Origin of the sequence: Dysgonomonas sp. Marseille-P4361 (assembly GCF_900343125.1) — a bacterium.
Lineage (GTDB): Bacteria > Bacteroidota > Bacteroidia > Bacteroidales > Dysgonomonadaceae > Dysgonomonas.
The window spans coordinates 1-45496 of record NZ_OPYL01000011.1; the positions used below are offsets into that span (position 1 = coordinate 1).

Below are 45496 nucleotides of genomic sequence, written 5' to 3' on the forward strand. Positions count from 1 at the left end.
TCGTCCCATTCGCTGATGATGAGCCAGGATACAAACTGATCGATGGTCATGGTCTCTTTCTGCCGGGTTTCAAGACTCGTTTTAAAAGCTAGGAACATGCCTCTGAGTCTTAAAGATGTCATTTTTTTAAGGGTTTCCTGATTCATTTCCATTGTTGTTTATTTAAAGGGTTATTGTTTTAATCATTAGTTATAATACTCTTTACCTCTGATGTTATCATGTTCAGGCATGGGTATCGTTACCTGATAACCATTGCGAACATACCCACTGCCCTCATCTACCTTCGTTACTACCACATTAGATCCCTTGTCTACTATATCTTTATCTTCAATTTCTACTCTATTTGCATCAAACAGGTTGGTAGTGTAGTATGTAAATCCATCCAGATTTGTCTGATGTACTTGTCGCTCAAACTGATTCGGGTTATCGTTCTTGTCAATCCACCATATATTATCCCACTTCCCTTTTATCTTTATCGCCATCTGGTCGCCATAGTTCCACGGCTGAACGTAGTTTTCATCGTCCTTGTAACTCATGTACAATTTATTGAGGCGGGGATCGCTAAGAGCTGTGCCCGAAAGCCCGTATCCTCTCGTCTGAAAGATGTGCTTCAGCATATTGATCACATTGATAGACGGCGGCATGTCCTGCATGCGGATATTCACCGACTCGTCCCAAAGATCGCGATCGGTAGATGCATCGCTGTTCCCAATCAGATTTTTGGGCAAAAGTCCATAAAGCACATAGGGAAAAATACATTTTGTTGTCTCTCCATTATTCGCCGCCTCATTCACCTCATTCACTGAAGTTGCAAAGTCTTTCAAAGGAAGCCAAAGCGGAGCGTTTTCGGTCATCTTCGTTTCGCCAAACACATCCTTCACAGTCAGCGGAGCGGGAACTCCCAGGTTGCCACGATAATAGTCGCGGGTGATTTCGCTCAGTCGGAACTTGCCGTCCAAGATCAGCACCCCGTCTACATAAAGGCGGGCATCGCCGTAAATCCTGAACTTGCCTTGAGTTTCCTCCACGTTGGCATAGTTAAAAATCTCGTTATTGCGTACAGTAGCAGGCAGGCTGATGTCGTACGACTTTCGTGCATCTTTTAGGTTCAGTTCCGAAGGCTTGATCAGTACACGCTTGAGGGTGATACCCAATTTTTCGGGACTGTCGATATCGCACAGTTGGTTGTTAATGTAGAGTTCTATGTTCATATTATTTATTTATCTATTAGCTTTTAGCCATTAGCTACTAGCTTTTAGTTGTTTATAGATGACTGTTAACTGTTCACTGTATAGATAAATCGGGGAGAAATTCTTTACAAGCCTCTTTTGATACCCTCTTTCTACCCAAAGGATAAAAAAATAAGTCCCCGAATTCGACTCGAATCCGGGGACTTATTCTCAACTATAAAAAGCAATCTTAATGCTGGTGATCGTGGTCATGGTCATGATCGTATGCATCATTTTCTATCACAATATGGCGAACAACAGTCTGCTCGTTTCCCGAAATATCGAAACACTTAATCACCATGTGATAATTACCAGGTGTTGCATTTTCGGAGATAACAATCTCTGTATGTTTCACTTTCACGCTATTTTCGGACAGATTCCATATCTTATCGATAGAGAACGGCTTAGATTCAGCTTCTGCTGCTTTGGCATGCTCATGATCGTCAGCATCACCGTGGGTATGTCCATCAAAGGCATTATGAATATTCACTTTGTAAGACTTCAACATGTCATTGTCCGACAATTCCATCTCTAGTTCCAATGCTGTTCCTGCTTCAATTGTTGCACCATCTGCAGGGCTTATCAAGTTAATTGTTGGAGGTGTTATATCTCCTTCGTCTTCGCCACACGATGTAAATGAGACAGTTAAAAAAAGACCCAGAACGGCTAAAATTATAAGATTTATTTTTGTATTCATTTTAATAAACTTTTAAAAGGTATTTTAATAGATAATTGAAAGTTTCGTCCCGGTTCGGGAATCTCCACCTTCCGATAATAACTTAAATGATTGTAATACTTTGTATCCATCAGGTTGCGAAGCGATAAATTTATCTCTAAGACCGTTTTACCGACAGGTACCTTTGCATTTGCCCCCAAGTGAATGAGGTTTGCGCCTTTGGTTTTACTCTCGTTATTGGCTACCCTGTTTTGCGAAGCGATGCTTTGCAGTTCGCCATACACTCGAAACTGTTCATTGCTCCAGGTGATGGTATTACGCATCGATGCGGGAGGAGAAAAGCTCAGCGCAATCTTGCGGTCGAGATTATAGGTATAGACATATTCGCCGGCAAAGGAATAGTTGAAGTGGCGAAGAAAGTCGATACCAAACGACAGTTCCGCACCCGAGAACAAGGCTTCTACTCCCGTAAATCGGTAGGTCTGACCGGCATGCGGCAAACTTGCCTGAGGCCACTCGCCCGTAGGGTTCAGGTAGATATAGTTGCTAAACCAGCTGGCAAAGGGAGAAACAGAAAAGTGTATCCCCTCCTTGTCGAAGCTATAAGAAGCGTCTATTTGCCAGCCTTTTTCCGACTTCAGTGTAGGGTCGCCTTGCTCGTATCTGAATGTGCCGTGATGAATGCCGTTTGCGGCAAGTTCGTTTACGCCCGGCAACCTGAAACTGTGCCCCAAGTTTGCCTTTATCAGATGTGCATTGCTGCTATTCCATACCAGCCCTACCGAGCCCGAAAAGTCGCCGAAGTTTCGCGACATAGACTTGCTTCGCCATTTGTATTCATCTACTACCTGAGGGTCTTCGCCGTTTTCGGTCAGATAAGCTTCGAGGTGTGAATCTAAAAATTCGTACACTCGCACTCGTCCGTAGTCGTAACGCAAACCACCGCTTGCTGTAAGGTTGTCGGCTATTTTCCAAGTAGCCAACCCGTACACTCCCGATGTAAAGCGGTTGTACTTTGGCAACAAGAAAGAGTAGCCGCCAATGCGATTTTCCTGATATTGTACATCTGCACCGAAACTATATTCCAGATTGTCGATACCGATAGTCCTTAGCTTGAGCGAAGAGGCATAAGTATCGAGCGTAAACATCAGCTCCTTGTTAGGATCTGTTTCGGGCGGCTTTTGTGTTCCATAATGGGTGTGAAACAAACTCCATTCTTCGCGGTCATTTTTCTGATAACTCAGATCTAACGAGGCCTGCAACTTATCCCAAGTGTATTGCTGACGAGAGATTGCCTTAAAGTGATTTACCTTGCTGTAAGGGAAGTCAATATTACGGCTATCGCCATCGTCCTTCACTCTGTCGATATCGGGTATGCCATGCGACCCCGGAAAGAAACCCGACTTCTGATAAGTATTACTCACCGCGTAGGTGGAAAGGTAACGCCTTAAGCGATACTCGGTGTACCAGTTTACACTGCGGTCGTAGCCTGCCGTATTCTTTAGCTTACCTCCATAGATAGGGATATTTATAGACAGGTACTCTATCTTGTCGGTAGGGATGCGGTAGTCGCCATACTGTTTTTCAGAATAACGTATTTTGGTATAAAGGTTCTTTTTCTTGATACCCAAAAGAACTGACGCACCAAGCATGTCGTTGACACTTTTGCCAAGGAGAGCTGCTTCGCCAAAAAACTGATCTTCGAAGGGTGCGGGTGTCTGACTGATTTCGACAACTCCGCCCATGGCATCGCTTCCGTACAACAAGGACGATGGTCCTTTGCGGATGGTTACTTGTTCTACGTTGAAGGCATCGATCTCCAATCCGTGATCGCTACCCCACTGCTGTCCTTCTTGCTTTACGCCATTTTCGGTAACAGACAAGCGGTTGAACCCCATCCCACGAATCATAGGCTTTGAAAAACCCGAACCGATATCCATTGATTTTACTCCCGGAATATATTCTAGTGCCTGCATTATATTGCCCGAAAAATGCCTGTCCAAAAAATCTTTCTCAGCCACGTCTACCGATTGAGACGAATTCAATTGGCTCTTCTTCTTGAAAGATTGTCCGTTTATAGTAATATCTCCCAGTTCGACTTGTTTTATCGAGTCGTTGGTTTGAGCATTAATCGACAATACGAAGACAAGCATAGACATAGCCAGAATAAATCGGTTATGCATATATAACTTGTTTTGATAAAAAAATGTACAATGATTTAGTCGAGAGATAGAAAACCTCTACTCTCGTTCGTCTTTTTCAGATAAGGGCTGTATGCGGTGGTGCGCGAGCTTGATGAAGACTGAGTGAAGGGGTATATTCTTTTTCTTCGTACCGAGTATAAACCTTGCTACATAATTCGACAGGTTTTATTATCAGCAGAGAAGATTTTGCTTCTGTAAAAAATGACAGCTGAAACTGGCAAATCTTACATGTATTGCAGTCATGCTTATGTGTTGCCTTGTCTTCGGCATGCGAACAAGAATGCTCTTCACATTCATTCTGATAAATGTGAACAGGCTTGGAAACAAATGGTGCTAAAAATACAAATACTAGCAGCCCTGTTACGATACGATGTTTCAACTCTTGTCTATGCACCCTGAAATATATTTGGCTTGCAAATGTAGTATTTATTTGATAGTGTTATTTTATTTTTTTGTATTATTTAGAATAATTTTAGATAAGAGGGTTTCTATCCCGGATATTTACACCATCACTTTTTCCCCTCAGGAATTAAACCTCGTCTGCAAACTTTAGTCTATATTTGTAGAAGGATGAAATTGATAACTGTTGACTATTGACTATTGATTGTTAACTGTTAACTGTTAACTGTTAACTGTTCACTGTTGACTGAAATGAAACAACTTTACTACATATTCTTATTGGCGCTATGCCTGAGCTTTGCCGCTTGCGAGAAGGACGAACCCGATATGCCCGAAATACCCGAAAAGCCACAGCCACCCACCGAGGTAGACAATGTAGTCTTCAACGTGGATAGCAAGCTGATTCGTGCGGGAAAGGACAAGTCGGGCGATGTGGTATTCAACTTCGACGATAAGTATATCCGTGCGGGAGCCGACCCCGATGGCGATATTGTGTTTAATATCGATAGTGTATTTGTCAGGGCGGGGAAGGACAAGAAGAGTGAAAGCATTTTGAAATTGAATTTCATCACGAATATGGCATACTAAATAATGCTTATATAAAAACAATGAAAGGAAACTCCATTTTGCAAATTGAATTTCATCACGAATATGGCATGCTAAATAATGCTTATATAAAAACAATGAAAGGAAGCTCCATTTTGCAAATTAAATTCCATCACGAATATGGCATGCTAAATAATGCTTATATAAAAATATTATAATTGTAATTACAACCCCACCCAATTATCTACACTCACCACTTCGCTTTGTACACGGTTGATATCGGTAACGGCTACGCGCGGCTCGATGCGGATAGAGCGAATGGCATCCACCAGGTATTCGTTGTCACTTTTTCCCATCAGGAATTAAACCTCGTGTGCAAACTTTAGTCTATATTTGTATAAGGATGAAATTGATAACTGTTGACTATTGATTGTTGACTGTTCACTGTTCACTGAAATGAAACAACTTTACTACATATTCTTATTGGCGCTATGCCTGAGCTTTTCCGCTTGCGAAAAGGACGAACCCGCTGTGCCCGAAATACCCGAAAAGCCCAAACCACCCACCGAAGTAGACAATGTGGTCTTCAACGTGGATGGCAAGCTGATTCGTGCGGGAAAGGACAAATCGGGCGATGTGGTCTTTAACCTCGACGGAGACTATATACGCGCAGGGAAGGATGCCGATGGCGATATCGTTTTCAATCGCGATGGCAAGCTATTGCGTGCCGGAAAGGACAAGTCGGGCGATGTGGTATTCAACTTCGACGATAAGTATATCCGTGCGGGAGCCGACCCCGATGGCGATATTGTGTTTAATATCGATAGTGTATTTGTAAGGGTGGGGAAGGATAAGATAAATAGGCTTTTATTTACAATTTATCATAATAGCAACATTAGCAGTTCTATAATTGTGGGTGATAATATTATAGGAACAACCTTATTTACAATTTATCATAATAGCAACATTAGTAGTTCTATAATTGTAGGAGATGATATTATAGGAACAACCTTATTTACAATTTATCATAATAGCAACATTAGTAGTTCTATAATTATAGGAGATGATATTATAGGAACAACCTTATTTACAATTAATAATAATAGCAACATTAGTAGTTCTATAATTGTAGGAGATGATATTATAGGAACAGCCTTATTTACAATTTATCATAATAGCAACATTAGTAGCTCTATAATTGTAGGAGATAACTACTATTAAAAAACTAAGCTAGTTCTTCCCCTAATTTCACAACCCCACCCAATTATCTACACTCACCACTTCGCTTTGCACACGGTTGATATCGGTAACGGCTACGCGCGGCTCGATGCGGATAGAGCGAATGGCATCCACCAAGTATTCGTTGTCTACTGTGCTGGGACTATCCACTACGGGTAGTTGTCCCCCTGCCTCGAAAGCACGGCTAAACGGCGGCTCGAAACCTTGCGAAGTGCGGGCAAAGAACGAAGATATATCGGCAGGCGAGAGCTCGCGACGCTGCGAATTGATATAGCGAATCAGTCCAATATTCTTGTCGGTCGATTGGCGGTTTACCACATATTCGCCACCTTCTACTTCTATGTTCGACCCCTCTATGCGCATTCCTCCCTGCGAATGGCGACGCCCACGGAGCAAGCCTCCGTCTTCGAACTTTGCCAGCTGCTTTGTCATTATTCCTATCTGAATGGCTCCCATAGCTCCAACCACCCCCGCCAGTACCGGACCAATAAACGGACCTAAAGCCAATGCCTTAGTTATACCTTGGGCTACATTGGCTGTTGCTTCGCCAATGCTTTTCATAAGAGTGACTTTACGGTTTAGTTTCTCTATTTTTTCTTGCTTAGCTTGCTCTTTTGCTTTTTTTGCCTGAAGGTCTCTCTCTTTTCTGTCTATCTCATTCTTCGTTTCTAATGATGACTGATATGCAGCTTTTTCAGCTTTAAGTTTTTCTTCTAATACCTTAGCTAATTCTTCATTTCCTGACTTTGCTGCATTATCTCTTTCTGCATCTATAGTTGCAATTTCTTTCGCCTGATTATCTATTTCTTGTACTATTTCCTGATTTTTATTCTTCAGGTGAGTCATTTCCTCATCTATAGCAGCAATTTCGGCTTTATAAATATTGCTGACTGCTGTTAGCCCTGTGCTAAGATAATTGCCTACATCGCTTGTGAACTTCTTTATCGAATTGGCCACCTCCTCTGTCTTTTTGAAATATTGCTGCCACTGCACATACCTCAATCCTTGCTCTTTCTTTTCGGCTGCAGTAAGCGTCTGCTGAACGGTAATCATATCCATGCCGTACTGCTTGGTATAATCTGCCTTTTTCTTTTCTATCTCCTTTCGTTTTTCGGCATTGTCGCCCGCTGCTTTTATTTCTTCGTCATACACTTTCGTTTGTGTCTGAAACTTTTCGTGCATTACCTTTTGCAAGTTCTGCAACTCGCTTATTTCTACTTGCACATTGGTGCGGGTGGCTTTTATGTCGAGGTATTTCTTGGTGGCATCTGCAGCTTTGTCGGTAGCAGCGGCTACTTTTTCGGTGGCAGCAGTGGTCTCTTTGGCGGCGGCAGTCTCCTTAGCGGCAGCGTCTTCCTTCGTGGCGGCTGTTTCTTTGGTTGTAGCAGCTGCTTTTTGTGCAGCAACTTCGGTTTTCGCCAGTTCGGCGATAATGGCTTCTTGAGTTTCTTTGTCTATTCCTTCAAAAAAACCTTGTACATTCTTAAGGCTTTTCTTCGCTTTCTTTTCTGCTTTCTTGAGCGATGTATCCTCAAACACATCTATCTCGGCAGTACGCTGCGCCATAAAGTCTTTCACGATGGAGTTTTTGGCTTTTTGCTGGTCAGCTTCGTTCTTTTTCAGCTCTTCGGCTTTTCGTTTTTCAAGCTCTACCAGTTGGGCATTAAGGCTCACGCTTATAGCCATTTCGTCCTCTTTGGTCTTTAGCTTGTGAGCCATCTTTTCACCTTCGGTAGCAAAGTTGAGACTGGCTGCATTTCGCAGGTTTTGTTCCTCGAGGGCATATCGGGCAACAATCATTTCCTCTTGGCGGGCATACGATTTTTCGGTCGCTTGCTCCATATTTTCCAGCGTTTGTTTTACTACCGTCGTGCGTTCTTCGCTTAGTTTTTCAAAGCCTTCGGTGTAGGCTTTTTCCTTATTAATTCTCGTTTGTTCCCACAGAGCCATTTCTTCAGCATATTCACGACTGGCTTTGTCTAAGCTCTTTATACGCAAAAGCTGAGCTTCCATATATTTTTCATCTCCCTCTTTAAGCCCTATATACTTTTTTTGCTTTTCCTTTAAGGCTTCAAGCTCCTTCTGGTCGGCTTCGTTTATTTTCTTAGCACCCTCCAGCTGCTTGGTGATGGTCTTGCCTATTATTTCGTATAGTTCTTTTGTATATGCCGTACCCACAGGGGTCAGCTTAGATATCTTGTCTACCACAAAAGCCATTTTGTCGTAAACGGGTATAATCTTCTCTATGCCTTTGTGCGGATGAGAAGAAGCTATAATCCCCTGAAGCACTTCCTGAGCTGTTATCACCTCTACGGTCTGTACTTTCAGGTCTTTGTACGAATCTTTTAAGGTATCTATGTTTTTTATATTCTGCTCTACACCATTAATCTTGAATTCAAACTCTTTCATATTTGCCATAGTCTAGTTTTTCTTTATAGATAAACCAGCAGAAAAATCATAAAAAGAGTTTTAATTTTTAGTTGTTAACACTGCCTGAACCCTGATATAAATCACCGTTATAACTATCAAACTTCATATCGAATAAGACCTCTCCTGAAAGAGTTTGTAATTTCCCTCGATATAAATCACCGTTATAACTGTCAAACTCCATATCGAATAAGACTTCTCCTGAAAGAGTTTGTAATTTCCCTCGATATAAATCACCGTTATAACTATCAAACTTCATATCGAATAAGACCTCTCCTGAAAGAGTTTGTAATTTCCCTCGATATAAATCACCGTTATAACTATCAAACTCCATATCGAATAAGACTTTTCCTGAAAGAGTTTGTAATTTCCCTCGATATAAATCACCGTTATAACTATCAAACTCCATATCGAATAAGACTTTTCCTGAAAGAGTTTGTAATTTCCCTCGATATAAATCACCGTTATAACTATCAAACTTCATATCAAACAGCTTTATCTCCGTACTGTCCTTCCCTACTCGGATAGAATCGCCATCGAAGTTGAAAAGGATGTCGCCCGTTGGTTTGTCGCCCCCACGGATAAAACGGTCGTCGATATTAAACAACACCTCGCCGGTGGCTTTCTCGCCATGACGGATAAGGTTGCCATCGCGGTTGAAGATGACTTCGCCCGTAGGCGTATCGCCCATGCGAATGAGGTCGCCATCGATATTAAACACCACTTCGCCCGTAGGACTCGCTCCTGCACGGATCAGCTTGCCATCCATGTTGAAAGCAATATTGTGCTTGGGCTTGTATGGCGGTGTAGGCACAACGGGGGTTTCGGGTTCTTGGGGTTCGTCCTTCTCGCAGCCAACGCAGGATAACAGCAAAAGGGACAGTGTAAAGAGTGTGAAAAGTGCTTTCTTCATAATCAATCGTAATTTGACCTTATAAAGATAAGACTAATTTCGGGGGGAAAGGTTTATTCAGGCATATTTGCCATAGTCTAGTTTTTCTTTATAGATAAACTGGCAGAAAAATCATAAAAAGAGGTAAGTCATAACACTAGACACACCTTTTTTATGATTCATAATCTGTACCTGAGAGTGATTTCAAATATTCCCCCCTTATTTCTTTCTCTATTTGTATTTACCATCCAAAGAAATTGGAATATAATATAACGTATTTGAATTCGAAAATCTATGCCTATTCTCATAACCATCACTAAATTTAAACAAATCATAACCTGTATATTGAGTCAGGTTCACATCCACAGGTTTGCTTACGCTCACTATATTCACGTCTATTACCTCCCTCTGGGGTGCCGATATTTCGCGGACATTGCCTGCCGAAGAGGCATAAGCCGACGATACTACATCATTACTTTTGAAGAAGTTAGCTACCAGTGCAACGGCGATTACTGTAAGTACGATTTTTGTATAAAGATCTGTTTTCATAAAAGTATGTTTTTATAAGTTTGTTATTTTCTTCTATATGCAAATATAGACTATTTTCGTGAGCGAAGGTTAAACAAGATATCAACAAAAAACCGCCCCATCTTCTTCAGACTGGGGCGGTTTCGTTATTTAGTAACTATTCACGGTTTCAAAGGGAAACGGATAGAAAGCATTACAGATTAGGGAATTTCCAAGGACTGCGATATTTCGGTTTCAGAAGTTTGTTAGCTTCGCCCTTGTCAAATTTCTTTTTCGCATCGTCGTAAACAAGCGTTTCGCCCCCTATGCGTGCCGAAATATTGCCTATCTGCGCATACTTGGCACACAAGCTGCCGTTTTCGATGGTGCAAGCCGTATTGCGGTTGCGGGTTTTCACACATTCGAGGAAGTTGGTTACATGATCGCGGTGATCCTGATAGTCGGCCACCATTTTTGTAGGTGCTAGCTTAGTTCCTTCGGGGATTACCTCCCAGTCGTCGCGATTGGCTACCAACATTCCGTTCGTCCCTCTGAAAAGCACGCCGTAGCATTTGCCGTAAGGTCCGGTTTCTACCCCGGCATTGTTTTCCCAAGTCATAATGTGTTTTGGGAAACGGTAGGTAACCGACATCGTGTCGAAGGTTTCGTGCGCCCCGTTAGGGTAAAGGAAATTTCCCCCCGTAGCCTGCACGCTGAGCGGCATGCCTTGCACGTCCATTCCCCACAAACCCATATCCAAGAGGTGTACACCCCAGTCGGTAAGCAATCCGCCGCCATAGTCCCAAAACATTCGCCACGAGCCGTGGAAGCGCTGCGAGTTGAAGGTTTTCTTTGGTGTTGGTCCCAGCCACGTTTCGAAGTCGACGCCTGCCGGCACATCCGAGTCGGGCACGGGTGGTTGCATGGCTGCATAGTTGAAGTTTGCCCATACATGCACGCGCCCTATATCGCCCAGCTGACCCGATCGCAGGTATTTGACCATCTCTTGCCAATGCTTGCTGCTGCGTTGCTGCTGCCCTACCTGCACGACGGTATTGTAGCGCTGAGCGGCTGCCACCATAGCGTCGCATTCGGCTATGCTGTTGGCTATCGGTTTTTCTACATAAACGTCTTTTCCGGCTGCGCAGGCATCTACAAATTGCAGGCAGTGCCAGTGGTCGGGCGTACCGATGATAACAATATCAATATTTTTGTCGTCGAGCAGTTTGCGGTAATCGCCGTACAAAGCGGGTTTCATTCCGTGATTTTTCTCCAGTTCGGCAGCACGCGATTGCAGTATGTTATTGTCAATGTCGCACAAGGCTACACAGTTGACTTCGGGGTGAGGCATAAAGTCCATCAGGTTGCTCCAACCCATTCCTTTGCAGCCGATGAGGGCTACGTTTACTTTGTCGTTTGCTCCCAATACGGACGGATTGGCGCGAATGATGTGAGGGGCAACAAGTCCCGTAGCTACCAGATAGGATGTTTTTTTGAGGAAAGATCGTCTCGATAAAGGCATGGCATTTCAGATTTTGAGGTTAAACAATCCTTAAATTTAGGAATATATTTTTTTAAGGCATAGCGATTCAGTGCCTTTATGTCTTAAAAGGATAAATTATTCTATCTTTTCTATTAAATTATCTTTTAACCACGAAGAATATGTCTTGCTCATAGATTTAAGGGTTTTCCAATTCTGAATATTCCCCTCTTTAGAGAATGTTATATTTATAATAGTCAGTTTTGTCTTTTTGGAGTTCAATTCTTCCAGTTCATATTTCATACTGGCTATGGTATCAAGTACAATCGAATCTTGATAATATTGGATAATATTATCCGTCTGATAAAAGCTTATACTTCCATGCTTTGTCGTATCCCTCTCATGGAAATCACAATTATATCCTAGTCTTTTGATTGAACTTATAACAGAATCTTTGGGCAATTTTATTTTATAAGAATCTCCAATAAAAATTGTTCCTTGCGGCATTTCCCTTAACGGAACAGAAGTAGCGCAAAAAGCAAAAAATGAAATACCGAGTAAGGCATATTTTGAATATGATCTTATTTTATCGAAATTTAAAATCGAATATCGTTCTTGATGATTGATCAGATAATGGCTCAATGGCAGGATGCACAAAGCTATATAGTCGGAATAATCGATAGTTCTGTAAACGGTAACAAAAGAGTATTGGTTAATGAAATCGATAACAGGTGTAAATAATGGCAGTTTCCAGAGGATAAAGCCAAGCCCCGTAAGAAGAGAAATTGATTTATTTAGTCTGGGGACGATTGTTGCCACAAACATGGGAAAGATTAACAAACCTGCAAAATCGGAGAGTTTTCCTGTTATAAAATTCCCATATTCATATTTCAGGTAAAAATCATTCAGCAGCAATACAATAAGCCCAACAATAAAATAAGGATTCAGAATCAATTCTCGTATTTTCATACCTTTTTCATTATGTAATTATTCCTGTTAAATATAGACAATTATTAGTAACTTACAACAAAAAACCGCCTCATCTTCATCAGATTGAGGCGGTTTAGTTTTCTGTGTTAGCAGCAACCTTTCTTGGTGTGGGGGAAGTAGAAGCCACTGTCGAAATCTTTGGTGGCAGTGCCTTCGTTTATCACCTCGTTGCAGCAACCGTTGGCTGGTCGCCACAGCGGGTACGAAGCCTTGCATCGGCAAAGGAAGTCGGCAAGCTGCGCGGTGAGTATCTCCGCATCGTCTTTTATCCAGCGGCGGAGTTGCGCCACATCGTTGATATCCACACCCTTGCTGTTCTCGCTCTCGCGGATGGTGATGCCCTTGTTGACGATGGTTGCCCAATGGAAAGGCAGTGCCTGATAGACGGCATAGAACGAAAGGGCGGGCGCTAGTTTGAGTACGAGGTCGCTGTTTTCGGGCGAGAGGGTGTTGGTGGCTATCTGCTCTTTGAGTTCGCTCATCAGAGGTTCGCCCAAGATGGGTTCGATGTGCAGTTCTTGAGCGATGCCGATATAGGGTACAAACTCGGTGATGTCGGTATTGGCGGTCACAGGAGAAAACTGCTTGAAAAGCGCTTCGGAGATTAATGGTAGTTGTATCATCTGTCTTATTGATTTTAATTGATATAATTTATGTTATTATCGAACTTATTGTATTTTTATATGTTCACTTAAACCAGAAACATTAAAAACTTTACATGTATGAATAAGATTAAATTTCTTCAACTAACGGCTTTAAGCATCTTGCTCGCGGTTGCTTTCTCGTCTTGCAAAACATCGATGGACAAACATGTCAGAGATCTGCAATTGGGGATGACCAAGATGGAGATCGTTAACAAGTTTGGCAAGAAATATGAGATCGTTAAACTCGAAAAAACCGAGAAAGGAGACGAAGAGGTCATTCGTTATCCGGTATATAGCAAAGGTGGCGGCAAGAACAAAGTTGTTGAAAAATATTACGTATTCAGCTTGCTCAACAACGAGTTGGTTAAATACTCGAACGAAGATGCCAGATCTTCTATATTCGACTCTCTTGACTATTACGACGAGGACGAGTATTAAAAATCACTCTTCGTACCTGAAAGTTTTTTTCTTATTCAATGAATAAATATTTCGTTTCGTAGTTAAACTTATACTACCTTCGTTAGTCTTATTGAATAAGAAACACTATAAAACTTACAGTTATGAACAGCATTAAATTCTTTCGCAAGGCGGCTCTCGTTGCTCTATTTTCTTTTATCATAGTATCTTGCGCCTCGTTGCAAAGCGGAGTCAATCAGGTGAAAGTAGGAATGAGCAGAGATCAGGTAACCAAGCTCATGGGCTACAACTCGCAGGTGGTGTCGATGGTGCAAACCAGCGAAGGACCTCTGGAAGTATTGCGTTACAAAGACGAGATTGCCGAGAATGGTACTTTCGTCACCAAAGGTTATTATCTTCTGCACTTCCTCAACGACAAGCTAGTAGAACTTAACTACGAAGATGCACGAATGAGACCCGATCGACCTTGGCGTCGGGACAACCGCCCTTAACTATTCATATCCCCTTATCCATACAAACCCCTAAGCCTCTTGCTTGGGGGTTATTTTTTCGGCTATACTGAGGTCGGTGATTTCCAGTTTTTTGTAACCATTGTTGACCGAAAAGATGCTCAGCGTATCCAATACCTTGCGGCGCAGCTGATGAATCACCGTTTGGCTATACAGTTCGTACGAATTGATGATTTCACTTGCATTGCCCGACAAGTTGCCCGAACCCGACAATCCTGCCAGTGTAGGCGATGTCAGTCGATGTGCCGAGATAATCTTCTGGAAGATGATTTCATCTACATTGTTGTACAAGTCGGCATTGTTGCTAGCAGTGTATGAGGTTACTACGGGTTTCACTTCCTGACTTTCGCCCCAAAGCACCACGATGCTGTTTGCGCCATTTGTTCCTGCATAACTATTTTCTATATCGCGCTGAAATTGTGCTTTCTGTCCATCGCTAGGGTTGCTAGGCATGGTGATGATGGTGGAAGGCACAAAGCCGTTGTTGATCGAATTGCGGTAAAATCTGCCCAGCAATCCGTCGGCTTCGATATAGTTCAGTGCCGAATAGTATTGCGGTACGGGGTAGTAGTCGAGACTAGGCTCATAGTCTTTGTAATAGAAGAGATAAGGCACGCCCTTCTGCATTTCTTCGCTGCCATAGGCTTTCACCTCAACGGGCGCATATTTTCCGTATGTTTTCCGCCAGTCGTTGGCCAGGAAGAAAGTCTGGTAGATGCCGTATTCGTTGACCTGCCCTACGCGTATCTTGCTAAAGTCGGTATGGTAAAGGCTAACGGTCTTACCATTTTCGTTGAGGATGACCTGAAAGCAATAGCCGCCAAAGGTGACATAATCTTTAGCCACTTTCTCTATCAGCGCGTTCCAGTCGTCGTTGGGGTTGGGTTGCCCGTAATATTGGCTATCGTCCAAGCCCGCCCCGCAGATGTAGGTTACTTTGTTTTCTATCACCGCCTTGTTGATCGCCGACTCGTTGTTGAGTTCTATAACACGTTGCGGAAGGAGGTTGTCGCGGTCGTAGTTGATCCATCCTTTGAGGTTGCGGGTAAAGGTGGGATAGCTTTTTACGGCTTCGGAGAGTTTGATAATGCTGTACTTCTTTTCCTCTTTGTTGTTCATATGATTCTGCATTTAAGTAATTATCTGTTTGTGTATAGATAATTTTGTGGAAAAGAGATGAAAAAGAGCGAGAAGCCCGAATAGGTTTCTCGCTCTTACTGCGTGTGTGAAGCGTTCTTCAATCTGTATATATTATATAGTTGAATAACCGTAATGCAAAATGCTAACGTGTCATTTTTTATCTTCTGCTATGCTACCTCACTTACAAATGAGATAAAGAGATAGAACATGTAAAATAGAGAGTCTTTTTTGCATCGTTTTGCACTCTGTTTGTATAGAGTACAAAGTTAATTGAAAGTTCCTATAATTAGATACTTATGCGAATAAAAAAGCGAGATCCCCGATTGGGGTTCCCGCTTTTCTTGGATTAGCTCAATTGAGTTTCTAGAACTCTATTTCTCCGATCTCTACTTCGCCCTGCGCCTCTTCGAGACGAAGCATTATTGTCTTTTTAGTTTCCTGAGGTGTGCCGTAACGCGTAAAAACATCGAGGTAAATAGTTGTAGGCCCTATCAGCGTTTGTTCGTTTGTACCAAAATAGTCGGCCGCAATAACGTATTTTCCTTTTGGTGCTTTCTTGATAAGGAAAGCCTCCGGACCATAACCATCTCGATAGTCGCGGGTAATCATGCCCAGTGCTTTCGTTTTTGGATTGCTGTAATAACATTTTTCGTCGTTCGGATCCGTTACCCAAAGATCCATATCGGTATTGTCCGTATCCCAGTTGAGAACGATGCGAACATCGACAGGCATATTGAAGATCAGACGCTCGTCGATCTTACTGATATCCAAACTCTTCTTTCCTTTGGCTATAATATTGTTTATTTCTTCTACGGCAAATACTTCTATTTCCCAAAATCGATCATCCCAACGGCGGACAATCACTTCGTAGAGTTCATCTATCGCCTTCTGATACTCTTTGTTTTCGGCATAAGCCAGACCCAAATCGCGGAACGACTGTGGCTCTTCGGGACGTAATTCTTTCACCTTTTCAAACATTGGGATGGCATACTCAAAATAGCCTAACTGCTGCAAACGATGCGCCAACACTCTGAGAAGGCGATAATCGTCGAGCTTCATTTCGGCCAGATTGCTGAGGATAAGAAGTGCATCTTCTTTCAGTCCACGTGTTTCGAACAGGGAAGCTACATCTAGATAGAAGGATGGTGCTGTCTGATAATCTTTCTTGAAAACGAGGTAAGCAGCGTAGAGTTCATCATTACTCTTCTCTTTCAGTTCTGTCATGTACGGAGCATCCGACTCCCAAGCCTTGATAGAAATAGTGCCTCTGCTTTCCTCACCTGCTTCTTCCTCTTTGGCTTTAGATCGTTCCACAGCTACACCCGGAGCCATATCGTACAAGGCTTCTGACACCATATCCGAAGATTCTATCCTTATGGCTGATGCTGAGAGTTCGTCTCGCCTTACTTCTCCATAACCGGTGACTACTACTTCGTCCAGATGTTGACTATCTTCCTCGATACGAATCTCCACTGTCTTATTGTCGGTAACAGTCATTTCTTTGGTCTTAAAGCCTACATATCTAAATTCCAATACTTCGTTCCAATTGGCTTTTATAGAGAATTGCCCGTCCACATCAGATATTACACCCAGATTGGTTCCTTTAATGGCTACGGTAACACCAATGGCAGGTTCACCCGTACTATCTTCTTTTATTACGCCGTCGACTGTATAATCTCCTCTGCCTCCAGTACGAATAGTATATTCTACCTTTGGAGGTTCATATCCTTTATCTACAACTTTAGGCGGTTTATAAGCTTTTAAGACGATGGATACTTTCTCGTCACCTTTTACGGTCATGCTTTTCGACTGGTAACCATTAAGTATAAACGCGAGTTTATCGTCCTTAAATGCTTTGATATAGAAATGTCCGTCATTAGAAGCCTGAACTTTTTTTGCAAGACGACCTTCTAGTTGAACAGTAGCCGAAAGAGGGTTTCCTTTCTCGTCCTTTATAGTACCCTCTATGACGTATTCTTTCTTGGGTTCCTCATCCCACCATTTTTTGCGGTAGTCCCACAGTTGTATAGCATTATTGATGCGTTCTTCCACGTCTATAGCACGCGACTTATCCATATCTTTGCGTATGCGGTAATACTCTTCTCTCAGTTCTTCGGGCGGAGTGATGTCATGTTCGATATAATCGCCGACGGTTTCGAGTACGATGAGCGATGTGTTGCGGGTAACAATATTGTACTTCTTACCCAATCGTTCTATATCTCTTTTGTTTTCGTCGTACAGCATATCCAGTTCGGCAATGCGCTTGGCTGCCCAAAGGCGTTCGACCATGTTATCATAATCGGCAGCTGCACTGCTGTTGATCGATACACGCTCGGTATGACTGACACGTTTTCCGTTGCCAAATTTAAGTGTAATGGTAGCCGATCCGCTCTTCAACTTTCCGGCAATGGATATACCCTGTCTGGCATTGATGATCGTTCCTGAGGTGGTTATATCTTCAACTTCGTTTTTGTTGTAATCGATATCGATCAGGCGAAGCGACTCGCTGCTCAACTGTTCCATAGCCTCATCTAGTGTTTGCTGCATCAGGTTTACAAACGTTCCTCCGCTGGTAGATGCCAGGTATTTGAGCATACTGTAATCGGCTTTCAGCATCGAGTTGATTGTCGTTATAGGTGTTTGTCCTATAAGCGGAACGACCTTACCAAAGTTGCTCAACCCATCGGAGAAGAACAAGATTTCATCTGCTTTGACCGACGAAAGGTTCAACGTTCCCAACTGTGTGCCTCCGTCGTAGATGGTTTCTTTGAGAGCTGTTTTCAATTGGCTCCAGTCACCGTTCTTAATCGTAAATCGTTGCGATTTAAGCTCTTTGTAATTGAATTTATAGAGATTGACCGAAAGGTTTTTAAGTTTCCCAAAATAACGATCCAACAATTGGCTCTCCAAGTCGAAATTACGCTCGCTCATCGACGAGGATGCATCCCAAAACAAAGCAATCGATTTGGACTTCGATTTTTCTTTTTGCACCACTTCTGGGAATAGTTGTGTGTAGAAAACCGTTTGCTTGCCTATCTTGCCACGTTCTACATAGAGTTGTATATCGTTTTTTACAGGTACCGAAAATACAATCTGTCCCTTTCCTTTATAGTTCTTCATCGAGTAAGAAGCCATATAAGCTTCGCCCGACTGCGAAAAAGAAAAGTTGCCCCAAGGCGTTTCATCTACCTTCGGTTGCTGATCTTTGCCATGCACCACAAGGTTGACACTAAAGTCTCCGATCTTGTCGCGATACTCTACCGGCAGAAAGAACTGGTATTTGCCATTATCGGCTTTCAGTTCTTGTTCGTAGGCAATAACAACACGGCGCGATCCTCTTGCGGTGAGTGGATAGACGCGTGTACGGAAGTTGTTACCTGAGGTTTTCTCCAGCAATCCGGGATCGACTCCCCGACGGACGATAGACTCAAAAGCTTTTTGTCCCTTTGCTTTATCTACCGTAACACCTTCGCGCAGCTTTCCATTGATGTCGAGAGCAAAACGTGAAATGCTCTGCCCGTCGGCAAGGGGGAACTCCAATTCGCCCTCCATCACGCGGGTGTTGGGGTTGTAAAAAGTCATATCTACTGTCGTAACAGCCAATGCTCCTACAACTTTTACATCTACCTTGATCTGCGATATTTCGATCGGTTTTTCCCCTATTTTCAGGTCTTTGATGTCTATTCGGGGAGTTAGCACTTGCGCCCAGCTCGCCATTGTTGCAAGCAATAACACAAATAGGAAGAGCTTCTTTTTCATAAGCTTATGCTTTAAGGTGTGAGTTTTGTTAAAATCAAAGTTAACAGAAAGTTTGGGAAACGAGCCATTTATTTGAAACAAAAACGAGAAACCTTGTAGGGCTTCTCGTTTGTTAGGGGTGTATGATAATTCTATAAAAGGGACGAATTATTGTTCCAGCATCTCTTCGGGAATATTGATTCGCCCCGAACCGTCAACAAGCCATTTGCCATCTTCTTCAACTACCTTTAAGATTAATTCAAATTCATAAAAATTTATCCATTTCAGATGAACGTAACCTTCCTTCTCATCGTAAGAAGATAGCTCAAAGCCTTCGTCGGGATAATCTTGCGCATCGAATATGGGGTCGAAACCTAGTCCCAGTTCGGGATCTTCTTTCCAGGCTTGGTCAACCATTCTCTTATATTCTGCTTTGAACGATTCGGTTACCATACCACAAGATGCCACCCACTCGTCGGCAGATAATCCACTGCCTATATAGCCCTTGATAAAGTTCAAAGCGACTTGTACTCCGTTGGGCTGCTCTTCAATCTTAGTTATAGAACCCAAATCAACATCAACGGCCGCCTCATTCTTCTGCTTAGACTGACCACAGGCAAAGAAGAAGATCAGAAGAGCGAGATAAGTGACGGCTTGTTTCATGATGCTATTATCTGTTTGTCCTTACTGCTATTTTACTTCTTCTGCTTTAGGAGCAAAAGTTGTAGGATAGTGTACCGGATAAATGATTTCTCCGCCACGCAGACGAATATAGGTTGAGAATTCGTGTTTACCTTCTTCCAGTTCGATCACGCGGCAACCGTTAAGTCCTAAATCGTTGTAAACGGTATTTCCTCCGGTGAAGCGTCCGTAAGCAAGGTAGATTCCCTGATATTCGCCAATATAGTCGTTGTTGTGATCGTGTCCTACGAATGTTCCCATCACATCGCCAGCCATACGCATAGCAGCAAACATACCTGTGTTAAGTACACCGTTGCATTCTTTCTCATCTTTGTTGCCTATCAGCTGATCGTACTTTTCAGCTTTCATGATAGCATATTCTGCCAAAGGGATGTGGAAGAAAGCCAATGCCGGAAGCGGTTTGTCGCCATTTTCTTTGGTGTAAGCTGCGCTTTGGGCACGATACCAGTCTACCTGATTGAAGTTGAACCAGTCGTATCCTCTAATCTCTTTGATAGGGCTGTATGCTCCCGAATCGAAGTGATACAGCAATGCGCCTACTTGATCATTTGTGCTGTTTTTTACTTCGATGATATAGTTGCCTACTCCCTCCAGTGCTTTGTCGCCCGCCTGAGCAAGACAATAAGGTTTTTGCATGGCATGATCCATTAGTTGCTGACGTGTTACGTTATATTCGTCGTCATGATTGCCAAAGACATAAGTCCAAGGGATTTTTCGTTTGATAACCTGAGCAAATACATCATCCAAGCCTTCTTTGGCAGGATGAGAAAAGACGATATCGCCCGTAAATACTACCAAGTCGGGTTTTTCTTTGTCCAGTGCTTCGTTGATCAGCTTGATTGCTGTTTCCGAAGCCAGTGTATCTTTTTGGTAATGAACATCGGTAAATTGTACAATTTTAAATTTTCCTTCTTTGTTGAATTTTAACACATGGTTTTGTGCGCTCACCGAAAAGATCGCCATCAGGGTGATCAAGGTTAATACGGTTCTTTTCATGTTTTTTTAAAGTTATAATTTTGGTTTGTGCGCTAAAGGTACAAAATAAAAGATTTCGCCGCTACTACATTCGTTTTTTATGCTATCTATAACAGCTTTGTAAAAAAAATAGACTGAAACTAGGATAATTATTGCTAAATCCATACATTTGGAGGTCTGTTAATAAAGCAGCATTGCCCAATATGAATGATGTTAACAATTAAACTAAACATGCCTTATGAAAAATATGCATAAAACGATTACAATCCTTTTGTCGGCACTCTTATTTATCGGTCTGACCTCAACTTCGTGCCAACAAGATGCAAAAGAATCAACTGATAACCAAAGCAAAAAGTCGGAATACATCGTAGCGGCTTACATCTGGCCTTCGTGTCACGACGATCAGCCAAAGGGACATGATATTCTCTGGCCCGACGGCGAGGGTGAGTGGGAAGTGATAAAGAAAGGGACTCCCCGATTTGAAGGACATTACCAACCCAAAGTGCCTCTATGGGGTTACGAAATGGACAACGACCCGAAGGTGATGGAAAAATGGATTGATGCGGCTACCGACCACGGGGTGAATACTTTCATCTTCGACTGGTACTGGTACGACGAAGGTCCTTTCCTCGAAAGCAGCCTCAACGACGGTTTTCTCAAAGCATCGAACAACGAAAAGATGAATTTCTACATCATGTGGGCAAACCACGATGTAAAGCGCAATTACTGGAATGTACACCGCTATGCTGACGATACGTCTATCCTTTGGGATGCCACTGTAGACTGGGAAAACTTCAAGATTATTGTCGACCGCGTTATCAATCAGTATTTCAAACGTCCGAATTACCTGAAATTTAACGGCGCACCTGTATTTTCCACTTTCGACCTCAACAAGTTTATCCATAGCTTTGGCAGCATAGAAGAGGCTAAGAAAGCAATCGACTACTTCCGCGAAGAGGTGAAGAAAGCAGGCTTCCCCGATCTGCACTTCCAATCCATTGTAGGTGGAGGTTACCCCAACGAAGACTTTGTAAACCGAATAGAGCAACTGGGAATCAACAGTATGACGAATTACAACTGGGGCGGGCCTTTTGCAGAAGACTATATCCGATGGGCTGAAGAGTCGATGGACAGACTGCAGAAATGGGATGAAGCCTTGTCGATACCGTTCTTCCCGAATGCAACGATAGGCTGGGACGACACGCCACGTTTTCCCGAAAAAACAAAGCTAGATCTTATTCACTACAACAACTCGCCAACCAGCTTTGCGGCTTATCTGCAAAGGGCGAAAGAGTATGCCGACGCTCACCCCGATCAGCCGAAACTGATTACCGTATTTTCGTGGAACGAGTGGGTAGAGGGTGGCTATCTGCTACCTGATGCGAAGTATGGATTTGGCTATCTGGAAGCGGTGAAAGACATCATAGTGGATGGCAAATACGAACGGTATAAGAGGAAGTAAAAAGGCTTCAAGCACATTCATGTAAAAATAAAAAAAGAACTCCTCATCTGCGTGGGGAGTTCTTTTATTTTTATAGGGGGAACGATAGTCTATTTTTGCCGAGGGTGCGTTTTGTCGTAATGATATACCAAAGACAGACGCAGCTTGTCGTAGCACCAGTTGAAAACGATGGTGTACGGGAAGAAGAACAGCAACATTCCTGCTTCGAGGAAGAAGGCATCTATGACCGTCATACTGAATATCAGGGCTATGGTTGGCGCAGTGAGGAGGATAAGACCTACTTCGAAACAAGTGCCGTGCAATACACGCACAAGGAGGTTTTTCTTAAACTTGTAGCGGTTTTGCAACTTGTCGAAAATGACGTTAAACAAATAATTCCAAAGCATCGCTATTACCGACACCACCACTGCCAGCGCTCCCGATTCGTGCATCGGTTTGCCCGACACAAAGGAGATAATGGGTGCGCTGAGAATAATCCCGACCACCTCGTAAGACAAGGCATGAAACGATCTTTCGATGGGACTTCTTGCTCTGATATGTTCTATTAGTTTCATTTTATAAAATCTGCTTTAGTGTCAAAGGTACAAAATTTGAGCCAAAGAGTGTTTACTGACAACTGATTTTCATAGCATTTACCGCCCCCTACTCTCATTCTTTTGCTCGGTGATGACATACGTAAAACAAAAAAACCCTGAAACGAAGCTTATCGTTACAGGGTTTTATTATCTATTCTTGTATTGTTATAATAAACTTACTGCTTTTTTCAGTCTTTTTTGCAACGAACAGGTAAATAACCTGCATTATCAGTATCTCTCGCTTCCACTCGTCTATTTATTGTAACCAGATTCTCTGTGTTAGTAATATAAACAGTCACCTGACCACCAATTTGAGTTGGTGAAGCTGTTGTTGTTGCAAACGCCAAAGAGTTGGTCGCATATTGAGCTGCTCTCCCATAACTTCCAGCCTTTCCATTATATACTAACCCTGACAGCGAAAGGGCAAAGCCCCCTTCATAAACACTTTTCCCCGTAGCCGGATTTACACCTGATGCACTAGCAGGTAAGCATGGAGATAGCATAGCATATCCATGCTTACCCCTTTTGTTTATATATTCTCCGTTCAGCGGATCATTTGGATCGAGAGCAGGATTGGGTTCCGACATTATTGTTTCAGATGAATACTTCCCTGAATTTGCTATTATTTCTTTTTCCAATTCTATCCATTCAGCAATAGTAGGCAAATGCCATCCTTGCGGGCAAATGCCTTGATGGTGTATTCCTTCTTTATGCCTACTTTTTTCTATTTCATTTAGCAATTCACCTGCCTCAGCCCGAGTATTAGGTCGTTTGTTAGTGGCTCCATTCCAGTCGTACAACAAACCTACCGAAATGTTAGCATCCAGATTCGCTTGATTTAGTCCGGGATATACATAAGCAAACTTAGTAGAATGACCGGCTGTAGTACCTTCGTTGTTCAAAGGGGTTCCTCCCAAGTTATCAGCCAGCTTAGTTGCTCTCAGATCGTCTATCATCCAGGTTCCGGCATTACCAAATTGACGTGCCCTAAATTCGTTCCCATCCTGATCTTTATGCAATGACACTTCGGGTGCGTACAAGGGTGTAAACGAGATCCATTCTCCTCCATCCCATACATGTACTCCTTTTAGTATAGGAATAGGTAGCAAACATGGGTCACCATGTACATTATACACGGTTAGCCCAGAGTGAGATAGTTTTTCGTCCGAATCGGTAATTTCGTCAGCGGTTCCCATTTTCAATTTTTTCATGTCCTTCAATTCAACGCGAGGCAATAACAGTCCTTTGGTAGAATTGGCTTCACCATCAGTTATCTTTTCAATATTTTTCAATTGAAGCATAGAACCTTCAACAGATTTTTCGTCTATACCAATTGTTACCTGTGCAGAAAGAGAGGTATAGATTAACGATGTAAAAATGAATAAGATCTTTAAATTTCTCATAATAATGTTGTGTATATGTGTATTTGTGCTTCTGCAAATATACTTTAATTTAATATATCTAGTACTTTTTTTATAAAAATCAGAGAATTACCTTATAATTATTCCCGATTAAGAAGGGGGGAAACAGCCTTACGCTCAGTTCTACTCTCTTCCCCACGCTCGATGGCTGGCTTGGCTATATACTGAGCATGACGCTCGGCGATACGCTCGTTGATACCATACATAAAACAAGACTAAACTATACTAAACAAAAAAAGAAAATATATAAAAGAAAAAAAGTTGATGATCGGAAAGGGAAAGGATTTTTTTAGGAAGAGAAGAAAAGCTGTCAACTTTTCTGCGCGGAATTATCTATTAGCAGACTCATCTGAAAAAACGTTAGCAAAAAAAATGATTACAATCGAATTTGACAACAACAAACAGCAAGTGCTTTCGGGCTGGAACGACATCACACTGGGCGACTACGAAAAGTGGCACATGACCAAACCTCAGAGCAAAAGCGACTATGTGCACTATGTTGCCGATGTGTGCAAGCTGGATGCTGACTTGCTGTTGAACTCCCCTACCCAATTGTTTACAGTGATTACGGAAGCCATCGGCTTTGTCTTCGATACGGAATTTGAGCCTGAGGGCATGGTCGAGATTGAGGGCAGAAAATATTTCGTGCCGCTGTCCGAGAAACTGACCTTGGGCGAATGGGTAGATGTGGAAGCGGTGATGGAGGGCGACGATAAGAACAAGCTGTCGGAACTGCTAGCCATCCTCTGCCGACCTGCGGGAGAGGATTACAACACGGAGCTTACAGCGGAGCGAAAGGAACTGTTTATGGCTCAGTCGTGGGAAAAGATGCTGCCGCTGATCAGTTTTTTTTTGTTCAAAAAGAAAAGATCCGACGAGATTTTGAACCACTTTTTGACGGTCAGGGATCAAGCCGCCCAATTTCTAGAGGATACAAAAGCTTTTGCAGCAAGTGGGGATGGTATAAAACGATTGCCGATCTGGCAGAGGATAAGATATACTTATTTGATCAGATCACTCGAAAAACAGTTGTCGAAGTGTTCGGATTTCTCCTCTATAGGATAGACAAATCGCGTGCCGAAGAGGTGCAATACAAGTTTGAACAACAGATAAAACGATAGCACGATAAAGAGCGAAAAAGACTGATTCTTAGCTTTAGAACCAGTCTTTTCTGTGTAAAATTATGCGCTTCGATTGGAAAAGTATATTTATCCTATCGTAGGTAAATGAGTCTAATTCTATTATTGTTTTTATAACGCGTCAAACAGTTTAATTGTTCATCAATCAGTCATTTTCTTACAAAACGCCTCCTGTATTGTCATAAACACTACTTTTTTTATTCTTCTTTTACGAAAAAGTATTCACCACATATTCTTTTGATAATCGGATCATTACCTTGCAGTAGCATTTATAATTCATGATATAGCTTTCTGAAAAATCGTTCTACTTTTAACTTTGCACTCTCTATTTTTTCTATATCAACACTGTCAATAGCATACTGAGGTAAGCCAAATTTTTTACCTGTCAATTCTTTGACTACATCAATCATGCTACCTAAAGCAAAATAATCCTTTTCTTGCTTTATAGATTGGTATAGGTGTGGCAAGGCTTTTGCTACAAGTTCTTCACTTTTAGTTCTAAACCACATTTGCATAAAAGATGTTGCCGCCCATGTTCTGCATTTTTCGTTTGAGTCATTCATCAACCTATCGGCAAGTAGTAGAACATCTTCCATCACTCCTATCCAGCCCAAAACAATAATTGCTCTTTCTCGCGTGTAGCCATCAGAAGAAAGGGCAAGCTTTCTAACATAATCAATTACTTTATCTTTGCCCGGTCTGTTTCTTCTATCGTTTAATTTACCTAGCATGAAAATTATTTCACCATGAAAATCAACATCTTCATCGTTGTCCAACTTGGAAAGTAGAAATGCTTGCCCTGCTTCGTGATGCTCATCGAAACGAGAACGCAAATTTCTCCTAAATTCTTCATGTAGGGTTTTATCTTTCAATAACGAATAATGGTATTCTACATAGGGACTTTTCATGATTTCCCAAACAAACGGCAATTGTTCTTCTTTGCTTTCCCTTGCCTTTTCGAGCCACTTTTCAAATTCTTTTAAGTCTTTCATCCAATTTGTCGTTTATAGTTATCATCATTGCAAGATAAATTCACATCCATCACATTGTGGTTCAAGCCTTTTTAGATACAATTAAAGAACTGTCTGAGATCTCATTATTTAATAGCTTATCTTTTTAGTTCATTCTTCTTTTACGAAAAAGATATTCACCCCACACTTATCTACTTTGACATTATCGGGAATCTGAAAGGCTGATTTCATCAGTTCATATAGATTTTTAGGGAAATTGTAAGAAAAAACCAACGTGTCTTCAACAATTCGAAAATCGACAAAATCCGAATCTTTTTCTCCCTCAAAGCTCAGTTTAGTTCCATCAACAAAATAATTACCGAGTTTACCATCAATATTTACTACCCCATTCTCTCGAAATTCTATGATAGAAAATTTTTCACTCATAACGGTCATTAGTTCTGTATTACCGCGCAGACTGGTTACTATTTTCTCTCTGATTGCATTATCCGATGCAGCAACATCTGTGTCAACCTTAGTGAATCGCCACTTACCAAGGATCTCGTTCTCCGTCTTGATTTTATTACCAGAGCAAGACATCAGCAACATGGTTAGAATAATGGTTGGAAGATAGAAGATGGCCTGTTTCATAACATTGTGTTTTATAAAGTTTGATGAACAAATATACAGTATTAAGCTGTAAAAGAAGTCGATAATCTAGAAAAAAGAAACCAGTTTAAGTCCAAATGTAAGAGAACTTATTGGCAGGCGATCGTCGTCCAGTTGCTTATCGTCTATTTCTTCATAATATTTTGATATCGTATATTTAGCTTTCGGGTTGGCATATTTATAGTCGGCAAACAGAGACAAGCCCAGCGTTGGGGCTACCATACCCGTCAACGAAACGCCACCGCCTACAACCCACGATGTGCCTACACTATATTCCAAAAATGGAACATCAATCTCTGAAACAACACCATTCTCCTCTCTGTCGGCAACGAAGTCAATATTTCCTCCTACTCCCGTACCGATACCCGTAAGCACTTTTCCCTGCAAAAGGAATTTAGAACTCAAGGTCTTGGTATAATAACCGCCAACAAGCATAGAAGTGAAGCCTAAAGACTGTACATCGAGCTGCTGATTGCTAATGTTGGGAGGAAGCTCGTCCCACTCGAAAAGATCGATAGCCTCTCGTTCGAAAGGGATATGCATAAAACCAATTTCGCCACCTATCCCCCATTTCTGATTGAAATAGTAAGCACCTTCCAAGGCTCCTTCGAGCCCTAGTTTCCCGAACGACTTAAAATCGTCGAGGTAGAAAGCCTGCCCTATTCTCACCGAGAGGAAAGAAGGTGTTTCCATCTGCTCCCTGATGTCGAAAGGTGTGAAAAAATCACCTTTATTTTTGTAGAAACTATCTATTATCAGGTAGCTCAATTCGGTAGACAGGATGCCGATGCCTGCTCCGGCAAGAATGTCGGAAAGCCAGTGGCGGTTGTTGAGGCTTCGGCTGACACCTGTATAGGTAGCCATAGAATAACCCAAGACACTGTACAGGGGATTGATATGCCCATACTCCTTGTGCATAAAGGTGGCATTCATAAAGGCTGTTGCCGTATGTCCCGAGGGGAAAGAGTTTTTTGACGAGCCATCGGGGCGCATTACTTTGGTAGTGTATTTCAGTCCGTTGACCAATCCTCCCATTACCAGCATACCTCCGCCCCAGTTGACAACCGAGCGTCCCAGCTTGTTGCGCCCTTTTACTCCTGCAGCTTTCAGTGCAAAAACTGTAGCTGCGGGTGCATATTGGGTATAATTATCGAGCGTACTACGAAAGTCGGGAGTGTAACGGTTGCGAATGGTACGCACATCGTTGCTTGCTTCCCACGAAGCCAACGAAAGACCGACAAGTACGGCGGGAGCAATGGTATGTTTCCAGAATGGGTCTTTCTTCTCGAATCGGTATTGGCTCGAATCGGTTATCAATGGCGGATAGAGGTTCTGCCCCTTGATAACACCGAACGAAAGCAATATGAATAAAACAAATAGAAAATACTTCTTCATTATTGTGCGCAGCTAATGTGTTAATAAAAGTAAAATACACTTCAAAAGTAAGTATCTTAAGCTGTATATCCAAACAAAAAAGAGACATCTGTTCTGGATGCCTCTTTTCATTTATCTTAAACTTTTATTGGAGTATTTTTTCTCCGGTCAAGATCATTCTTCAAGAATTAGCACATTAAATACGTAGCTTCCCGATCCTTCATACTCTAACATGAAGATTGCACCGTTTTCTGCTACTGCTATGTTTGGAGAACTTAAGCTAAACGATACATCGCTACCATAGGAAGATATAACGTTATATTTTTCGATCGTTTCGTCGTTAATATTAATTATGCTGATTGTTCTTGGTTCTTCAGAGTCTATAACATAAATCTTATCGTTATGATCTACTGTCATAGCTACAATGTTTTGGAATGGAAATTTGCTCAAAGTAGAAACTTCTCCTTGAGGCGACACTTTGCGTATCCCGTTCTTTTGTGCAACGTAAAGATTGTCTTTGCTATCTCTGGACATTCCTACTATGTTTTCAAATCTTGCATTGGTCAAAGAACCATCTTTGCTCCCGCTTTCGCTCGCCGATCCTGCCCATACAGCAGCTTCGCTGACTTCAGACATTTTTTGAATACAGTTAGGAGTGTTGTTTGAGATAACAAAAAGGTTATTATCCTTATCTTGTTCTATATGGGTTATTAGCCCAATAGGTTGCTGCACATAAGTTGCTCCGGCAATGCGAGTCATACCTTCGGTTTCTTGAACAAGCAAACATCCTACTCTGGAGTATGGCATAGCAAAATAAGTAATGCCATCTCGGCTACTCACCCCCAATGCACTATATTCTCCTATAGGCGAAAGGGGTTCTTTATCCTCCAGTTTGAAATTCAGCACAGTCCATGTTTTCTCTATTTCAGGATTTCCTTCGGCATCGAATCCTTTAAACTCGAGGGTATGTTTTTTCTTAACGAACGTTTCTCCTTCGTTAAGAGTCATTACCTGATTAGTTCCCGGCAGAGCCACCAGTTTTTGGTTCAGATTTCCATTTCTAATCCTTGTCATATAATAAACATAGCTTTTGCTTATTATAATTTTAGGACCAACAGCCAATATTTCATTCTTTTCGTTGCGGATAGAAATATTTTCTCCCGATTTCAGATTAAGACCTTTAGGCAGAGCAAATCGAAGTTCGTATCTTGATGCTCCATCACTATAAAAGGTATAATTATCTTCAGGCAATTCGACCTCTCCTATGTAAATTGAAAAATTGTTAGTGTTTTGTTCTGATTCGATAAAAAGACTAATCTCCTGACCGGTAGTAGTTGTTACATCTTCGGTAGAGATAAATTTAATTTTGTTTTCGTCTTTCTCTTCATCATCGCTGCTACATGCGGTGAATAGGCACAACGCCATCAAAGTGCTTAAAAAGAGTAAACTGAATTTTTTCATAATTTTTCCTGTAATAATGTAAAAGGTTTATAATGTGTTTATTCTCAAAAATTAGTGTGACAAAACTAAGGCTAATTATCCCATTTAACAAATTAATATTCATTCATTTTAAAGTATAATAATAATTTATACCTTCGTAGCTATCTTAAATAAAACTACACACATATGAAAAGAATTTTTAGCAAACGCTTTTGGAAGTATTTTATCATTATTTTTCTCGTTACAGCTTTAGCTAATTTTGCCTATATACTGACTACATATAGCCCCGATTTTTACCCTCTGTCGATGGATCAGGGACTGCACTTTGCTCTGTTGGGAGCCTTGCTGGCTTTACCATCGGCGCTGTGTATGGCGACATCGGTAGCTGTTTTTGCAGCATTCCGTTCTACAAACTTTAGCGGAATAGCCGATTTTGTCAAAACTTTTGCCCTGACGGCGGGGTGCTTCCTTCTGTTTGCGGGAGGTATCTACGTTTACAATTCTACCTTGCGCCCTACCCTCAACCTTAAGTCTGCCAACTTGTATTGGCAAATGAAAACAGGTAGTTTCTACCCAGAGCCTATTGAGGATGGCGATTCTTATGGATTTAGCAATCCCGATTTTAAGAATACGATGCCATCTACTTTTTCATATCAGAAGCTGCATTTCAAGATAGACTCGCTGAGCGATGCTCAAAAAGGGCATATACAGGAATCGAACAAATTGCTAAATCAATTGCCTAAAGACTTGGCTGACGAAGCCTACGAGAGTTATAATCTGGAACAGCTGGGTGTAGAGTACGGACATGCTACGACGACAGAGCTTAGCCCCGATTCGGTCTTCTATATTCAGCGATATACACTCTACGAGGAGGCTCAATTGTTGGCAAATACGTATGCCGATCTGGCTCAGTACTGGGTCGAAAATTATAAGCGTTGGGTTGATCCGGTATCATTGTTTATCACCTTCTTCATTTTTGCACTGGCAGGTTACTGCTCTCGCAACAAGTCGGTGAATAAGATTTTCGGCATTCTGGCTATCATCATAGTTGCCTTGGCTATGCTTCTATCAGTCACGCGATATACCGAGTCGGTGGTGCTGGACATGAAAAGACAAGCAAGGGAATACGGCAGTCGATATTAACGGAATACAAATCAGGAAATCAAAGCATTGCATACAATTTATATGCAGATACTATTTTGTATATAAATAATTCACCTATCTTTGTTTTGTACACTATTTTACACAATAAACTAAAACACACAGTGATGAGAGAAATTTACAACAAATTCCTTTTTACCATCATGTTATTAGCGGCAGCGATGGTAGTTCCTGCATGCGGGAGCGACGATGATGAAGATGACGGAGGGGGCAATGGTGGCGGAGGAGGAAACACGCCTGCCGTAAAAATGCTACCGACCAAGATTTACAACACATTGGAAATGGCAAAGATTACAGCCGAATTTAAGTATGATGGTAAAAACCGCATTACGGAAATTATCAACAACCTGTCGACTGATAATGCTTCGTTCAAAAGTGAAACAAAGGCTAAGTACACCATCACCTATACGGATAATCTTGTTACCAAAGTACACATGAAGTCGGAAGGCACAGGAAGCCATCAGACGGGAGTGCATGTTCTTGAAGACACTTACACTGTAAGCTACAGTGGCAATAAAGTAATGATAGAACTGGTAAGTAGTTACAACAGTTTCGAAACCTCAGGAAAAGGTTCTGCTCTGGGTGTTATCACACTCGAAGTGGATGGCAACGGCAGAGTGACAAGCCGTGACGAAAGCTGGGAGGATGGAAGAACATCTAAAGGATTTTTTATCTACGACAAGAACGGAAATCTGATAGAGGATGCTTATACCGGAAAAAATGTTGACGGGAATAATTACATTATGGGAGGTAGATATGAGTATGACGACAAAAATAATATCTTTGCCGCCATCAATGCACCACACTGGTTTGGTCACCTTCCATTGCCTTTGTTTAGCTACAAGGGGGTAAACAATGAGGTGAAAAACATCAGTTATAACAATTCTTCTACGGAGGCGAATACCGGTACTACGACCTATACATACAATTCGGACGGCTACCCTATCAGCTACAAAAACGAATCTGATATGCCGGGTGCTATGGATTCTGAATGGTTTGTAGAATATACAAAAGTGGATTAAAAAACATCTTTTATAAACATAAGAACAAAAGCTTGCTCTCAATATCAGAGAGACAAGCTTTTTGTTTGAAAAATGTTATGGAGAACTAAAAATCTTCTATTGATGTTTCGTCCAACGAGCTTTCGGGCGCCTGATCTATCAAATCCATAAACTGATCTAGCTTAGGTGTGATGATGATCTGTGTACGACGGTTGAGCGATCTGCCTTCCTCTGTACTGTTGGTAGCTACAGGATTGTATTCGCCACGTCCTCCGGCAGTCATTCGTTTAGGATCTATACCGTATTGATTTTGCAAGGTCTGAACGACAGACGAAGCACGCAATGTACTCAAATCCCAATTATTGCGAATATTAGCCCTAGAGATTGGCACATCGTCGGTGTTACCCTCTACCAATACATCGTATTCGCGATAGTCGAGAATAATCTTGGCAATCTTGCTCAGAATTTCGCCCGCACGTTCGCTGATTTCGTAACTACCCGTACGGTAAAGCATATTGTCTGCCAACGAGATATAAACTACACCTTTCAGCACTTTGATGTCGAGGTCGCGCATCTCGTCGCGGCTAAGCGAACGGGTAAGGTTGTTGACCATGACCAGGTTCAACGAGTCGGACTTGTTCTTTGTCCTTACCAGGTGTTGGATAAAACGATTCGATTCATTGATCTCGTCTACTAGTTTCGAAATATTGGCATTCCCTTCCGAACTTTGCGACAGGCTCTTGTCCAGCGTACGTTGCAGATCGGCTAGCGTAGCCCTCAGATTGTCGTTATTTTGTTGTGCTTCGCGCAATCTTTCTTCAAGGCTTTGTACTCGCGTACGGCTTTCGGTCAGTTGCAGCTGGCTGTCTTGATAATCGTACCTCAGTTGGTTATAATCGGCTTGCAGGTTGTTGAACTTACCTTGAGTAACACAGCCTGTAAACATAAGACCGGCTGCTGCTATCAGCAGCAATTTGACAGAATACTTCATAACTTTATTAAATTATAAATTCACTACCATTATAACGAGAAAGTCTATCTATTTGTTTTAACAGAAACACCAAAACAGAGGCATTAAATACCTTATTTTAAGATATTTAACAAAGAAAAAGTATTTTTTATATACAAACGTGTTAATTAACACTTACCTCCATTGAGAAGAAAAGGAAAACGCTACCTCTATAGCATCTCCCTTTTCTATTACGTAGTATTAATTAAAAGAATGTTCTTGTCCTGATCCGACAAAATAAATAAGCTATAAATCAACGTACTAACAGCATACGTTTTACTTATCAGCTACCTTTTATCGCCAATATTGTTACTTATCCGGTTATTTTATCTGATTATTCTTCCGATTAGGAAATTGAGACAATGGGAAACTATATGATAGAAAATATATTATATTGTGAGTCCTGTCTTTTTCAGTAAAATAGACTTAGTAAATTAACAATAAACAAATATATCTTTAAATGTCAAACACGAAGAAAATATTTAATATTATTAACAAATAAAAAAGATGCCACATATATTGCGACATATCTTCATTTATCTATATACGAGTGTAAAACTTTATTTATTTACTATAATACTGCACATGCGACACTTCATGTATCTTCACATCGTCGTCGATAGGCATATTATGACGTTGCTCGTCTTCGTAGTAAGAAAGGAAGCTGCGAGATACTGAAAGGTTGCCGTCTTTCACTTTAAATTCTCCCTCGATTGTCTCTGTTTTATATTTCAAATACATTTTATTGCCTTCTACTGTATATGTCCCCGAGAGTTCATTATCAACAAAGAAAGTACCAATTGTAGTAAATTCGATAGAAGTCGGATCTTTTTCCCACTCCAGGTACGCTTCAAAGTCTATCATGATCATACGATCGGCTTCTTTGTCCGATGTGCGTACAACAACATCATCTCCTACAAACTTCCACTTGCCAATCAGCGCCGCAGGGTTATCATTATCTTCATCACTTTCGCATGCTGTAAACAGGCAAAGCGCCATCAGGGTAGTAAGTAAAAGTAAGCTTATTTTTTTCATTTGTGTTAAAAGTTTATTTGTATTAAAAAACTCTATAAATCATTCGCTGTCGGCATCTTCCGCTGGTCTGACAAGGTAGACTGCAACGGCACATTTTTCAACAACCAGATCGTCGGGAAGCTCTGCATCAACACCCATCTGTCCCATCATCTTTATTCTATTTGCCATCACTTCGGTCATATCGGTACTGTAGATAAGCGTATCGCCTTTTATCTCAAAGCTGACCTCATCGGTACGCCCTCCCTCTTTCATACTCAGCTTGTCACCCTCTATCCAGTACGTTTTATCATTGCCCAGATTGCTTAGTATCTTACCATCTTCGGTAAAGTCCAGTATCATCTGACCCATTGTTTCCTGCGTCAGAGCAAGGGCTGAAGACATAGTCAGTTGCATTTGCTCTGTAACGACCGAATCGGAGGTAAGTATATCTACCTTTATTTCAGAGAATTGCCATTTGCCAAGTATTGCTTTTTTCGTATCCACAGTTTGTTCCTGCGCATGAACAGAGAACAGGCTAGCCAATATCAACACAGCCAGCAAGATAAAGTTGTTCGTTTTCATATTTATTTATTTTCAATTAATTTCAGTTTCTCCTTTTACTCGGGAAAAATAAACAGAGATAAAACATTTTTCGATTACCAAACCTTTAGGAAATTCCCGTTCTACACCCGTTTCTTCCATATCTTCACTCATATCCTCCAGAGCTTTTACCAGATCGCGCAATTTTTCGCCCAAATCGTAAAAGTAGATAAGCGTATCGCCTTTTATCTCGAAAGATACTTCATCAACATTATTTTCTTCTCCATTCTTTGAGCTGATCATCTTGTTGCCGGACAAAGTATAATCGTAACGATCGCCCTTATTATTTATGTAATAGTCATCGAAAAACTCTGCACCAACGATAGTTTCTTCCGTAGTTCCGATTGCCTGATCCAAAGCAACCCAAAACTTCTCAATTTTCGTAGTGGATGCCGAATCGGAGGTTACAATATCGGTTTTCACATCTGCAATAGCCCACTTGCCTAAGATTGCTTTCTGAGCATCCGCATTCTGTTCCTGCGCATGCACCGAAACGAGGTTCGAGAGCATCAGTATTGCGAATAATATAAGATTGGCAGGTTTTATCATTGTATGGTTCGTTTTTTATATACAGACTTCTTGTTCTGAACAGTTTCTATTTCTTTCTCACATAAACTATTTTACAGATACATTTTTTGATATTAAATTCATCGCCCTCTGCTGATACCGATATTGACGATACAATATCTCTTGTCACATCTACTTCGGTGATGAGGGTATCTCCTTCTATTCTGAATTTCATTATTTCCATTTTCATCCCCAGATCTATAAGCAACGTATCACCCGAAATAGTATAGGTGTCATCTTTGGGAGAGTTGCCAATGGCTTTTCCATCGCTGGTAAATTCCATAGTCCAACTTGATAGTTCTTCTCTTATCGCAGCCTCGTAACCATCAAATATATTTTCAAGCTTATCTATATTGTTGGTGTTCGGAACATCTACGTCGTATTCTATATCCAGAAATTTCCACTTGCCGACGATTCCTTTAGCTGTCTTATTCTCATTCCCTATACAAGCAGATAACAGACACACAGCCAACAGAATATAGCATAAAAAGATCTTGTTCATTTTCATTTAGTTATGTAGTTTTTAGTTTGCGACAAACCATTAAATCAAGCTGTAAAGGTAAGATTTTCAACACAAAAACAAGGTAACTTTCTGCTTTTTACAAAATTCCTGCCAATTTATCTATTCATAGTAACTCTCAGAAAAAAACAATAAATAGCAACACGAGTATGATAAACAGCATCATCAACCTGTTTCGCCAGCAGGCACAGCAACACAAAACCATCAAGGCTTTTTACTACAACCGCAAGTACGAACTGGGAAGCGGCAAAGACAGCTATCCGCTATTTTGGCTCGACGATCCTATCCTCGGGCGCAATACGGGAAACGTATTTACCAATTCGGTCAATTTCGCCATCCTCTTTGTGCCCGACAAGGAGCGCAGCGTGACACAACTGCAAAGTCTGGCTTTCTCCATAGGGCTAAACATCATAGAACGCATCAAACAGCAAAGCAACCAACTGGGCATCAACATCCTGCCCGATTGGAGCTTCCTCACACTGAGCAACTACTACGACGACAATGCCTGCGGATGCCGTTTTTCGGTCAACTTTACGCAAGCCAACATGCAAAATCTTTGTCTGATAGACGAGCAATTCGATACAGAAAAAGAGTTTGAAACGAACGATGCACTCAACGATTTCGACCTTTCTCCCGCCAATCGTTGCGAAGTGTTTGTCAATAAGTTCCCCGAATTTGACCTAAAAACAAAACGATGAACAAAGCCCTGAACGCAGCCATAGATGCCATCGGGCGCGACATTGTACTCTTGGCACAGGAGATATTAGACGATAATGGTCTTGCCGACAGCCGTCTGCGCGATACAGTTTCGTACGCGGTAGACTATGGCGACAATGTGGTGGTGCGCGTGTTGATGGACAACTATATCGACTTTGTGGAAGCAGGTCGTGCGCCCCAAAAAGGCAAAAAACCTCCAATCAGCCAGCTCGAAGATTGGGCAAAACGGCGAGGCATCCCCACCGACAACGAGACGCTCTATGCCATCTCCGAAGCCATCTGGCGCGATGGCTATGCCGCCCCCCCTATTCTTGCCACACTGGAGAGGGAGGTGGAGCAACGCTTCGACAGGGAATGGAGCGAAAGATTATTCGACGCATTAATAACAGATTTAACAGCATATTTTAATTGATTATGGGATATTTAATTAAAGGATTTGACAAAATAGCTACTATCGAAGAACCGGCACAAGTATCGCTCTCCGACAATCCTAACTTCATCACCTTCAGCAGCAAGTCCGGATCGGGCAGTCAGGCTGTTGATAATTATATTTTCACAATACATAAAAACCTAGCCGGCAACCCCAACCCTAAAATCACGTTCATAGAAGGAACAAATGCAAGCACCGGAGCCATTCACGAGTTTGAAGGAACAAATAGTATATCAGACACCAGCGACACTAAGTTCTATGTGGATACCACTAGTCGCGGACGTACAGCCAACAACCTTAGAGAATGCCTGATGAAGAATTCGTTCTTTGGGCGAAACTTCCATATCAGTCCGCCTTTCGAAGTGAACGAGTTGGCAGGCGGAAAATCTGAAATCGTTCTGAACGAAAATATTACACTCACCCCCAAAGGTAGAGGAGATCTGTACAAATTCCTTTTTACCCAAAAAGGCGATACGAATAATATTCTGCAACTCTTGCACGAACCAGCCTCCGGATCGACAAATGCTGACTCGATAAGCGGCGGTGCCAAAGATTGCGAAATACACCTCGACATCTACACCGACAATGGCGTTCTGCTGGGCGAGGAAGACAATCCGCTTCCTGCTTTTTCGGATGGAGAAAAACCATCTTACGACGCCAAAAAGAGCAAGTTTGGGACGTATGTCACCAGCATGAGCAAGGCTTATGTAGGGCAACCGCTTTGGTTCAACCTCAATGCTGTTTCGTCTCCCTCCTTCTCGATGCCTCCCACAAAGGTGAAAGAATGGGCTAATCCGCATACGATAAAGGATTACAGAGTTATAGCCAAAAGAATAATAGGTGCAGCCGACAAGAAAAGCAATCAGGATCCGTTCTTCCTCTCAAATGTTTATTACCAACTTACGGGTTATGGTCGCACCTTGGAGAAGAATGACCTTACGCCCTATGTGTTCGATACCTCGAAGAGCAAAATTCTGGAAACCGACAAGGAAGATAAGAGGAATGAAAAGAAGATAAAGTTACTCACTACCCAACCCGAACTGACACACACAGCCGGTCAGCTCCAATACCTCAACTTCATTCTCTCCGACCCTAACCGCAATACGGAAGAATCGTGGAAACTGGGACTTTTGTACAAATTCTATGCATCGCACGGAAGACCGATCGACGAGGTGACAGAAAATCTCATCCTCCCCCAGAAGCTGAATATGGTAAATACCATTCGTCTCAATCTCGACACACTTCTTGCTGCTCGTCCTGCCGCTGCCCGTGTAGAGGTTTGCTTGTGCCAGTACGAAGAAGGAGAAAGATACATGGAAGAACCGACCATCTATGAGGTAAGTCATCCGCTTAGCTTCAGGGTTATGCCCGAATGCTTGTACAAAGTGCATGATTTTATATTCCTCAACCGTTTGGGCGGATGGAGCAGTGTCAACTTTTCGGGGACGGAGAAAACCGACTTCAAGACAAAGGCGACAACATTCTACCAGACACACACCCCCGACAAGGCGACAAGCAGCAGGATAGAAAACGTATTTAGCAAAGAGGTAACCGAATCGTTTACGGTAGAGACTATGCCCATCACACGCGAGGTATGCGACTGGCTGAAAGAGCTTAGCACATCCAAAGCCGTGTATGAGGTGACAGACAACGAACAGTTGGGAAAAGAGTTCAGATATATCATTGTAGACGATATGAACATACGTCACGACACAAAGGACGAACTCTTCAAGATGGAAATGAAGTACCACTACACCGATTCGTATAATGCACGGATAGAGTAAGAACGAAGAAAGAGTACAGATGAAAGTTACCAGCGTTTACGACCGCAACTTGGATGCTTATCGCCGTGGCTACCGCTACGTTGTGAATAAGGGCTCGACACGCTCGTCGAAGACTTACAGTTTGCTGCAACTCTTGTACACCATCGCCCGCTGTTCGGCTCGTCCGCTCACCATATCCATCGTGTCCGAATCGATGCCCCACCTCAAAAAGGGTTGTATCCGCGATTTCCGAGAAATGCTGATGCAAGAAGGCCTGTGGAACGTTAGAGACTGGAATGCAACGGACAAGATTTACAAGGTGGAGAATTCCATCATCGAATTTTTTTCGGTCGACAATGCAGGCAAGGTACATGGTCCGAGCAGAGATATACTCTACGTCAACGAGTGCATCAACATAGACTACGAAACCTACCGTCAACTGGCTATCCGTACCACCGACACCATCTTTCTCGACTGCAACCCCAGTTTCGAATTCTGGCTCGACGAGAAGGTACTCTCTCGCCCCAACGAAGCCTGCCTTATTCATTCCACCTATCGCGACAACCAGTACCTCAGCGCGGCACAGATAAAGGAAATAGAATCGAACCGGCACGATGCGGAGTGGTGGCGTGTGTATGGCGAAGGGCTTACGGGTATGCCACAGGGGCTGGTCGTCCGCAATTGGGACATTGTAGAGTCCTTGCCCTCGGAGTATAAGAAACGTTGGCTGGGCATCGACTTTGGCTTCACCAACGATCCTTCGGCTATTGTAGATATTCGTCTGCACGAAGGTGAACTGTGGATAGATGAACTGCTCTATAGCAAGGGCTTCGACAATCCGATGATAGCTCAGGTGCTGGAGTCGCAAGGCATCCCCAGAAATACGCCCATCGTTGCCGATAGTGCCGAGCCGAAGAGCATTCGCGAGATAGCTGCCCTAGGCTGGCAGGTAGAGCCTGCACAAAAGGGCAGAGACAGCATCGCTACGGGTATTGCTATTCTCAACCGTTATGCGAAGCACGTCACCCGCCGAAGCAAAAACATCATCAACGAATACCGAAATTACCGCTGGATGACCGACAGCTTTGGCAACCCTACCAATACGCCTATCGACAAGTACAATCACTCCATCGATGCGCAACGCTATGTGTGCCTCAACAAACTATTGGAGCGAAATTCGTCGCTCAGCTATTCGGTGATAAAGGGCAAACGATTGTAAAAATTTGAAAAAGAATATTCTTTTTATGAAACATTAATTCCTTTTAATTATTTATAATAGCTGAATAAGAACGAGATATAGTTGTTTTATATTTCTTTACGATCACTAACATAAAAAAACGAACGTAATGAAACACACTATCTTTCTGACTCTATTCTTGTTCTTGTTTGCCAATTCAAATATTCATTCTCAAGAACTGTCGACTCCGGAACAAGACGCCTTAGCTTTTGAATTATGTCAACTTTATGCAATCGATCAGACAATCAGGGCAAAAGAGTATTCTGAAGTCTTAAGAGAGCGCATTATAGAGTTTGATATTTTAAACTTTGATAAATTTCTTTCGTTTGTCAAGAAAAATGGTTTTCCTAATCGCAAGCAGGTAGGCGAAAAGAACTGGATGCAAGACTGTGTAAGGAATGTGGGTTTTGTTTATCTTTCGCACAGCCCCGACAAAGTGATGAAAAATTACGATCTGTTTAAAGCCGAACTGGATAAAGGTAATCTTAGTCCGATCATTTTCAGTTATGCTCTGGATAGATACTATGTGATTACGGAAGGACGCTCCTACTTCGACACACCTTATAAAGGATGGACAACAGCCAATGGCGTATGTTTGCACGACAAAGAGAAATCGGATAAACTAAGAAGCAGTATAGGGCTAAAACCACTACCTGAATCAGCTTTTATAGATTGCTCCAGTATGGAATTGAGCGACAAACCTGTTTACAGCAATCCTATCAATCTGGAAATACCTGATTTATAGTATAAATTTTTAATTTAATAACAAAAAGGGTCGGAATATATTTTCCAATCAGCAACCGATACCCACGTATTTTTGATGTATTTGTGTTCACAGAGTTGGTCAAAGAGATAGACCAATGTCTTTTGGTTAGTTACCTGTAGTGGTTCGGGGAGTTTTCCTGAAAGTAGTTTCTTTAGTTCAGATACTTTTATTTTTGAGCGAAACAATTTTATTGCTTCTATGCAGTCTGCTAATAGTGCGTATTGTTCTTTGCTAAGTTTGGGTTGGTAAGAACGTTTGGTAGATTTAGGTTTTATTGTAGCCTTTGTCTCCTTAACAATAGTAATTTCCTTTGTGGGTGGTTCTTCTTGAAGAGTATTTACTTTAGGAGTTGGAAGAAGTTTCTCATATTTTATGCATAAGCGTGCCAAACTTACGAGGTTGACCAATTCTCTGAAATAAGGTAAAGCGATTTTGGTCAACTCTGTGGTATAATTACTTGGAGTTATTGTACATGTTGGTTTGACAAATGTACGATACCGATGATAAACATCTTTGCTTATTTCATCATAAAAGTCACTGTACCAGAGATAGTCTTCTCTCCCGTCACGAAGATATTTAGGCAAGCTTGCCAGAGGGGGATTGTTACGGATAATATCCAACACTTTGCTTTTGTAATGCAGTATTTCTGATTCTGTCAGTTGCGGCTGTGAGACCATACCAAGTGCCGTTTCGTAGTTGATTGCTACAAAATCATTGAGACTCTGCTGTACAATTTGGAAGGATTCCGGCACATCCGTAGGTTCTATTTCTTGCTTACCATTATACATGTACTAAAGATAGTAATATTACCAATAGGAGCAATAAGAGTGACTCTGTTTTGTCAGGCTATATGGCAAATAAAAGCATCCCCAAGCAAAGTTATACAAGTCATATAGTCAATGATATAACTATCAAATTAACAATCTATATTTGTCCAAGTATCCATGTCGGATATATTAAATTATGCTGCAATATGAGAAATTCAATCCACTTTCTACCATTCATTTGCTCTGCTTACCCTTGAAGAGCAATTTGCAATACACAGACCGTATTGCAAAGTTGGGGCATCTTAGTCCTATACCGAAACTTGTACATAAAGATTGCCGCCGAATCAAAAATAGAAGAGACTTTTGCCTCTTTATTTTTTTCGACTGACAATAGGAGCAAGGTAATCTTTCGGGTAACCCAAAAAGCTCTCCGAGACTTTTTGACTTCCTTCCGAAAATACCTTGCTCTGCGAGGCAGTGACCACGCAAAGCATAAATCCGGCGTACCTTGAATTTATCCTCTGCTTGAAAACAGGCTCACGTTGGTCGCCTGTTTTAAGCTCACTTTACAGCCCTTTCGTTTTTCTCCCGATGGTTGCAAAACTATCGGTCTGTCCTGTGCTTTAAGGCACAGGATATTCCATAATCTTAGATGCAGCTATTATGGAAAATAAGAAGAAGAATGGCAGAAATAATACTGCCAAAGGGCGTCCGGCTAAAGGAGATGACAAGCTTTCCGTTTCGATCAATCTTAAATTGACTGAGGCTGACTATAACTCCATTAAAGAAAAGGCTGAAAAGTTGAGACTAACACCCACCCAATATGCCCGTGAAATGACATTAAAGGGAAGTGTGAAAAATCGCTTTAGTCTGGAGGAGCTTGACCTAATCCGTAAGGTGGCTGGTATGGCAAACAATCTGAATCAGCTAGCTAAAAAGGCCAATCAAGAAGGTTTTGAAAATGCGTCAAAGATAGCCTACATGCTCATTCTTGAATTAAAGAACTTACTCTATGATCGCTAAAAACATCAAGGGAAAATCCTTCAAAGGCTGTATCAACTATGTAATGGATGATACAGCCGAATTGCTGAAAGCTGAAGGTGTATTTGCTGATAATATAAAAAATATGATCCGTAGCTTTGCCATGCAACGCTCCGGCAGGAAAGAGATCAAACAACCTGTCGGACATATCCCCATGTCTTTTGCTCCTGAAGACAAACCAAGAATGAGCAATGAGTTTATGCTCCAACTAGCTAAAGAATACATGAACGAAATGGGTATAAAGAACACTCAATATATCATTGTCCGGCATCACAGTACCGACAATGAACACCTGCACATTGTGTATAACCGAATTGACAACGACCTGAAATTAATCTCAGTTAACAACGACTACAAACGAAATGTCAAGGTTTGCAAGAAGCTAAAGGATAAGTATAAACTAACTTATGGCAAAGGAAAAGAGAGAGTAAAACGAGAAAAGTTGAACAACCCCGATAAGGTAAAGTATTATATTTACGATGCCGTAAAAGCTATTTTACCGACTTGTAAAATACCTGCCGACCTGACATTTGCTCTTCAGCAGTTCGGAATTGAGGTGCAGTATAAGCACAGACGAACCACCGGAGAGATTGAAGGAGTGTCGTTTCGATGCGACAATATTGCTTTTAAAGGCTCACAGATTGATCGGAAATTCAGCTTTAGTAATCTCAAAAAAACATTCGATATGAATATTGAGGAGACTAAAAAACAGGCAAGAGAAGAACAGAAAGCTCAGCAGAAAGTAGATATTCAGACAACACCGATAAAACGAAACCTGATCATTAAAGGAGTGGAATTAACTGATGAGCAAGAAAAAATACTGATGAACGAGGGGTATATTATCTTGAGAAATATGACAAGAAATGACGGGGAAGGACAATTCTCGGCATATGCTTTCTTGAATGGCGAAAAAAATCGAGTGTTTTTTAGCAGTGAGAATCCGGATACTTTTGTCAAGTATGGAAAATACGAGATGCGAGTCCGCGATAAAATCTTGTTGGAAAAAGATTATATGGTTCATGCCAAAATTAAATGGTATGGCGGCGGTTTTGCATACCCACACCTTTGGAATCCAAATTCTACGAAGATAGAAGGGATCGAAAAAATCACTAAACATACTCTTGAAGAAGATTCTGTATATTGTCTGGAATGGGGTGATCCACGTATTCCGAAGATCAAAAAAGAGGACTTCAAAAAGCAGATTGTAATACCGAAGATTAAGAAAGATAAGGGAAGAAGAATGTAAAATTATATGCGATCTGTCATAAGCCAATCAAACAAGAAAATGCTCCCATTACAACATGCTGTAGTGAGAGCATCTTACAGTTTATCCCTAAGCGCGTATAAACTATATCTAGCTGATATATAGCATAATAAATAGTCCTAGCACATACGTATATTGGTATGATAGACCATCAAACTAATATATTCGTTTTTTCAGTCTTTGTCTTTCTTGCAGCGCACCGAATACAAGTATGTACGGGGATGAGCTTGTCGATATACTCCCTTACTCTTGTTATGGAGCCCTCGAAACCAGGCAGTGTCATTGCTTTGGACACTAGCAGTCCAGAAACAGGCTTTGTCTCCAGCGTGCACACCACCACCAACAGCATCATTGGTCAGTGGGATATTTATGCCTCCTTGTTCTGTACTGAGACTTTTACCATTGGAGTCAGTTTGAATATCTGGATCTGGAAACTTGCATGCGCCAAGCATGGCTAGACCGTGTCCGCCTTGACCTTCGCTACCACGTTCATTTAATCCTCTTTCCCACTCAGGATTCCAAGAAGAAGGCTTCCAAATAGCGATGTCTCTTAATTCGTTTTCCGTGTAAGTGCTATATAGATGAGCATTTTTGTATACTTCTTTTTCTAATTGATTCCATTCTCGATCACTAGGTACGTGCCAACCTGTAGGGCATATTCCTTGTATTTTACCTTTTGTTATCTCTACCTCATTATTTCCTGGTGTATCACCTGCCACTTGTTCTTGTTCCTGATTAATATTCTTTTGTCCCTGATCAATATTCTCTTCATCCTGTTCTCCGAGGGTAGCAGCAGAGTAAGAATAAAGTAATCCCTGTGATGGGTCCCAAGTATCTGGTGCAATTTCTGGATTATCTTTTGCATTGGGATATGTATAATACTTTGAAGAACTATTACTACCTCCGGCAGAAGCTGTCATTGTTGCCCCATTGTCATTGGGTACATAACGCATATTTTCGGTCATCCAAATACCTGCATTGCCAAAAGAGCGATAAGGGTAGCTCTGCTTACCGAGGAGCTGATCACGCGTATCTTCATAATAGCTTACTTTGGTCGATACAGAGCCTTTCTGTCCTAGATATTGCCACTTTTCACCATCGAACACATAAAGCCCCTCATAGATTTCAGGTGTAGCACAATGGTTGCCCTTCGTATTATACACTATCAGAGCTGTATGCTCATCTAGCCCCCACTCACCCGTTCCACCGATAGAGGCTGCTAGCTCGGTAGGAGTGGTGGGTCGCAGTTTGGTTAGTTCTACCCGAGGCATACCCAAACCCCGTTTGGTATCACCCTCTTCTTTCAGATCGAGTAGAGCACCTTTATTGGGCTCTTGCCCGCTACCAATAGTAACCTGTGCATGTATAGCTGTAGCCAATAGTATATATATCACTAGTGCTAAGTTTCGTAGATTTATCATTTTTCTTATTTATTTAGTTTTATTTCCAACTATTGTTCGGTTGTAAATATATAACATTTTTTTTATAAAAAAATATGCTCTGTTTTGATAAAATTATAAAGATATGTTCGCTTGTCGATGGGTTTGTATATTTTTAGAAAATATATTTATTCTCTTTTTTCTGTAATAAATCCAAACGATCGCTAAAGATGGATGCTTTTGAGCTATTAGTATTATCTAATTCTTTCAACTTTTTATATGAACAAACACTTTCATCTACAGAAACATATGCAATCAGAGCTTCCTGTTACAGACTCTAATCGTTTTGTGGAATCGACAAAGCTGTCTGAGACTATGACCATCTTTGTTAAAACCTGCTGTTTGGGTAAGTGCACAGGAATCAGCTTTGTAGATTCCACTCCGATCAGAGTCTGTAAGAACAAACGTGTCACTAGCAACAAAGTATTTAAGAATCTGGCAGAAACAGGTAAATCC

The 45496-nt window shown here is 41.7% G+C and carries 43 protein-coding genes and 1 pseudogene; 17 read left to right on the forward strand and 27 right to left on the reverse strand.

The window, feature by feature from the left end; genetic code table 11:
- Positions 1-185: 185 nt before the first annotated feature.
- The 4 genes from DHU68_RS13850 to DHU68_RS14235 all read right to left on the reverse strand — a co-directional run bounded on the left by DHU68_RS13850 (position 186) and on the right by DHU68_RS14235 (position 4503).
- The gene (locus DHU68_RS13850) at positions 186-1154 is read right to left on the reverse strand and encodes a hypothetical protein (RefSeq protein WP_160111158.1); all 969 of its coding nucleotides are present in this window, start codon (positions 1152-1154) and stop codon (positions 186-188) included.
- Between the two features lie 265 nt (positions 1155-1419).
- The gene (locus DHU68_RS13855; protein ID WP_108823601.1) at positions 1420-1926 is read right to left on the reverse strand and encodes a DUF4625 domain-containing protein; all 507 of its coding nucleotides are present in this window, start codon (positions 1924-1926) and stop codon (positions 1420-1422) included.
- A complete protein-coding gene (locus tag DHU68_RS13860; RefSeq protein WP_255412516.1) occupies positions 1923-4088 on the reverse strand; it encodes a TonB-dependent receptor in 2166 nt (721 codons plus the stop codon). The genes DHU68_RS13855 and DHU68_RS13860 overlap by 4 nt, the downstream gene beginning before the upstream one ends.
- Before the next feature lie 76 nt (positions 4089-4164).
- A complete protein-coding gene (locus DHU68_RS14235; protein WP_160111159.1) occupies positions 4165-4503 on the reverse strand; it encodes a hypothetical protein in 339 nt (112 codons plus the stop codon).
- Positions 4504-4760: 257 nt separating this feature from the next.
- Here DHU68_RS14235 and DHU68_RS13870 point away from each other — a divergent pair, with 257 nt between their 5' ends.
- The 3 genes from DHU68_RS13870 (at position 4761) to DHU68_RS13875 (ending at position 6275) form a co-directional block, all read left to right on the forward strand.
- Positions 4761-5096 carry a hypothetical protein gene (locus tag DHU68_RS13870; protein WP_160111160.1) on the forward strand — a complete coding sequence of 112 codons (336 nt, stop codon included), beginning with the start codon at positions 4761-4763 and terminating at the stop codon, positions 5094-5096.
- A 20-nt stretch (positions 5097-5116) separates the two neighbouring features.
- Entirely contained in the window at positions 5117-5272 is a 156-nt protein-coding gene (locus tag DHU68_RS14240) for a hypothetical protein (RefSeq protein ID WP_160111161.1), read from the forward strand.
- Positions 5273-5510: 238 nt separating this feature from the next.
- The gene (locus tag DHU68_RS13875) at positions 5511-6275 is read left to right on the forward strand and encodes a hypothetical protein (protein WP_160111162.1); all 765 of its coding nucleotides are present in this window, start codon (positions 5511-5513) and stop codon (positions 6273-6275) included.
- 27 nt (positions 6276-6302) lie between these two features.
- Here the strand turns inward: DHU68_RS13875 and DHU68_RS13880 are convergent, their stop codons facing one another.
- The 6 genes from DHU68_RS13880 to DHU68_RS13905 form a co-directional block, all read right to left on the reverse strand.
- Entirely contained in the window at positions 6303-8711 is a 2409-nt protein-coding gene (locus DHU68_RS13880; protein WP_108823606.1) for a hypothetical protein, read from the reverse strand.
- Between the two features lie 58 nt (positions 8712-8769).
- Positions 8770-9594: a hypothetical protein gene (locus tag DHU68_RS13885; RefSeq protein ID WP_160111163.1), complete on the reverse strand. Its 825-nt coding sequence runs from the start codon at positions 9592-9594 to the stop codon at positions 8770-8772.
- Positions 9595-9843: 249 nt separating this feature from the next.
- Positions 9844-10161 (reverse strand): hypothetical protein, encoded by a 318-nt coding sequence (locus DHU68_RS13890; protein WP_108823608.1) that lies wholly within the window; start codon positions 10159-10161, stop codon positions 9844-9846.
- A gap of 172 nt (positions 10162-10333) precedes the next feature.
- Positions 10334-11641, reverse strand: a complete 1308-nt coding sequence (locus tag DHU68_RS13895; RefSeq protein WP_108823609.1) for a Gfo/Idh/MocA family protein — start codon at positions 11639-11641, stop codon at positions 10334-10336.
- 96 nt (positions 11642-11737) lie between these two features.
- A complete protein-coding gene (locus tag DHU68_RS13900; protein WP_108823610.1) occupies positions 11738-12568 on the reverse strand; it encodes a hypothetical protein in 831 nt (276 codons plus the stop codon).
- Positions 12569-12675: 107 nt separating this feature from the next.
- The gene (locus DHU68_RS13905; RefSeq protein ID WP_255412517.1) at positions 12676-13212 is read right to left on the reverse strand and encodes a DUF6712 family protein; all 537 of its coding nucleotides are present in this window, start codon (positions 13210-13212) and stop codon (positions 12676-12678) included.
- A gap of 99 nt (positions 13213-13311) precedes the next feature.
- Between DHU68_RS13905 and DHU68_RS13910 the strand changes: the two genes are divergently transcribed.
- Together DHU68_RS13910 and DHU68_RS14245 are read left to right on the forward strand one after the other, a co-directional pair.
- Positions 13312-13671 carry a hypothetical protein gene (locus DHU68_RS13910; protein WP_108823612.1) on the forward strand — a complete coding sequence of 120 codons (360 nt, stop codon included), beginning with the start codon at positions 13312-13314 and terminating at the stop codon, positions 13669-13671.
- A gap of 284 nt (positions 13672-13955) precedes the next feature.
- Positions 13956-14141: a hypothetical protein gene (locus DHU68_RS14245; protein WP_160111164.1), complete on the forward strand. Its 186-nt coding sequence runs from the start codon at positions 13956-13958 to the stop codon at positions 14139-14141.
- 30 nt (positions 14142-14171) lie between these two features.
- Here DHU68_RS14245 and DHU68_RS13920 read toward each other — a convergent pair whose 3' ends face one another.
- The 4 genes from DHU68_RS13920 to DHU68_RS13935 all read right to left on the reverse strand — a co-directional run bounded on the left by DHU68_RS13920 (position 14172) and on the right by DHU68_RS13935 (position 20735).
- Positions 14172-15278, reverse strand: a complete 1107-nt coding sequence (locus DHU68_RS13920) for a phage portal protein (RefSeq protein WP_108823638.1) — start codon at positions 15276-15278, stop codon at positions 14172-14174.
- Positions 15279-15662: 384 nt separating this feature from the next.
- Positions 15663-19058, reverse strand: a complete 3396-nt coding sequence (locus DHU68_RS13925) for a carboxypeptidase-like regulatory domain-containing protein (protein ID WP_108823614.1) — start codon at positions 19056-19058, stop codon at positions 15663-15665.
- 147 nt (positions 19059-19205) lie between these two features.
- A complete protein-coding gene (locus DHU68_RS13930) occupies positions 19206-19700 on the reverse strand; it encodes a hypothetical protein (protein ID WP_108823615.1) in 495 nt (164 codons plus the stop codon).
- A 27-nt stretch (positions 19701-19727) separates the two neighbouring features.
- The gene (locus DHU68_RS13935; RefSeq protein ID WP_108823616.1) at positions 19728-20735 is read right to left on the reverse strand and encodes a metallophosphoesterase family protein; all 1008 of its coding nucleotides are present in this window, start codon (positions 20733-20735) and stop codon (positions 19728-19730) included.
- Positions 20736-20952: 217 nt separating this feature from the next.
- Here DHU68_RS13935 and DHU68_RS13940 point away from each other — a divergent pair, with 217 nt between their 5' ends.
- Complete coding sequence (locus DHU68_RS13940) at positions 20953-22176, forward strand: glycoside hydrolase family 99-like domain-containing protein (protein ID WP_369831349.1); 1224 nt, start codon at positions 20953-20955, stop codon at positions 22174-22176.
- 89 nt (positions 22177-22265) lie between these two features.
- Here DHU68_RS13940 and DHU68_RS13945 read toward each other — a convergent pair whose 3' ends face one another.
- The gene (locus DHU68_RS13945) at positions 22266-22730 is read right to left on the reverse strand and encodes a PACE efflux transporter (protein WP_108823617.1); all 465 of its coding nucleotides are present in this window, start codon (positions 22728-22730) and stop codon (positions 22266-22268) included.
- A gap of 209 nt (positions 22731-22939) precedes the next feature.
- A complete protein-coding gene (locus DHU68_RS13950) occupies positions 22940-24154 on the reverse strand; it encodes an FISUMP domain-containing protein (RefSeq protein WP_108823618.1) in 1215 nt (404 codons plus the stop codon).
- A 282-nt stretch (positions 24155-24436) separates the two neighbouring features.
- Between DHU68_RS13950 and DHU68_RS13955 the strand changes: the two genes are divergently transcribed.
- Positions 24437-25237, forward strand: coding sequence for a hypothetical protein (locus DHU68_RS13955; protein WP_255412518.1), 801 nt, complete (start codon positions 24437-24439; stop codon positions 25235-25237).
- Between the two features lie 343 nt (positions 25238-25580).
- Here DHU68_RS13955 and DHU68_RS13960 read toward each other — a convergent pair whose 3' ends face one another.
- The 4 genes from DHU68_RS13960 to DHU68_RS13975 all read right to left on the reverse strand — a co-directional run bounded on the left by DHU68_RS13960 (position 25581) and on the right by DHU68_RS13975 (position 29765).
- Complete coding sequence (locus DHU68_RS13960) at positions 25581-26303, reverse strand: HEAT repeat domain-containing protein (protein ID WP_108823619.1); 723 nt, start codon at positions 26301-26303, stop codon at positions 25581-25583.
- A gap of 129 nt (positions 26304-26432) precedes the next feature.
- Positions 26433-26912 (reverse strand): hypothetical protein, encoded by a 480-nt coding sequence (locus tag DHU68_RS13965; protein WP_108823620.1) that lies wholly within the window; start codon positions 26910-26912, stop codon positions 26433-26435.
- 66 nt (positions 26913-26978) lie between these two features.
- Positions 26979-28325, reverse strand: a complete 1347-nt coding sequence (locus tag DHU68_RS13970) for a phosphatase PAP2 family protein (RefSeq protein ID WP_108823621.1) — start codon at positions 28323-28325, stop codon at positions 26979-26981.
- Between the two features lie 153 nt (positions 28326-28478).
- Positions 28479-29765: a hypothetical protein gene (locus DHU68_RS13975; RefSeq protein ID WP_108823622.1), complete on the reverse strand. Its 1287-nt coding sequence runs from the start codon at positions 29763-29765 to the stop codon at positions 28479-28481.
- Positions 29766-29930: 165 nt separating this feature from the next.
- Between DHU68_RS13975 and DHU68_RS13980 the strand changes: the two genes are divergently transcribed.
- Both DHU68_RS13980 and DHU68_RS13985 read left to right on the forward strand, forming a co-directional pair.
- Positions 29931-30887, forward strand: a complete 957-nt coding sequence (locus DHU68_RS13980; protein WP_108823623.1) for an LptF/LptG family permease — start codon at positions 29931-29933, stop codon at positions 30885-30887.
- A gap of 125 nt (positions 30888-31012) precedes the next feature.
- Positions 31013-31927 (forward strand): hypothetical protein, encoded by a 915-nt coding sequence (locus tag DHU68_RS13985; protein ID WP_160111165.1) that lies wholly within the window; start codon positions 31013-31015, stop codon positions 31925-31927.
- 85 nt (positions 31928-32012) lie between these two features.
- Here DHU68_RS13985 and DHU68_RS13990 read toward each other — a convergent pair whose 3' ends face one another.
- The 5 genes from DHU68_RS13990 to DHU68_RS14010 all read right to left on the reverse strand — a co-directional run bounded on the left by DHU68_RS13990 (position 32013) and on the right by DHU68_RS14010 (position 35598).
- Positions 32013-32897, reverse strand: coding sequence for an OmpA family protein (locus tag DHU68_RS13990; protein ID WP_108823625.1), 885 nt, complete (start codon positions 32895-32897; stop codon positions 32013-32015).
- Positions 32898-33479: 582 nt separating this feature from the next.
- Positions 33480-33950: a hypothetical protein gene (locus tag DHU68_RS13995; protein ID WP_108823626.1), complete on the reverse strand. Its 471-nt coding sequence runs from the start codon at positions 33948-33950 to the stop codon at positions 33480-33482.
- Positions 33951-33989: 39 nt separating this feature from the next.
- Positions 33990-34511, reverse strand: coding sequence for a lipocalin family protein (locus tag DHU68_RS14000; protein ID WP_108823627.1), 522 nt, complete (start codon positions 34509-34511; stop codon positions 33990-33992).
- A 12-nt stretch (positions 34512-34523) separates the two neighbouring features.
- A complete protein-coding gene (locus tag DHU68_RS14005) occupies positions 34524-35078 on the reverse strand; it encodes a hypothetical protein (RefSeq protein WP_108823628.1) in 555 nt (184 codons plus the stop codon).
- A 46-nt stretch (positions 35079-35124) separates the two neighbouring features.
- On the reverse strand, positions 35125-35598 hold the full coding sequence (locus tag DHU68_RS14010; RefSeq protein ID WP_160111166.1) for a hypothetical protein: 474 nt from the start codon (positions 35596-35598) through the stop codon (positions 35125-35127).
- Positions 35599-35765: 167 nt separating this feature from the next.
- On the opposite strand from DHU68_RS14010, the gene DHU68_RS14015 reads away from it, so the two are divergent.
- The 5 genes from DHU68_RS14015 (at position 35766) to DHU68_RS14035 (ending at position 40508) form a co-directional block, all read left to right on the forward strand.
- Positions 35766-36314, forward strand: coding sequence for a hypothetical protein (locus DHU68_RS14015; protein WP_108823630.1), 549 nt, complete (start codon positions 35766-35768; stop codon positions 36312-36314).
- On the forward strand, positions 36311-36745 hold the full coding sequence (locus DHU68_RS14020; protein ID WP_108823631.1) for a hypothetical protein: 435 nt from the start codon (positions 36311-36313) through the stop codon (positions 36743-36745). Before DHU68_RS14015 ends, DHU68_RS14020 begins: the two co-directional genes overlap by 4 nt.
- 2 nt (positions 36746-36747) lie before the next feature.
- Positions 36748-38547 carry a hypothetical protein gene (locus DHU68_RS14025; protein ID WP_108823632.1) on the forward strand — a complete coding sequence of 600 codons (1800 nt, stop codon included), beginning with the start codon at positions 36748-36750 and terminating at the stop codon, positions 38545-38547.
- Positions 38548-38566: 19 nt separating this feature from the next.
- Complete coding sequence (locus DHU68_RS14030; RefSeq protein WP_108823633.1) at positions 38567-39745, forward strand: PBSX family phage terminase large subunit; 1179 nt, start codon at positions 38567-38569, stop codon at positions 39743-39745.
- A gap of 127 nt (positions 39746-39872) precedes the next feature.
- Positions 39873-40508, forward strand: a complete 636-nt coding sequence (locus tag DHU68_RS14035) for a hypothetical protein (RefSeq protein ID WP_108823634.1) — start codon at positions 39873-39875, stop codon at positions 40506-40508.
- A 14-nt stretch (positions 40509-40522) separates the two neighbouring features.
- Here the strand turns inward: DHU68_RS14035 and DHU68_RS14040 are convergent, their stop codons facing one another.
- Positions 40523-41317: a hypothetical protein gene (locus tag DHU68_RS14040; RefSeq protein ID WP_255412519.1), complete on the reverse strand. Its 795-nt coding sequence runs from the start codon at positions 41315-41317 to the stop codon at positions 40523-40525.
- Positions 41318-41959: 642 nt separating this feature from the next.
- Here DHU68_RS14040 and mobC point away from each other — a divergent pair.
- Both mobC and DHU68_RS14050 read left to right on the forward strand, forming a co-directional pair.
- Entirely contained in the window at positions 41960-42319 is a 360-nt protein-coding gene (mobC, locus tag DHU68_RS14045; protein WP_108823635.1) for a plasmid mobilization relaxosome protein MobC, read from the forward strand.
- Positions 42309-43583 carry a relaxase/mobilization nuclease domain-containing protein gene (locus DHU68_RS14050; RefSeq protein ID WP_108823636.1) on the forward strand — a complete coding sequence of 425 codons (1275 nt, stop codon included), beginning with the start codon at positions 42309-42311 and terminating at the stop codon, positions 43581-43583. Before mobC ends, DHU68_RS14050 begins: the two co-directional genes overlap by 11 nt.
- Before the next feature lie 191 nt (positions 43584-43774).
- Here DHU68_RS14050 and DHU68_RS14055 read toward each other — a convergent pair whose 3' ends face one another.
- The gene (locus DHU68_RS14055) at positions 43775-45022 is read right to left on the reverse strand and encodes an FISUMP domain-containing protein (RefSeq protein WP_108823637.1); all 1248 of its coding nucleotides are present in this window, start codon (positions 45020-45022) and stop codon (positions 43775-43777) included.
- Positions 45023-45385: 363 nt separating this feature from the next.
- On the opposite strand from DHU68_RS14055, the pseudogene DHU68_RS14395 reads away from it, so the two are divergent.
- Positions 45386-45496 (forward strand): annotated as a pseudogene (locus DHU68_RS14395) (transposase); the annotation flags it as partial.

What these genes read in the sequence shown, in the direction of transcription:
- DHU68_RS13855 (WP_108823601.1), bottom strand. Translation starts at nt 1,926, where the DNA reads ATGAATACAAAAATAAATCTTATAATTTTAGCCGTTCTGGGTCTTTTT.
- DHU68_RS13860 (WP_255412516.1), bottom strand. Translation starts at nt 4,088, where the DNA reads ATGCATAACCGATTTATTCTGGCTATGTCTATGCTTGTCTTCGTATTG.
- DHU68_RS13870 (WP_160111160.1), top strand. Translation starts at nt 4,761, where the DNA reads ATGAAACAACTTTACTACATATTCTTATTGGCGCTATGCCTGAGCTTT.
- DHU68_RS14240 (WP_160111161.1), top strand. Translation starts at nt 5,117, where the DNA reads ATGAAAGGAAACTCCATTTTGCAAATTGAATTTCATCACGAATATGGC.
- DHU68_RS13875 (WP_160111162.1), top strand. Translation starts at nt 5,511, where the DNA reads ATGAAACAACTTTACTACATATTCTTATTGGCGCTATGCCTGAGCTTT.
- DHU68_RS13880 (WP_108823606.1), bottom strand. Translation starts at nt 8,711, where the DNA reads ATGGCAAATATGAAAGAGTTTGAATTCAAGATTAATGGTGTAGAGCAG.
- DHU68_RS13890 (WP_108823608.1), bottom strand. Translation starts at nt 10,161, where the DNA reads ATGAAAACAGATCTTTATACAAAAATCGTACTTACAGTAATCGCCGTT.
- DHU68_RS13895 (WP_108823609.1), bottom strand. Translation starts at nt 11,641, where the DNA reads ATGCCTTTATCGAGACGATCTTTCCTCAAAAAAACATCCTATCTGGTA.
- DHU68_RS13900 (WP_108823610.1), bottom strand. Translation starts at nt 12,568, where the DNA reads ATGAAAATACGAGAATTGATTCTGAATCCTTATTTTATTGTTGGGCTT.
- DHU68_RS13905 (WP_255412517.1), bottom strand. Translation starts at nt 13,212, where the DNA reads ATGATACAACTACCATTAATCTCCGAAGCGCTTTTCAAGCAGTTTTCT.
- DHU68_RS13910 (WP_108823612.1), top strand. Translation starts at nt 13,312, where the DNA reads ATGAATAAGATTAAATTTCTTCAACTAACGGCTTTAAGCATCTTGCTC.
- DHU68_RS14245 (WP_160111164.1), top strand. Translation starts at nt 13,956, where the DNA reads ATGGTGCAAACCAGCGAAGGACCTCTGGAAGTATTGCGTTACAAAGAC.
- DHU68_RS13920 (WP_108823638.1), bottom strand. Translation starts at nt 15,278, where the DNA reads ATGAACAACAAAGAGGAAAAGAAGTACAGCATTATCAAACTCTCCGAA.
- DHU68_RS13925 (WP_108823614.1), bottom strand. Translation starts at nt 19,058, where the DNA reads ATGAAAAAGAAGCTCTTCCTATTTGTGTTATTGCTTGCAACAATGGCG.
- DHU68_RS13930 (WP_108823615.1), bottom strand. Translation starts at nt 19,700, where the DNA reads ATGAAACAAGCCGTCACTTATCTCGCTCTTCTGATCTTCTTCTTTGCC.
- DHU68_RS13935 (WP_108823616.1), bottom strand. Translation starts at nt 20,735, where the DNA reads ATGAAAAGAACCGTATTAACCTTGATCACCCTGATGGCGATCTTTTCG.
- DHU68_RS13940 (WP_369831349.1), top strand. Translation starts at nt 20,953, where the DNA reads ATGAAAAATATGCATAAAACGATTACAATCCTTTTGTCGGCACTCTTA.
- DHU68_RS13945 (WP_108823617.1), bottom strand. Translation starts at nt 22,730, where the DNA reads ATGAAACTAATAGAACATATCAGAGCAAGAAGTCCCATCGAAAGATCG.
- DHU68_RS13950 (WP_108823618.1), bottom strand. Translation starts at nt 24,154, where the DNA reads ATGAGAAATTTAAAGATCTTATTCATTTTTACATCGTTAATCTATACC.
- DHU68_RS13955 (WP_255412518.1), top strand. Translation starts at nt 24,437, where the DNA reads ATGATCGGAAAGGGAAAGGATTTTTTTAGGAAGAGAAGAAAAGCTGTC.
- DHU68_RS13960 (WP_108823619.1), bottom strand. Translation starts at nt 26,303, where the DNA reads ATGAAAGACTTAAAAGAATTTGAAAAGTGGCTCGAAAAGGCAAGGGAA.
- DHU68_RS13965 (WP_108823620.1), bottom strand. Translation starts at nt 26,912, where the DNA reads ATGAAACAGGCCATCTTCTATCTTCCAACCATTATTCTAACCATGTTG.
- DHU68_RS13970 (WP_108823621.1), bottom strand. Translation starts at nt 28,325, where the DNA reads ATGAAGAAGTATTTTCTATTTGTTTTATTCATATTGCTTTCGTTCGGT.
- DHU68_RS13975 (WP_108823622.1), bottom strand. Translation starts at nt 29,765, where the DNA reads ATGAAAAAATTCAGTTTACTCTTTTTAAGCACTTTGATGGCGTTGTGC.
- DHU68_RS13980 (WP_108823623.1), top strand. Translation starts at nt 29,931, where the DNA reads ATGAAAAGAATTTTTAGCAAACGCTTTTGGAAGTATTTTATCATTATT.
- DHU68_RS13985 (WP_160111165.1), top strand. Translation starts at nt 31,013, where the DNA reads ATGAGAGAAATTTACAACAAATTCCTTTTTACCATCATGTTATTAGCG.
- DHU68_RS13990 (WP_108823625.1), bottom strand. Translation starts at nt 32,897, where the DNA reads ATGAAGTATTCTGTCAAATTGCTGCTGATAGCAGCAGCCGGTCTTATG.
- DHU68_RS13995 (WP_108823626.1), bottom strand. Translation starts at nt 33,950, where the DNA reads ATGAAAAAAATAAGCTTACTTTTACTTACTACCCTGATGGCGCTTTGC.
- DHU68_RS14000 (WP_108823627.1), bottom strand. Translation starts at nt 34,511, where the DNA reads ATGAAAACGAACAACTTTATCTTGCTGGCTGTGTTGATATTGGCTAGC.
- DHU68_RS14005 (WP_108823628.1), bottom strand. Translation starts at nt 35,078, where the DNA reads ATGATAAAACCTGCCAATCTTATATTATTCGCAATACTGATGCTCTCG.
- DHU68_RS14010 (WP_160111166.1), bottom strand. Translation starts at nt 35,598, where the DNA reads ATGAACAAGATCTTTTTATGCTATATTCTGTTGGCTGTGTGTCTGTTA.
- DHU68_RS14015 (WP_108823630.1), top strand. Translation starts at nt 35,766, where the DNA reads ATGATAAACAGCATCATCAACCTGTTTCGCCAGCAGGCACAGCAACAC.
- DHU68_RS14020 (WP_108823631.1), top strand. Translation starts at nt 36,311, where the DNA reads ATGAACAAAGCCCTGAACGCAGCCATAGATGCCATCGGGCGCGACATT.
- DHU68_RS14025 (WP_108823632.1), top strand. Translation starts at nt 36,748, where the DNA reads ATGGGATATTTAATTAAAGGATTTGACAAAATAGCTACTATCGAAGAA.
- DHU68_RS14030 (WP_108823633.1), top strand. Translation starts at nt 38,567, where the DNA reads ATGAAAGTTACCAGCGTTTACGACCGCAACTTGGATGCTTATCGCCGT.
- DHU68_RS14035 (WP_108823634.1), top strand. Translation starts at nt 39,873, where the DNA reads ATGAAACACACTATCTTTCTGACTCTATTCTTGTTCTTGTTTGCCAAT.
- DHU68_RS14040 (WP_255412519.1), bottom strand. Translation starts at nt 41,317, where the DNA reads ATGTATAATGGTAAGCAAGAAATAGAACCTACGGATGTGCCGGAATCC.
- mobC (WP_108823635.1), top strand. Translation starts at nt 41,960, where the DNA reads ATGGAAAATAAGAAGAAGAATGGCAGAAATAATACTGCCAAAGGGCGT.
- DHU68_RS14050 (WP_108823636.1), top strand. Translation starts at nt 42,309, where the DNA reads ATGATCGCTAAAAACATCAAGGGAAAATCCTTCAAAGGCTGTATCAAC.
- DHU68_RS14055 (WP_108823637.1), bottom strand. Translation starts at nt 45,022, where the DNA reads ATGATAAATCTACGAAACTTAGCACTAGTGATATATATACTATTGGCT.